Raw genomic sequence first — 49,646 nt, 5'->3', positions numbered from 1 at the left:
GACTCGCCTAGCGGCTCGTTGCCGGCTCAACCAGCGGGGGTGGGCGACTCGCCTAGCGGCTCGTTGCCGGCTCAACCGGCGGAGGTGTGCCAGCTCAACCAGCGCGGGGAGGGGCGCCTCGCTCCGCTCGGGGCCGGCTCGACCAGCGACGGATTTCGCGGCTGCGCGCCGAGCGCTCCGCAGGTCAGCGACGACGACTAGGCCGAACGCGCCGATCCGGAACCGCTCCGCCGGCGCTCACACCGACGCCGCGCGGGCCCGTCCGAGCATGGCGCGCGCGACGGTGTCGACGTGCACGCCCTCGTCCTGGAACAACAACTGGTCGGTCTTGGCCCGCCGGAAGTGGTGATGCAGCGGGTGCTCCCACGTGAACCCGATCCCGCCGTGGATCTGGATGGCCTCCTCCGCGGCGTACATGGCGGCCCGCGAGGCCAGCACGCGAGCCGACGCGGCCCGCTCGGCCAGATCCGCGTCGTCGAAGCGGTCGACATCCGCGGCGTCGAGGACCGTCGCCTCGGCGAGCTCGGTGGCCACGAGCATGTCGACGAGGCGGTGTTTGAGCGCCTGGAAGGATCCGATCGTGCGACCGAACTGCTGCCGCGTCTTCGCGTACCCCACCGTCATCTCGAGGCACCGGCGGGCGATACCCACCTGCTCGGCAGCCAGGGCGATCATCAGCAGCGACCGCACCCGGCGCAGCCGCGCCTCGAGTTCCGGCCCCGACACCCGGGTCGCCTCGACACCGGTGAACTCGACAGTCGCGAACTCTCGTGTGAGATCCAGGCTTTCACGCTGGTGGCGGCCGATGCCGGCAGCGCCACCGTCGACGACGGCGAGTTCCACACCGGACGCGGTGTGCGCGACGACCACGAGCACGTCGGCCGACGCCGCGTCGAGGACGACGTCCTGCCGTCCGTTCAGGACAAGCGTTCCCTCATCGGTGACCTCCGCACCGATCGACGAGGAGACCACGGCGGGGCCGCAGACGAGCGCGGCGCGCCGCTCCCCGGACGCGATGGCCGGCAGGTGTGCCCGTCGCCCCTCGTCGTCGGCGGCATGGAGCAGGGTGAGGCCGGCCATGATCACCGACGAGAGGTACGGCGAGGAACCGAGACAGCGACCGTGGGCGGTCATCACGACCGACGCGTCCTTCACCCCGTACCCGGCCCCGCCCAGATCCTCCGGAAACGGGATCTCGGTCAGTCCGAGTTCCCGAATCGACGGCCAGACATCCTGCGCCGGAGCGTGTTCCGACCACGCATCGGTGAGGGCGGCTTGCAGATCGCGCTGCTCCACGGTGAGTTCGATGGGCATGTGTACTCCTAGCGGGGTTCGCGCGGCAGTCCGAGGCCGCGTTCGCCGATGATGTTCCGTTGGATCTCGTCCGAGCCGCCCGCGATGCGGTACCCGGGTGCGCCGAGCAGATGCTCCGACCATGCGAACGTGTCGGGCTCGCCGGTGTCGGCGACGATCCGGTCGCCGAGGAACGACGCCGCGGCGTCGCCGACGCGCTTCAGGTTCTGCGTCCACACGAGTTTGCCGATGGAGCCCTCGACGCCCGGCACGGCACCCGCCCGTTCACGTTCGGCGTAGCGCGCCACCATGAGCGCCGCCGCCCGCTCGTAGATCGCGGCATCGCCGAGACGTTGCCGGGCCAGCGGGTCGTCGGACAGTCCGAGACGGTCGACGAGGCGGGCGAGGTCGACGCTGTTGCCGCCAGCACTGACGATCCCGGCGCTCGAGTTCCGCTCGAAACCGAGTGTGGTGAGCGCGACCTTCCATCCGTCGCCCTCGGCACCGACCCGCAGGGCGTCGGGCAGTTCGACGTCGGAGAGGAAGACCTCGTTGAACGTCGACCCACCGGACATCTGTCGGATCGGCCGCACCTCCACGCCGGGCGTGTCCATCGGGACCATGAATGCGGTCATGCCCTTGTGTTTCGGCGCCGACCGATCGGACCGGGCGATGAGCAGACCCCACTCGGAGAACTGCGCGCCAGAACTCCACACCTTCTGGCCGTTGATCCGCCAGGTGTCCCCACTCCGAACGGCTTTCGTCGACAAGCCGGCCAGGTCCGAACCCGCCCCGGGCTCGGAGAACAGTTGGCAGCACAGCTCGTCCGCGCGCAGGAAGGGGCGGACGAACCGCTCCCGCTGCTCGTCGGTCCCGAGTGCGTGCAGGGTCGGCGCCACCAGTTCGACTGTCACCAGGACGTTCTCGTGCCGGTCGGGGGCCTGGTACCCGCGTTCGAGGTTCACGTAGACGCGTTCGTGGCCCGCGGTGAGACCCGGCCCGCCCCAGTCCGGGCCCCAGGTGATCGCGCCGAAGCCTGCGTCCACGCGTCGGGCCTGCCACGCGCGCGCCGCGTCGATCAGCGCACGTTCCTCATCGTGTGTCCGATTGTGGAAGATGGCGTAGGTCGGGTCGTGCTCCTGTGCAGCCCGGGCCGGGAGTTCGGCGTCGAGCCAGGTCCGCGCCTGTTCTTCGTAGTCATCGAGCGTGATCGCGCCCGGTGCGGTCGTCGTCATTCTCGTCGTTCCTGTCCTGCTCGGTCGTGCTGTCCTGCTGGATTTCTCACCGTTCGTGCGCCGCGGAGATGGTCACGGCCTGCATCTGCGGCGGTGTGGTGTTGCGGTCGCGGGTCCAGTCGCGGAGGGCGAACTTCTGGATCTTCCCGCTGGCCGTCTTCGGCAGGGAGTCGACGACGAACACGCTCTCCGGGACCTTCTGCATCGCCATTCCTCTCGCGGACAGGAACTCTCGAACCTCCTCGAGGGTGAGGTCGACGGCGTCCCGGGTGACCACGAAGGCGCACCCCCGCTCCCCGGTTCGGGCGTCCGGCCCGGCGACGACCGCGATCTCGGCGACCGCGGGATGCTCACTCAGTTCGTTCTCCACGTCGTGGGTGCTGATCTTCTCGCCGGACCGATTGATGATGTCCTTGATCCGGCCGACGATGTGGATTCCACCGTCGGCATCGAAGTAGGCGAGATCACCGCTGCGGAAGAATCCGTCGGCGGTGAAGGCCTCGTCGTTGAGCGATGCGTCGAGGTATCCGAGGAAGGTGTCGGGCCCGCGCCACAGCACCTCACCGACGACGCCGGTCGCAGCGATACCCCCGGCGCCGTCGGACACGATGACCTCGGTCGGGGCGAGCACGCGGCCATCGGTCCCGGTACGCAGGCGGGGTTCGTCGGAGCGATTGGCGGACGTCACCGACGGCCCCTCGGTGGCGCCGTACATCCGCGTCACGGTGCCCAGCACCTCGGTGGATCTGGTCACCAGCGAGTCCGGGATGTCGGCACCCCCGCAGATGATGTAGCGCACCGACGGTGTGCGTACGCCACGCGCGACGGCCGCGTCCAAAAGGCCACGTAGGAACGGGGTCGCGAAGATCATGAAGCTGGCGCGCTCCTCGAGCACCCTCGTCAGTGCGACCTCCGGGTCCCACGCGTCCTGGAGCACCACCGGCGCACCGAGGAGGAAGGGCAGGGTGAGGGCGCAGTTCACGCCCGTCACATGCGTCACCGGCGACGGGTTGAACACGACGTCGCGCTCGTTGAGTCCGAACGTGTCGATCATCGACATGTTCTCGAACACGAGGGTGTTGTGACTGTGCAACGCGCCCTTCGGATCGGCGGTGGTCCCCGATGTGTACAGCAGCAGGCATACGTCGTCGGGATCGGCGGGCGGCAGTGCGCGCACCGCCTCGATCATCTCCGGCGTCGCGGACGCGATCAGATCGGCGAGTCCGACGGTCTGGTCGTCGGTTGCCCGGCCATCGGTCGTGACGACCAGGTCCAGTTCCGGAAGTCGTTGTCGGAGACTCGCATACATCGCGACGTGATCGAATCCTCGGTGTGTTCCGGGAACGAAGGCGACCTTGGTGCCCGCCTGGCCGAGGATGAACCCGACCTCGCGTTCCCGGTAGATCGGCACGATCGGGTTGGCGACACCTCGGACCCGATGGATCGCGTGGAAGACGACCACCGCGTCGGCCGAGTTGGGGAGCTGGAACGACACCACGTCGCCCGGCTGCACACCGCGGTCGTGGAGCGCCGCGGCCAGGCGCAGGGATTGCTGTTCCACATCGGCGAAGGTCAGCCGCCGGTCGCCGTCGATGACCGCAACCGTGTCGGGATACCGCGCGGCGGCCCGCTCGAGGAAGTGATCGACCGTCTGGTCGCGCCAATGCCCCGCCGCCCGGTAGCGCACGGCGAGATCGGGACGTGGAGAGTGCGTGGGACGCATGGTGATTCCTCCGGATGCTCTTGCCGATTGCTCGTGACGCGTTCTACAGTAACCCACGTCTCACTAAATATGTACATATTAGTGCCCCCAGAGTCCACTCCCAGAAAGAGACCTCATGGCATCCCAGGATCGACGGAGCCGGCGAGCGGTCGTCGCGGCCGGCATCGGAACGGTGGTCGAGTACTACGACCTGACGGTGTACGCGTACCTCGCGGTCGTGGTCAGCCCGCTGTTCTTCCCCAGCGATGACCCGACCGCCTCGCTGTTGTCCAGCCTCGCCGTCTTCGCGTCGGCATATCTGATGCGGCCGATCGGCGGCATCTTCTTCGGACGTCTCGGCGACCGCTTCGGCCGCAAGCGTGCGCTCCTGGTGTCGGTGATCCTGATGGGTGTGGGCACCACGCTCATGGCCCTGCTGCCCACTTACGCCGCGGTCGGGGTCCTCGCGCCGATCCTGCTGGTCATCGCCCGGTTGCTCCAGGGCTTCTCGGCGGGCGGTGAGCTCGGCGGCGCGCTGACCTACGTCTACGAGATCGTCGGACCGAAGCGTCGCGGTCTGGGCGGATCGATCGTCGCACTGGGCTCGAACAGTGGCTTCGCCCTGGCTGCGATCGTCGTCGCGACCACCTCGGCACTGACCTCCGAGGCCCAGATGGACAGTTGGGGCTGGCGCATCCCGTTCGTCGCCGGCCTACCGCTGCTGGTCCTCTGCCTGTGGCTGCGAACCCGCATCGAGGACTCGCCCGAGTTCACCAAGACCGCCGAACGGCGCGAACTGCCGAAGGCGCCGCTCCGAGAGCTGTTGCGCAGCCAACCCGCCCAGGTCCTGCAGGTCCTCGGGTTGGGTATCGCCCAGAACGCGACCGGGTACATGGTGCTCACCTACATCGGCATCCACCTCGTCCGCGAGGGTGGATACAGTCAGACCGCGGTCACCTGGACCGCCGCCGGCGTGATCGTCTTCATCGCATCGTGTATGCCTTTGGCGGGAATCCTGGTGGACCGCTTCGGAAGTCGGCCCGTCCTCATCGCCGGACTGCTCACCGCCGCCACCCTCGCCTACCCCGCGATGGCTCTGATGACCGGTCACGGTCTGGCGGTGGCCGCCATCGCCTTCGCGGTGTTCGCACTGTGCACCCCGCTGATCCAGGTCGCCACCGCGCCGCTGTTCCCGTCGCTGTTCGACACGAAGGTTCGTCTGACCGGTGTGGCCCTCGGCTTCAACCTGTCGACGGTCCTGGCCGGCGGGACCGCCGCCTACATCGCCACGTGGCTCATCGACCGCACGGGCAACTCGCTCTCCCCCGCCTACTTCCTCATCGGTTCGAGCGCGATCGGTCTGCTGACGCTGTTGACGATCCGACGGAAGCACCGCGGACTCGGCGAGGCCGGTGACGCTGCCGACGACACCCCGGCCGTTCCCGCGCGTACCTGACCCGACCCGGCGTCATCCGGCGCCCGACAACCGAATCCGACGAAACGGACGCGGACCGCCTCTGCACGGTGTGGTCCGCGTCCGTTTCGGCATACTGTTCGAGAACTCAGTTCCTCGAACCCCGGAGGTTCACGTGGCCAGTGGTCTCGTCGCCCTGCTCGATGACATCGTGACCCTCACCCGGGCGGCCGCCGCATCTCTCGACGACATCGGCGCGGCGGCCGGCAAGGCCAGCGTCAAGGCGGCGGGAGTCGTGGTCGACGACACCGCGGTCACACCTCGCTATGTCCACGGTTTCACGCCCGACCGCGAGTTGCCGATCGTGCGCAAGATCGCCCGGGGCTCGATCCGCAACAAGTTGCTGATCATCCTGCCGGTGGCGATGATCCTCAGCCAGTTCCTTCCGCAGGCGCTTCCCTACCTGCTGATCGCCGGCGGCCTGTTCCTCTGCTTCGAGGGCGCCGAGAAGGTCTGGGAGGCGGTCGGCGGCGGCCACCACGCCGAGGAGCAGACCGCCGGTCAAGCCGGTCCGGAGTTCGAGAAGACGATGGTCAGCGGCGCGATCCGCACCGACCTGATCCTGTCCGCCGAGATCATGGTCATCTCGTTGTCCTCCGTCGAGTCCGAACCGTTCTGGACCCGTCTCGCGGTCCTCGTGGTCGTCGCCTTCCTGATCACCGCGCTCGTCTACGGCGTCGTCGCCGTCATCGTGAAGATGGACGACGTCGGGCTGGCACTGGCGCAGCGCGAGTCGCCGACGGTGCAGAAGAGCGGCCGCGGTCTGGTCCGCGCCATGCCCAAGATCATGTCGACGCTGACGGTCGTCGGTATCGCGGCCATGCTCTGGGTGGGCGGCCACATCCTGATCGTCAACGTCGGCGAGGCCGGCTTCCATTGGCCCGCCGATCGGCTCCACGACGTCGAGCACTGGTTCGAAGAGCTGGTCCACGGCGGCTTCGGCGCCGTGCTGTCCTGGACGGCCGGCACCGTGCTCTCCGCCGTCGTCGGCCTCGCGGTCGGTGCCATCATCGTGGCGATCCTGCACGTCATCCCGCGGCGCAAGAAGGACACCGCCGCCGCGCACTGACCCGAGGTCCGTCGACTGGGCGTCGATTCACGTCGACCGTGCACCCCGGGATCACGCGAGCAGTCGCGATAGGCCGATGAGCCCGACGACGACGATCACCCCGCGAAGCGCGCGAGGGGAGAGGCGCCGCCCGTACCTGGCGCCGAGGAAACCGCCGATGAGCGAGCCGACGGCGATGGCCGCCGCGGCCCACCAATCGATCCGGTCGAACGCGACCAGCGTGTACGTGACGGCGGCGACGACGTTGACCACCAGGGACAGCAGGTTCTTGGCCGCGTTCAGCCGTTGCAGGTGGTCCGGTACGACCACCCCCAGGATGCCCATCAAGAGGATGCCCTGCGCGGCGGTGAAGTAGCCGCCGTAGACACCAACGGCGAATGTCCCGAGGGTCATCGCCGCGATCCGCAGGGGACCGAGGTGCGATGGCGTGAGGTCTCCGCCGAGGGACGTGCGAGTGCCCACCCATCTCTGGATGTAGGGCTGCGCGACGACGAGGATCAGCGCGGCGACGAGCAGAATCGGGACCACGGTCTCGAACACCGTCTCCGGCAGATGGAGCAGAAGCCAGCAGCCGGCGATCGCGCCGGTGAACGACGCCGGAATCTGCCACCGGAGGCGCGGCCACTGGCCCTCGAGTTCACGCCGGTATCCCCACGTTCCGGACACCCCGCCGGCGACGAGGCCGATCGCGTTGGACATCGTCGCGGTGACCGGCGGGACGCCGAACGCGACCAGCGTCGGGAACGTGATGAGGGTTCCGCTGCCCACGAGGGCGTTGATCGCGCCCGCCCCGACGCCGGCGACGAGTACGACGACTAGTTCCCAGATGGTCACAGTCTCCGAGGGTGCCTTCCGAGCTATTCGGCGGGTGCACCGGGGTGGTTTCGACGCGCGCTCGAGCACGCAGGCCGGGACCTACTTGTCAGTTGATGCGGTCTCCGGTGGACGGGTCGAAGAGGTGCACCGCACTGTCGGACTGGCGCAGGCGGATACCCTCACCGCGCTTGGCCGGGGCCCGGTCGGCAGACCGCGCGACCATCACCATCGGATCGCCGTCGAGGTTGCGGACCGAGTCGTCGGCCAGGTTGGCGTAGATGTAGGTTTCGCTGCCGAGTTCCTCGAGGAGGGCGACGTCGGCGTTGAGTCCGGTGCCACCGTCGGACAACGCGAGGTGTTCCGGACGGATGCCCACGACCACGGACTCCAGACCGGAACGACGCAGCGCGGCCTGCGCTTCGGCGTCGATGTCCACGGCGGCGCCCGACACGGTGATCACACCGTCGACGACCGGCGCCACGAAGAGGTTCATCCCCGGCGAGCCGATGAACCCGGCGACGAATGCGTTGACCGGGCGGTCGTACAGTTCCGTCGGCGTGGAGAACTGCTGCAGCACACCGTTCTTGAGGACAGCGACACGATCCCCCATCGTCATCGCCTCGACCTGGTCGTGGGTGACGTAGACGGTCGTGGTGCCCAGACGCCGCTGCAGGGCCGCGATCTGGGTACGGGTCTGGACGCGGAGTTTGGCGTCGAGGTTCGACAGCGGTTCGTCCATGCAGAAGACCTGCGGTTCGCGAACGATGGCTCGCCCCATGGCGACACGCTGCCGCTGGCCACCCGACAGCTTCGCCGGCTTGCGGTCGAGGAAGTCGGTCAGGTCGAGCAACCGCGCGGCCTCGGCGACCTTGCGCTTGCGCTCGTCGGCGGGCACGCCCCGCATCTTCAACGCGAAACCCATGTTCTCCCCGACGGTCTTGTTGGGGTACAGCGCGTAGTTCTGGAAGACCATCGCGATGTCGCGGTCCTTGGGCGCGACGCCGACCATGTTGTCGCCACCGATCCGGATCTGACCCGAGTCGATCTCTTCGAGCCCGGCGAGCATGCGCAGGGCGGTGGACTTGCCCGAGCCCGACGGTCCGACGAGGACCACGAACTCACCGTCGTCGATGTCCAGGTTCAGTGAGTCGACGGCGAGTTTGTCCGCGCCGGGGTAGACGCAGCAGGCCTTGTCGTAGGTGATGGAAGCCATGATGTTCTCCGGTTTCTACAAAGGTGTTGTGCGAGTGCGTGTCAGAGGGAATGGATCACTTGATTGCGCCGCGCTGGGACCGGTGGCGCGGCACCGAACTGTGCTGTCACTTGATCGCGCCGAACGACAGTCCACGGACGAGCTTGTTCTGGGCGATCCAGCCGCAGATGACGACCGGCAGCGCGGCGAGCACGGATGCGGCGGACAGCTGCGCCCAATACAGGCCCTGGCCGGACATGAAACCGGTCAGAAACACCGGCATCGTCTGCGCGTTGACCGCGGTCATGTTGACGGCGAAGAAGAACTCGTTCCACGAGAAGATCACGCAGATCAGTGCTGTCGCTGCGATTCCCGGCGAGATGAGCGGGAGGATGACTTCACGCACAGAGGTCCACAGACTGGCGCCGTCGATGCTGGCGGCCTCGAGGAGTTCGCCGGGGACCTCGAGGAAGAACGACCGCATCATCCACACCGCGATCGGTAGGTTCATCGCGGTGTAGAGGATGACCAGCGTCCAGATGTTGTCGAGCATCCCGATCTCGCCGACGATCACATAGAGCGGGATGATTGCGGCGACGATCGGCAGCATCTTGGTGCTGATGAAGAAGAACAGCGCATCCTTGGTCTTGCGTACCGGGCGCAGCGACAGCGCGAACGCAGCCGGCACGCCGAGCAACAGCACCAGGATCGTCGACACGATCGTCGCGAACAAGGAATTCAACAGGGGTGTGGCGATTCCCGCGTCGAAGACGTCGCGGAACTGCTGCAGCGTGGGCTCGAAGAAGAAGGTCGGCGGGTTCGTCGCGGCGTCGCTCTCCTGCTTGAACGCCGTCAGCACCATCCAGAGCACCGGGAAGAAGAACCCGATCGCGAGGATCCAGGTGACGGCGGTGAGGGCTGCCTGGCGCGGTTGTCGACGACGGCGGATCTCGGTGCCGGACTGCGCGTCTGCCTCCCCGGCCGGCGTGCGGTCGGAGCGAATGTCGGTGGTCATCAGGCCGGCTCCTCTGTTCCGGAGAATGATTTGAAGATCAGTCGCAGGGCGAGCGTGGCGACGACGATCGTGCCGATCACCGTCACGACACCCATCGCCGCGGCCTGGCCGATGTCGAAGCCGAGGAACGCGCGCTGGTAGATGTAGTACGACAGATTCGAACTGGAGACACCCGGACCACCGGAGGTCATCATGTACACCGCGTCGAAGGTGTTCACCAGGTAGATGGCCCCGAGCACCGCACCCAGTTCGATGAACCGGCGCAGATGCGGGAGGGTGAGTTCCCGGAAGAGCCGGAAGCTCGTGGCGCCGTCGACGCGTGCCGCTTCCTGGATGTCACGGGGCATCGATTGCAGGCCCGCGAGGATCAGCAGCATCATGAACGGCGTCCACTGCCAGACCAATTCGGCCATCACGCTCATCAGCGGGAACTCCGACAGCCAGTCGGTCTCGATACCGAACGGACTCAGCGCCCAGTTGACGAGTCCGTTGGTCGGCGAGAGCAAGCTCGTCTTCCACAGCAGCGCAGCCGCCACCGGGGTCACCAGGAACGGCGTGATGAGCAGTGTCCGAACCACGCCCCGGCCCAAAAACTTCCGGTCGAGCAGAAGGGCGAACATCAGACCGAGGAGCACCGAGATGAGCACCGTGCCGACGATCAGCAGGATCGTGTTGACCGTCACCCGCCAGAACTGACTGTCGCCGAAGACCGCGACATAGTTGTCGAGACCGACGAACGCACGCGAATCCGGACGTACCAGGTTCCATGACTGGGTGGAGTAGTACAGCGTGAACACGAACGGGATCTGCGTGACCACGATCAAGAAGATCAGGGCCGGCAGGAGCGGGCCGCGACGCCGCCAGCCCTCGGCGCGCGTGACGTGATCACGCGAGGACGTCAGCGGTGCCTTCGGGGTCGTGTCGGGTGGTGGAGTGGAGACTGCGGTGGCCATGATCACTGCTCCCTTTGGTAGGACTTGCCGACGACCTGGGCGTACTCCTGTGCCTGGGCGAGCGCGTCGTCGACACTGATCTGACCGGCGATGGCTGCCGAGATCTGTTGACTCACCCGGGTTCCGAGGTCTTGGAACTCCGGGATCGCGAGGAACTGGACGCCGGTATAGGGCACCGGCTCGAGGGTCGGCTTCAACTGGTTCGCTGCGCGCATCGCGCTCAGTGTCTGCTCGGCGAACGGCGCGGCGAGTTCCTTGTAGGCCGGCAGTTCATACGTGGACAGGCGGCTGCCGGGTGGAACGTGACTGGGCCCCAGGGACTCCGAGACGTACTCGATGTAGCTCTTGCTGGTCATCCACCGGATGAACTTCCACGCCTCGTCCTGGTGCTCGCTGCTGGTGGGGATGCCGAGCGACCAGGTGTAGAGCCAGCCGTTGTCTCCCTTGGCCATACTGGGCGCCGGCAGGTAGCCGACGTCCCCGGCGATCGACGAGGTGTCCGGGCTCTCGAGCACCGACACCGCCGAGGTCGCGTCGTACCACATCGCGACCTGGCCCTGCGACAACAGGTTTCCGCACTCCTGGAAGCCCGACGACGCGGCACCGGCCTCGCCGTGGTTCCGGACGGTGTCGACGTAGAACTTCACCGCCGCGGCGACCTCCGGACTGTCGAGCTGCGCGTTCCAGTCCTCGTCGTACCAGCGGCCGCCGAAGGCGTTGATCACCGTGTTGAGTGGGGCGAGCACCTCACCCCAGCCGGGCTTGCCGCGCAAGCAGATGCCCGCGGTGCGCTCGTTGTCGAGCTTGGCCGCCGCCTCCGCGACCTGTGGCCACGTCGGTTGGGCCGGCAACGACACCCCCGCCTCGGCGAAGAGCTTCTTGTTGTACATCAGGAACGACGACTCGCCGTAGAAGGGCGCCGAGTACATCGAACCATCGTGAGACAGAGCCGTTTTCAGCGTCGGGATGAAGTCGTCGGCGTCGTACTCGGGATCCGCATCCATGTACGGGCTCAGATTCACGAGCCAGCCGTACTCGCCCCACATCGGGGTCTCGTAGTTGCTGATCATCACGACGTCGAACTCACCGCCGCCGGTGGCCACCGATGCGGTGATCTTGGCCCGCGCCTCGTTCTCGGAGAGGGTCACGAATCGCACCGTGACGCCGGGATTCTGCTCCTCGAACTGCGTGGACAGCTTGACCGCGTCCTGCATCTGCGAGTTGGAGACCATCGCGACGGTGATCTCGCGACCACCGCCGCCGGTGAGTGAACCGGCGCCGGAGCAGCCGGTCAGCACCAGCGTCACGGTCGCGATGATCGCACCCAGCGCCCATCGCACTCGGTGTCGGGAGAACATCATTGTTCGCCTTTCTCTTGCACCACAAGCCATTCGGCGGTGGCGAGGTCGGTGACGAGAATGGTGGCGTAGCCACCGCGCAGTGCACCGAGGATGGATTCGCGACGGTGTGTGCCACCGGACACGAGGATCGATGTCGGGCAGGCCCGGACCGCGTCGAGCGACACCGAGACGGTCCGATCGACGAGACTGGAGGGCACCGCGACGCCGTGCGCGTCGTAGAAGCGTCCGCCGATCTCTCCGACCGCGCCGAGTTCCAGGAGTTCGTCGAGGACGACGGCATCGATGAACGAGCCCTCGAACAATGTGGTCGACGTCGACACCGACCCGACGCCGAAGAGCATCACCTGTGCACCGCGTGCCGCCGAGAGCGCCTGCGACAGAATCGAATCACGGTTCACGGCGGTGACCGTCTCCGGGTCGACATAGAGCGGTGCGACCAGCCGCAGCGGACGGGCATGAAGACGTTCGGAGAACCGGGACAGTGCATGGTCGACGCCGGTGTGGTACTCCACCGAGGTCATCGAGCCGTCCATCTGCACGACCCGCTGACACGACGCCGATGCGGCCATGGCGTCGGCGACAGCCACCTGCTCCGGCCCCCAGGTGAATCCGAAGGTGTCGGTCGCCTGGATGCGGCGGGTGAGCACCGAGGCCCCGGCGCGGCCGAGCGCGGCGTTGCCGGTGGTGGTGCCGTCGGCCACCTCGTCGATGATGAGCACCTCGTCGAGACCCAGGGTCTCTTCCACCGCGCGTTCGAGATCGGTGTGGATCGAGGCCGAGAGGTGCGCCGGCGCAGCCACGGACACGCGGACGAGGCCTTGCGCCCGGGCTCGCGCCACCAGCCGACCGGCGGTCGGCCGCGAGACGCCCAGGCGTGATGCGATCTCGGCCTGGGTGAGCCCCTCGAGGTGGTACATCGTCGCGGCGCGGACGAGAAGACGCAGGTCTTGGCCGGAGTCGGGAGTTCCGCGCGAGGCCGCGCGGACTGTCGAGACGGACGGCTCGCCGTCGTCGCTCGTCGACTTCCGAGGTGCCATGGTCGCGTGCCCCGTCCCTGTCGTCGCCGTCGCCCGTTGAGCCAACGACGGTGAGCATCTGCTCACTGGCGGTCAATGTGCTCAATAAGCTAGCATCCGGGTGTGACCCACGCAACAACCGATCGCCCCATAGCGGACGTTCCTGACGCCATGCGCGCCGCCGTCCTGCATCCCGATCTCTCGGTGACCACCGAAAGTCGCAGGTCGCCGCACCCGGAGCCCGGTGACGTCACGGTGGCCGTACGCGCGGTGGGGGTCTGCGGGTCCGACACCCACTACTTCCGGCACGGACGGATCGGCGAGTACGTGGTCCGCGAACCGCTCGTCCTCGGTCACGAGGCGGCCGGGGTCGTCGTCGCCGTCGGGGAAGGGGTGGACCCGGGCCGGGTCGGCGAGCGGGTGTCCATCGAACCGCAGCGTCCCGACCCGACCACAGCGGAGAGCAGACGCGGTGACTACCACCTGTGCCCACACATGCGGTTCTACGCGACGCCTCCGGTGGACGGCGCCTTCGCCGAATTCGTGACCATCGGAGCCGATTTCGCGCATCCCGTGCCACCCGAGGTCTCCGACGAGGCCGCCGCCTTGTTCGAGCCGCTCTCCGTGGGCATCGCCGCGATGCGCAAAGCCGAGGTGTCGGTGGGCGGCTCGGTCCTGATCGCCGGCGCGGGTCCGATCGGCCTGATGGTGGCGCAGGTCGCCCGGGCGTCCGGTCTCGCGCGCATCGTCGTCAGTGAGCCCGATGAGCAGCGACGTTCTCGCGCAATCGAATTCGGTGCCACCACGGTGATCGAGCCCGGAACCGGGAGCGAACCCGTCGATGCCTTCGTCGATGCCAGCGGTGTCGCGGGTGCGGTCCGGGATGGACTGGCCCGGGTGCGTCCTGGCGGGCGCGTCGTCCTCGTCGGGATGGGCGCCGACTCGATGGAACTGCCGGTGTCGCTCATCCAGAACCGCGAACTGGTGCTGACCGGGGTGTTCCGCTATGCCAACACCTGGCCGACGGCTCTCGCGCTGGTCCGGAGCGGCGCCGTCGACCTCGATGCTATGGTCACCGCCCGGTTCGGACTCGACCAACTCGCCGACGCGCTCGACTCCGATCGCACACCCGGCACCATCAAAGCTGTGGTCTACCCGTCTCTTTCGAGATACCTGCCCGGGCCCGCCGATACCGCCCTGAACGAGACGGAAGGAACTCGTCGATGAGCACACCCCTGAACAACGAGACGATGTCGGGCCTCGCCGGCGTGGACGTCCCGACCTACGACCGTTCGGGCGTCACCCCCGGGATCGTGCACTTCGGTGTGGGCGCGTTCCACCGTGCACACCAGGCGATGTACCTCGACCATCTCCTCGCCACCGACGCGTCGGCGAGCGGGTGGGGCATCTGCGGGGTCGGCGTCCGTACGGCCGACGCCGCGATGCGCGACGCCCTGGGGCCGCAGGACGGACTGTTCACACTCACCCTCAAACACCCCGACGGCGCCGTCGAGACCTCGGTGATCGGATCGATCGTCGAATACCTCTACGCTCCAGACGATCCTGAGAAAGTCATCGAGCGGCTCAGCGACCCGGCGACACGCATCGTCTCGCTGACGGTGACCGAGGGCGGCTACAACTTCTCACCGTCGACCGGCGAGTTCGACGCCACGAACCCGGACATCGTCGCCGACCTCGAGGCCAGTGCGCGGCCGCGCACCGTCTTCGGACTGGTGACCGAGGCACTCGCGCGGCGCCGGGACCGCGGTGTCCCGTCGTTCACGGTCATGTCGTGCGACAACATCCAGGGCAACGGACACATGGCACGATCGACCTTTCTTGCCTATGCGCAGCTACGCGATCCGGAACTGGCCGCGTGGATCGAGACCAACACCCGGTTCCCGAACTCGATGGTGGACCGCATCACCCCCGCGACCCCGCCCGGACTGGCCGCCGAGGTCGCTGATCGCACCGGTGTCGACGACAACTGGCCGGTGGTCGCCGAGCCCTTCACGCAGTGGGTGCTCGAGGACGACTTCTCGATGGGACGCCCCGCACTGGAGCAGGTGGGAGTCCAGGTCGTCGAGGACGTCACCCCGTACGAGCTGATGAAATTGCGACTGCTCAACGCCGGTCACCAGGCGCTGTGCTACTTCGGATATCTGCTCGGGTACCGCTACGTCCACGACGCGGCGTCCGACCCGGACATCGAGAACCTGTTGCGCCGGTACATGACCGAAGAAGGAGCCACCACCCTCCGTCCACTTCCCGGCGTCGACGTCGAGGAGTACATCGACACCCTCCTCGAACGTTTCGCCAACCCGGCGATCGGTGACACCATCGCGCGCCTCTGCCAGGACTCCTCCGACCGCATCCCGAAGTGGCTGGTCCCGGTGATCCGCGAGCGCCTCGAACGGGACCAGCGAAGCGACCTCGCCGCTGCGGTCGTGGCGAGCTGGACCCGCTACGCCGAGGGTACCGACGAGGCGGGGAAACCGATCGACGTCGTCGACCCGCTTGCGGCCGAACTCGTTCCGCGAGCGCAGCGGTCCCGCACCGACCCGCTGGCCTTCGTCGCCGACCCCGAGCTGTTTGGGACCCTCGCGCAGGATCCGCTGTTCACCACTCCGTATCTGTCGACGCTGGAGTCGTTGCGCAGCAAGGGAGCCCGCGCGACGCTGATCGACCTGCTCGCATGACGACGCTGGTCGCCGGGATCGATTCGTCGACCCAGTCATGCAAGGTGGTCGTCTGTGACGCCGACACCGGGCAGGTGGTGCGCACCGGACACGCTCCGCACCCCGCCGGTACCGAGGTGCACCCGGATCACTGGTGGGACGCACTGTGCGCTGCGGTCGCCGCCGCGGACGGCTTCGACAACGTCTCCGCGGTGTCCGTGGCGGGCCAGCAGCACGGCATGGTCTGTCTGGACGGGAACGGCCGGGTGGTCCGGGAAGCGTTGCTGTGGAACGACACCCGTTCCGCACCGAGCGCTGCTGCTCTCGTCGACGAGTTCGGCGGGTCCGAGCAGTGGGCGCGCTCGGTCGGGGTGGTGCCGGTGGCTTCCATCACCGCGACCAAACTCCGCTGGCTGGCCGACCACGAAGCGGCGCACGCCGACGCCACGGCTGCGATCTGTCTTCCGCACGATTGGCTGACCTGGCGACTGCGCGACAGTCGCGACCTCGCCGAGTTGACGACCGACCGCAGCGACGCCTCCGGCACCGGCTATTTCAGCGCGGCGACCGGCGAGTACCGAACCGATCTGCTCGACGCCGCGTTCCGCGGCCGTCGACCGCTTCTGCCCCGGGTCCTCGGCCCCGCGGAACGGGCCGGCGTCACGCCGTCCGGCGTCGTCGTGGGCGCCGGCGCGGGCGACAACGCCGCAGCCGCACTGGGACTGCACGCCGGCCCCGGGGATGCCGTTGTCTCCCTGGGCACGTCGGGCGTGGTCAGCGCCGTCGGCGACGTGGCGCCGAATGATCCGTCGGGTCTGGTGGCCGGGTTCGCGGACGCGACCGGGCGTCACCTGCCTCTGGTCTGCACCCTGAACGGCGCCCCGGTGCTGGCGTCGACCGCGTCGATGCTCGGCGTGGACCTGGCCGAGTTCGCCCGGTTGGCCATGTCGGCTGAGCCCGGCGCGGGTGGCGTCACGATGGTGCCCTACTTCGCCGGCGAGCGCTCGCCGAACCTCCCCGACGCGACCGGCACGCTGACGGGGCTGACCGCGGCCAACTTCACCCCGGCCGCGATCGCCCGCGCGGCCGTCGAGGGCCTGGTCTCGTCGCTGGTGTTCTGCCGCGAACGGATCGAGCAGCAGGGCATCGACGTCGAGCGTGTGCTGCTCACCGGCGGTGGCGCGAAGTCGGCTGCGGTGCGCCACATCGCACCGGGTCTGTTCGGCGGCGAGGTCGTCGTCCCCGCCGACGGCGAACACGTGGCGCTCGGTGCGGCGCGACAGGCCGCGTGGGCCCTGACCGGTGAACTGCCCGCGTGGGAGACATCGACCCAGACGCTCACCGGGACGCCCACGCCCGAGGTGTACGCGCACTACCGGGAGGCCTCGCTCATGGTGGAACGCGAGGCGGGGCGGTAGGACTGCGGCGGCCCGGATACGCCGAACGTCCGGCGGCCGTGCGCACTTGCCGGGACAATGGCCCGGGGTCGGTACACAACCGAGGAGTGAGCGATGGTCGATTGGGACGGTGACCGGTACGCGGACGTGAGCGCCTTGCAGCGCATGGTCGCCGAGGAGTCGATCGGCGACCTCGAACTCGCCGGGACCGAACGCCTGCTGGACATCGGGTGCGGCGACGGCTTCATCACGATGCTGCTCGCCGACCGGCTGCCGTCGGGCTCGGTCGTCGGCGTCGACGCCTCGCGCCGGATGATCGAACGCGCGCTCGTGCGGGTCCCGGCGGACCTGCTGCGCGTCCAGTTCCACGTCGACGACGTGCTTGCCCTGCCCTTCGACGACGACTTCGACATCGCGGTGTCGTTCAACGCGCTGCACTGGGTGCACGACCAGGTGGCGGCGCTGCAAGGAATCGCGCGCAGTCTCGTCGACGGCGGTCGGGCGGTGCTGCAGATGGTGTGCGCCACCGAGAGACCGAGTATCGAAGACGTGGGGATGGAGGTCGCGGCGCAACCGGAGCGGAAGCGCTACTTCGACGGCTTCGACGCGCCCTACGTCCACGTGGAACCATCGCGGTTCGGGGAACTCGCCACCGACGCCGGGTTCATCGTGGACGACCTGACGGTGAAGGATCTGAACTGGCAGTTCGAATCGGTCGACGACTTCCGAGCCTGGTTCGCGGTCGGGGCGTCGGATTGGACGAGCCGCCTACCGGACAGTGCAGTCGACGACTTCGTCGACACGGTCATCGACCGCTACACCGACGTCGTCGGCGAACCCGCACTGTTCCGGTTCAGTCAGTTGCGCGCCTCGTTGTCGAAACCTGCTCGCCTCGAGAACCTTTCCTGACCTCCGGTCACCCCGGCCCCTGATCCGAAAGAACCTCAGCCACACCGGCCCGTCCCGCTCCCTGAGGAGCGCCCGGAGCCTGCGGAGGGCGCGTCACGAAGGGTCTGCCGCGCATCTCACCAGGACCCTTCGTGACGCTCGCAAGCTCGCTCCTCAGGGAGCAAGAGGGGTCGCAAGCTCGCTCCTCAGGGAGCAAGAGGGGTCGCAAGCTCGCTCCTCAGGGAGCAAGAGGGGTCGCAAGCTCGCTCCTCAGGGAGCAAGAGGGGTCGCAAGCTCGCTCCTCAGGGAGCAAGAGGGGTCGCAAGCTCGCTCCTCAGGGAGCAAGAGGGGTCGCAAGCTCGCTCCTCAGGGAGCAAGAGGGGTCGCTGCCTGCACCCTCACGCACAGTCAACGGGGCGGGGGTCAGTCCGGCACGTAGTTGAAGGTGTCCGGATCGGGACCGATGCGCTCGTCGTTGTTGAGGCGGTCGATCTGGGCGACCTCGTCGTCGGACAGTTCGAAGTCGAACAGTGCGAAGTTCTCCTCGACGCGCGAGCGGGTCACCGACTTCGGGAAGACGATGTCGCCGCGCTGGATGTGCCACCGCAGGGTGACCTGCGCGGGCGAGCGGTCCTTGGACTTGGCGATCTCGGTGATGACCGGGTCGTCGGCCACCTTGCCCTGGGCGATCGGGGACCATGCCTCGGTGGCGATGCCGTGCTCGGAGTTGAACGCCCGCAACGGGTTCTGCGACAGATACGGGTGCACCTCGATCTGGTTCACCGCGGGTACGACGTCGGTCTCGTCGAAGAGACGCTGTAGATGCGCCTGCTGGAAGTTCGACACGCCGATTGCTCGCGCCTTGCCGTCGACGTAGGCCTTCTCGAGCGCCTTCCAGGTCTGGACGTAATCGCCCACCTCCGGCAGTGGCCAGTGGATCAGGAAGAGGTCGAGCTGCTCGACGCCGAGGTCGGCAAGGGTTCCGTCGAGCGCCTTCAGGGCGTCGTCGTAGTCGTGGAAGCCGTTGTTCAGCTTGCTGGTGATGAAGATGTCATCGCGCGGAATGCCCGAATCGCGGACCGCTTCGCCGACGCCCTTCTCGTTGCCGTACATCTCCGCGGTGTCGATGTGGCGGTATCCGACCTCGAATGCGGTCAGAGTTGCTTCACGCGTGTCCTCCGGCGGAACCTGGAAGACTCCGAAACCCAACTGCGGGATAGTGATTCCGTTGTTCAGTGTGATGTTCGGGACTGCCATGAGCACTTGTCCTCTCTCTAGGGGTCGTCTACACCTGCCCCGCACCCGCGCGGCGGGCGGTGTGGGGCCACGCTGTGGTTCAAGGCCGCCGGCCCGCCCTGGTATTCCCGGCCTGGTCACGAACGGGTGCCACCGTCGCCGAGCACCCGGCCGAGGAAATCCGGCGACAACGCTGCCGGAGCGGGACGGTCACCGGCACGAACACTGCGGGCGACGTCGTCGACGAGCCGGGTGAACTCGTCGCCGCCATCCAGCGGAAACCGAACCATGCCCGACGCTGCGCACTGCGCCAGGACAGCCAGGGTGTGTGCGCGTGCCTCCTGCGTCCGACCGGCCGCAGCGAGACACACCGCCAGTAGTCGTCGCGCCCGCAGAAACGCCCGGTGGCGGCCACTGCCGGCCAACCGGTCCACCCACTCCTGCGCCCACCGACAGGCGACGTCAGGGGCTTCGGCGGACTCGCCGGCGTCAAGCATCAACCGGATCGCGGTCTCCGCATGGAGCTGCGCGACGATCGCCGCGATGCCGCGTGTCGGCACCTCGGCGCCGGCATCGACGCGCGCAGACACCCTACGACGAGCCGGCAGGTGCCTCATCACCTGCTCGTTCTCGGCGACGGCACGCAGCCGTGGGGTGTCGAGCCGCTCGGCGATGTCCACGGCTTCGTCCAGGTAGGACGCCGCGACCGCCCGGTCACCGTGGCACAACGCCACGCGCGCCCCGACGAGGTGGCGAGCCTCGATCATGTCGACGACGCCTTCGGCGGCCCCGATGAAGAAGCTCTCGTCGAGCAGTCGTTCGGCCTCGGACACATCACCGCGCTCGTACCGGACCGCCGCGAGAAGAGCGCTGGCGAGCTGCGCACCCTGCGACTGGGTCGACGAACCCTGTTCGCGCGACAACCGGAGTCCCGTACGGAAACATGCTTCGGCACGGTCGAGGTCGAGCTGCTCGACGTAGGCGAGCCCGTCGAGGCCGTAACCGTACATGACCGCGTACGGACCGGTGTTACGTCGGTGTGCCGGGATCGCGCGTTGTTGCCAGCGGTGAGCCTCGTCGAAGTCGAATCGCAAGGTGGCGCTGAGGGTCCCGACATTGTGGATGGCCGACACGAGGAACGGCGACAACCCGTCGAGGTCGTCGGCCAGGCGCGCCACCAGTTCGTCGAGCCCGTCGAGCCGGTCGGAGATGGCGCGCACGCACGCCTCGGCGATGTCGGCCTCACGCCGAATCCCCAGGGCAGCATCGGACCTCGCCCGTCGCTCGAGTGCGACCCGCGCCCGTTCGAGGGAGGCTTCGGCGAGCGCGGCGCGGTGCAGGAGAAGGTTCGCCCACGCGAGCTGCATCTGCAAGATCGGGTTGGCCGCCACCGCCACGGGCGGCAACTTCTCCATCAATGTGATCAGGGTGGTCATTCGCGAGTGTTCGATGAGTGACCGGCCGTCGGTTTCGACGAGTTCGATGGCGCGGTCCGCGTCACCGGCGGCGAGCGCATGGTCGACCGCCTCGGTCAGCATCCCGTGCCCCGCGAACCACTCCGACGCCCTGCGGTGCAGTTGCGGAATGAGTTGCGGCTCATCCCGTTCCAGCCTGCGTCGCAGGAACTCGGCGAACAGGGAGTGGAACCGGAACCATTCGCCGGCCTGGTCGACCCGGGTGAGGAACAGGTCACGGAGCTCGACCTCCTCGAGCATGGCCTGTCCGCGCGCCTCGCCGCTCAGCGTGGTCGCGAGATCGGCGCAGATCCGTTCCGGCAGCGAGACGGTGAGCAGGAAATGCAGGACCTCCGGTTCCAGCACGCCCAGGACGTTCTCGGCGAGGAAGTCACCGATGGCATGGTGGCGACCGGAGATGTCGCCGATCAGCTCGCCGGGATGCCCGGATCGGCGCAGCGACACGCATGCCAGTTGCAGCGCCGCGACCCAACCGTCGGTCGATGACCACAGTTCGGCGACCTCGTCGCCCCGCAGGTCCAGACCGGCGACATCAAGGAGGAACCGCCCGGCTTCCGCCTCGTCGAAACACAGTGCTTCCATGTCGATCTCGATGATCTCGTCGTGGACGTGCAAACGACTGACCGGGAGGCCTCGCCGGGTTCGGCTGGTCACGATCACCTGCAGGTGATGGCAACCGTGTTCGAGCAGATAGTCCATCACCCCGATGACCGTCGGGTCCGTCACCCGGTGCCAGTCGTCGACGATGAGCGCGATGCGCCGGCCGTGCGCGTGGACCTCGTTGATCAACGATGTCAGCACGTACTCCTCGGCGCGATCGCCGTGCTCCTCGACCGCCGCGGCGCAGTCGCCGACGGCGTCCGGGGCCGCCCGGCGCAGTGCCTCGACGAGGTCGGCGAGAAACCGTGCGACGTCGTTGTCGGTGTCGTCGACCGTCAGCCACGCCACCGGTACGCCGTCGACGGCGAGCTCCTCGGCCCACTGGGCCGCGACCGTGGTCTTCCCGTAGCCGGTGGGTGCGTGGATGAGCGTGAGACGGCGCAGCTTCCCGTCGCGCAGTGTCTTCAGGAGTCGGGTCCTGGTGACCTGCGCCCGAGGCCGGATGGGTGGGCGGAACTTCGTCGACGGCATGGGCAGCGTCATCGTCGTCCGCCGCCGCCGCGGCGTCGTCGAGGTGGCAGGCTCCGAGGACCCGTCCGGCAGTGCCATCCCGTCGAGTGGCACCCCGAGCCGCCGCTGCGCGTTCCGCAGTTCCTCGCCCAGCCCTGCCGCCGACCCGGAGCGGTCCGCGGGTTCGCGCGCCATCGCATGTTCGATGCAGCCGGACACCTCCGCGGGGAATCCGGCCGACGTGAGATCGGGAACTCCTTCGCTCGCGACGCGGAGGAAGTGCGCGACCACTTGCTCCCCGCTGCGCCTCTCGAACGCCGCGTGGCCGGTCAGCGCACAGAACAGGGTCGCGCCCAGCCCATAGACGTCGGAGGTCACCGATGGCGTCGCACCGGCGAGGAGCTCGGGCGCGGTGAAGGCGGGCGAACCGGTGACCAGATCGGCGTCGGTCTCGAAGCCGCCGGAGATCCGGGCGATGCCGAAGTCGGTCAACTGGGGTTCGCCGTATTCGGTGAGCAGGATGTTCCCCGGCTTGATGTCGCGGTGCAGGGTGCCCGCCCGGTGGGCCGTCTCGAGCGCACCGGCCACCTTGATGCCGAGCCGGAGCACATCGCGCCAGTCGAGCGGACCGTCCCTGCGGATGCGCAGGTCCAACGACGCGTGGGGGTGGTATTGCATCACGATGAACGGAAAGCCCTCGGGCGTGGACCCGACCTCGAGGATGTTGACGATGTTCGGGTGCCCGGAGAGTCGCCCCATCGCACGCTGCTCACGCACGAACCGCTCGAGGTTCTGGGCGTCGAGGTGGTCGGTCAGCACCTTGACCGCGACATCGCGGTCCAATGCGGGTTGGCGACAGCGATATACGGCACCGTAGCCACCACGACCGATCTCGACCGGATCGGCGAAACCTGCTTCCACCAGTTCACCGGCGACGTCGCGGACGGCATCGCGTTGTGTGGTCAGCGGATCGTTCTCGGCCATGACGTGCCTCGATCGCAGGTCGATCGCGTGGTGCCCTGTCCAGCCTACTCACGCAGACCCCGAACACCCGGGTTTCGTTCTCGAACGGGGTACCCGCGCAGCGGACCGCCCACACCGATTGCGCCCTGCGTTTCCCAACGGTCCTCATCTGTGACAGAGTTGACGGGCGGCCATCGGTCTTGGTGGTTGCGCACACTGAAGAAAGAAGTACAGCAGTATGGCACAGGGAACCGTCAAGTGGTTCAACGGCGAAAAGGGCTTCGGCTTCATCGCTCCCGACGACCAGGGCGCAGATGTCTTCGTCCACTACTCCTCGATTCAAGGTAGCGGCTTCCGCAACCTCGAAGAGAACCAGCGCGTCGAATTCGACGTCGAGCAGGGTGCCAAGGGCCCCCAGGCTACCAACGTCAGCGCGCTCTGAGCTCCTGACTTTCGCGAAACGCCCCGGACGGCCAGTCGGTCGGATGGGGCGTTTCGTCGTCTCCGGACCGAACATCATCTGGCCGGACCGGTTACACACGAAAGTCTTCGCGGCGCGTCGGTCGTCCTGACGAAAACCACCCCCCTCGGTGTAGTCCACGTCACAATGAGGCGGGGCAGGACCCCAGAGACGTGAGGGTGATGCAGGTGACCGATCCGGTGGTGGTGCTGACCAAAGCCCGTACGTCGTGCGAGATGCGGGCGGTACGCGAGTGGACGGCGGCGAACTATCCGGACGCGACGATCTCCCGATCGGCGGAGATCGACTTCGACGGCATGGCGCCGGAGACGTTGCTCGTGCCTGTCCGGGCGGTCTGGCTCCCGGCGGTCCGGCAAGGTGAGCGGCGGGTCACGCTGGGCGACGTCCTGGTGCTGTCCAATCCCCGGCGGCCGCTCGGAGCGGTCCAGCCGCTGATCCGGAAGAGACGTCCAGACAGTCTCCGCGTCGTTGCCGGTGCACCCGCCACGATCGAGGAACTACGCACCCGGTATGCCCATCACCAGGCGCAGGGTGAGCCGTTCGCCCAGTTCGTCCTGTTCCAGGCGTCGGTGTCGGCCGAGCGAGCCGAACGCCAGATCGTCGGTGATCGCTACAAGGTCCCCCGTCTGGTCGCCGAGCAGATCAGCAGTTCGTCGCGATTCCAGACGTCCGCGGCCAAACTCGCAGCCGAACTGGGTCGGCCCACCGATGCGGTGGTCGCCGAGGCCACCGACAAACTCTCGACCTTCGTCGCCACCCAGAGCCGGCTCATGGACGACGTGTTCTCGGCGACCTTCAACCGACTGCACGAGCGGGCCTGGAACGTCACCGTCGACGTCGAGAACCTCAACACCCTGCGCACCCTCAACAAGTCCACCGGCCTGATCTTCCTGCCCTCCCACCGGTCCTATGTCGATCCGCTGGTCCTGGCGAAAGTGCTGCGCAACAACGACTTCCCACCCAACCTCGTGCTCGGCGGGAACAATCTCTCGTTCTGGCCGGTGGGCCCGGTGGCCCGCCGCGCCGGCATGATCTTCATCCGACGCAAGTTCGGCGCGGACCCGGTCTACAAGTTCGCGATGCGCTCCTACCTCGCCTACATCGTCGAGAAGCGCTTCAACCTGGAGTGGTACATCGAGGGCGGTCGCAGCCGGACCGGCAAGCTCCGGAAGCCCAAACTGGGACTGCTCACCTACGTCGTCGACGCGGTGGGGCAGCTCGACGAGGCCGACGTGACGATCGTGCCGACCTCGATCGTGTACGACCAGCTCCAGGAGATCGGCGCGATGGCGGCCGAGGACGCCGGTGGCACGAAGAAGCCCGAGGGCGTCGGGTGGTTGTTGCGCTACGCGAAGGCGCAGCGCGCCTACCTGGGCGAGGCCCGGGTGCGATTCGGGACCCCCATCTCGCTGCGGACCGCTCTCGCCGACGCCGGCGAGGGCCGCGCGCGGCTGGAGAAGGTCGCGTTCCGGGTGATGGACGAGATCAATTCCGCCACCCCGATCTCGGCGACCTCGCTGGCCGGTTTCGCCCTCCTCGGCGCGCACGACAGGGCGTACACGCTCGCGGAGATCGAGGCCATCCTGGCTCCCCTGCTCGACTACATCCGCCGGCGCGAGCTACCCGGCCCGGACCCAGCCCTGTGCCGCGGGGTCGGGCTGACCCAGACTCTCCGGGTCCTCGCCGGCAACGGCGTGGTGAGCTGCTTCGACGGCGGTTCCGAACCGGTGTGGTCCATCGTGCCGGACAATCACGCGGTCGCGGCCTACTACCGCAACGGGGCGCTCCATCACTTCGTCGACCGCGCGATCGTCGAGGTCGCCATGCTCGCCGTGGCCGACGGTGACGTCCGGGCCGACGACATCCCGCCGGACGAACACCCCGTCGGATACGACGAGACGGCCGACGGTCCGCTCGCCGACGAGGGGCTGCTCGCGGCGTCGCAACGGGAGGCCCTGCGAATCCGCGATCTGCTCAAGTTCGAGTTCTTCTTCCCGGCCAAGACCGAGTTCCTGCACCGACTCGGTCTCGAACTCGATCTGCTGGCCCCGGGCTGGCGTGCCGTGACGCCGACGCAGGAGTGGACCTACGAGGTACTGCACGGCCACACCGGCGGACTCCTCGCCCGACGCACCCTGCAGCCGTTCTTCGACGCCCAACTGGTCTTCGCGACCAAACTCGTGGAACTCGGCACCGCATCGCGCGACAAGGAGGACCTGATCGTCGAATGCCTCGGTCTGGGACGCCAGCTGTCCCTGCAAGGTGTTGTGCGCAGCAAGGATTCGGTTTCCAAGGACCTCTACGACGGCTGTTATCAGCTCGCCGACAACCGCCACCTGATCCACGGCGAGGAGGTCGCGGACCTCGCGACCGCCCGCCGGGACTGGCTCGACGAGGTCGAATCGATGCGCGAGCGGCTGGCCCGGATCGCGTCGATCGAGGATCTCCAGCGTGCCGTGGGCGGAGCCGACACCATGGACACGGTCTGGTCGGAGGGGACACGATGAGTGCCTTCACCGACCGGATGCGGGCCATCCGGTCGGCACCCACCGGTAAGAAGGTCGCCGCGCTGTTCGACTACGACGGCACCCTGATCGAGGGCTTCTCCGCCGCCGCCATCATGCGAGCACGCTTGCGCAGCATGGAATTCGGTTTCGGCGAACTCGCCGACTTCCTGCTCATCGGATTGCGCGGCGTCGTGTCCGAACAGGACTACGCGGAAGTGCTCGACGCCACGCGTCCCACGTTCGCCGGCAAGACCTACGCCGAGCTGATCGAGTTCGGCGAACACCTCTTCAAATACGAGACGGCGGCCAAGCTGCGGCCGCAGATGTGGCAGATCCTGCGCGCGCATCGGGAGATGGGACACACCATCGTCATCGCGTCGTCGGCGACCCGATTCCAGATCGAACCCATCGCGCGGGAGATCGAGGCCGACTTCGCACTCGCCACCGATGTCGAGGTCGTCGACGGGGTGGTCACCGGCAACATCCGGGGACGCCCGCTTTGGGGTCCGGGGAAAGCCGCTGCGGTACGCACCCTCGCCCGTGAGCACGGCATCGACCTCGACGCCTCCTTCGCCTACAGCGACGGCAACGAGGACATCCCGTACCTGGAGTCGGTGGGCAACCCGGCGGCTGTCTCCCCGCGCCGAATACTGCGGGCGGAGGCCGAATCCCGCGGCTGGCCGATCATCGACCTGAAGAACCCCACGTACAACCGGCTCGGGATGCTGGCCCGAACCGGCGCCTTCTACGGTTCGTTTCTCGCCTCCGCCGCGGTGGGCGTCACCACCGGGCTCGTTCGACGCGATCCCGCCGCACTCGTCGAGGCCCTGCCGACCGGTACCGACGTCGGGCTGTCACTCGCCGGGATCCACGTGCAGGTCCTCGACGGAGGCGAGTACCTCACGTCGGCGCGGCCGTGCGTGTTCCTGTTCAACCACCAGTCGAAACTCGACCTGCCGGTGATGATCAACCTCGTGCGGTCCGAGGCCACGGGGGTGGCCAAGAAGGAGGTGCAACGGGTTCCGGTGGTCGGGCCGATCCTTCAGCAGGCCGGGTTGGTGTTCATCGATCGCGCCGACCCGGGCCGCGCGATCGAACAGCTGGCGCCGGCCGTCACAGCTCTGCGGGACGAGGGAATGTCGCTCGTGGTCGCGCCCGAGGGCACCCGGTCGCCCACACCACGTGTCGGCAGGTTCAAGAAGGGTCCGTTCCACATCGCGATGCAGGCGGGTGTCCCCGTCGTACCGGTGGTCCTGCGTAACACCGGCGAGTTGATGTGGCGCGGTGCGCAACTCATCCGACCGGGGACCGTCGAGGTGATGGTGCTGCCGCCGGTGGACACCAGCGACTGGTCGCCCGACGAGATCGGCGACCGCGCCGAGGAGGTCCGGCAGATGTACATCAGCGCCCTGGCCGACTGGCCGCTGGACTTCTTCGCCGACGACGACGCCCGGCCACCCGTCGAGGTACCGGAAGAGAGGCAAGTGTGAGCGAGGAACCGGACCTGACCGACGGGGTGGACCGACCGCTCGACTGGGCCAACGAGCCCCACATGAGCTCGGTGGACACCATCATGTGGCGAGGCGACACCGATCGCCGGATGCGCGGGACCATCTGCATGCTCGAGGTGTACGACTGCGCCCCGGACTGGGACCGGCTCGTGGCTGCCCACGAATGGGGAAGCCGAATGGCCCCGCGATTCCGGCAGCGCGTCGTCGACTCCCCGTTCGGCATGGGAACGCCCAGCTGGGCAGTCGACCCGGACTTCGACCTGCACTACCATCTGCGCCGAATCCGTCTGGGCGGCAACGGCAGCATGCGTGAGCTGCTCATCACGTGCGAGCAGCTCGCGATGACCGCGCTCGATGCCGCACGGCCGCCGTGGGAGGGCACGCTGATCGAAGGGCTGCCGGACGGCAGGGCAGCATATTTCCTGAAAGCCCACCATGCGCTCACCGACGGCCTGGGCGCGATCATCGGACTGGCCCAGCTGCATTCGCCCACACGCGAACACAATCCGGGCAAACCCCAGCCGCCGAGCCCCGATCCGGTGAACATCACGCCCGTCGACCTGCTCCGCCGGCAGGTGGGCGAGGAGATCCGGCGGATCCCGCATCGTGTCGACACGACATTCCGCGGCGTCCGCGCGCTGGCGCATCCCCGCCAGGCATTGAGTTCCGTTCTCCGATATGGTCGCTCGGTTCCACGCGTGGCGGGCCTGGTCAGCCCCCCTGGTTCCCCGCTGCTCGCGCATCGGAGCCTGTCGTGGCGTTTCAGCGCGTTCGAGGTCCCGTTCACCGACCTCAAAGCGACCGCGACGGCGACGCGGGCGTCGATCAACGACGTCTACCTCGCCGGGCTCATCGGCGGCTTCCGCCTCTATCACGAGAAGATGGGCACCCCGATCGAGACGATGCCGGTCGCGATCCCGATCTCGGTGCGGCGTCCGGAGGATCCGGCGGGTGGCAACCGGATCGCGGTGGGACGGCTCGCCGGACCGGTCGGGATCGCCGACCCCTTCGAGCGGGTCCTCACCATCCGCGAACAGGTCCGCGTCGCCCGGCACGAACCGGCCGTCGACATCTTCAACACGCTGGGCTCGGTGATGGCCTGGTTACCCGGATCGGTGCTCATGCAGTTCAGCGGCACGACCAGCCAGAACGATCTGCAGGCCAGCAACGTGCCGGGCATCCCGTGGGACACCTACGTGGCCGGCGCCAAGGTCGAGCGGATGTTCCCGTTCGGCCCGCTGCCCGGTTGCGCGATGATGGCGACGATGATCACCCACAACGGAACGGCCTGTCTCGGAATCAATTCCGACGGCGCCGCGGTCACCGACCTCGAGTTGTTCGCCGACTGCCTCGTCGCCGGTTTCGGTGAGGTGCTGGCTCTCGCCGCCGACGACGACGTCGTGCCGGGGGTGCTACGACGGGTGGTCTAGTCGACGCTCAGATCTGCCAGCGCACGGGTCGCGAGATGATGTCGCGGAGCCGGCGGCGGTAGTACCGGGCGGACTCCTGGTTGAAGACGTCCATCGCGGCCGCGGTCGCCTCGACATCGCGAGCGCGCATGGCGTCGAGGATGTCCTGCTGGAGTTCGAAGGCCGCGAGCCGCGTCGCGATGGGATGCTCGACGGGTTCGGCGTCGCGAACGAGCAGCCACAGCGTCTCCATGACCACCCGCAGTGCGGGATTGCCCGCCGCCTCGTACACCCCGCGCTGGAACGCGGCGTTGTTCTCCTGGAAGTTGGCGTGGTCCTCGGGATGGTCGCGCATCCGGTCCAGTGCCCGCTGCATCGACTCGATCTGCTCGTCGGTGACGTTCTGCGCCGCGGCCCGCGCGACCATCGGTTCGAGCATCAACCGGACGTCGATGACATCACTGATGTTCGCGCCGTTGATCTGGAGGAACAGCTTCATGATGTTGCCGAGCGAATCGAGTTCGGGCCGTTTGGCTATGGGCCCGCCGCCGATTCCCGCCTTGATCGTCACGAGGTCTCGGCTCTCGAGGAGCCGCAGTGCCTCACGCACCGTCGTGCGTGCCACGCCGAACTCGCTGACCATCTCCTTCTCGGTCGGCAGGCGCTGACCCTCGACGATGCCACCGCTGAGGATCTGATCGGCCACCATGTTGGCCACCCGCGCGGACATCTTCTGCCCGCGCGGCTGCCGGGTGGCGGGCTCGTCGGCGACGGTCATGCGGCTCCCGTGTCTCGGCTGATCGGTCGGTGCCGACACCTTACCCGCCCGCACCTGCTCTCTAGTTCGGATCGGGGCGGCAACGGTCGCCCTCGAACGATCGGTGCGGTGGCGAGACGACCCGTCGTCGTAACTGTGTACATATTTTGCTCGCTCGATTACCGTGAGTCCCGTTCCGTTCGTTCGCGCCGGGGCCCCGACCGCCCGTCGGCGCAGTCCACGACAGATAGGCACCCATGCAGACCACCTCCCCGGCCTCCGGGAACCTCTCCGTCACCGTGCACCAGCCCGGTATCGCACTCGTCGAGCTCTCGCGGGGCAAGGTCAACGCCATCGACGGGCAGATGTACGAGGACATCGCGGCGACGTTCGACGCGCTGTCCGACGACCAGGACGTGCGCGTGATCGTGCTGACCGGTCAGGGCCGCATCTTCAGCGCGGGCAACGACATCAACGAGTTCCGGACGATGTCCACTGTCAGCGGCGACATCGCGATGCGGCGGGCCCGGCGGGCGCTGTTCAGCGTGCGCGAGTGTCACCTCCCCGTGGTGTCCGCGGTGAACGGCCCGGCCCTGGGAAGCGGGTTCGGACTCGTCGCGCTCTCCGACCTCGTGGTCGCGTCCGAACGCGCCACCTTCGGACTGCCCGAGATGAACGTCGGGGTCCTCGGCGGTGGTCGCTTCACCGCCCGCATGTTGCCCCAGCAGGCGATGCGCCGCATGTTCCTCACCGCCGAACCGGTCGACGCGTCGACCCTGGAGCGGTGGGGAGCACCGCTCGAGGTCGTCGCCCACGACGATCTCCTGGAGATCGCGACCGCCCGCGCGCGCTCCATCGCGGAGAAGAGCAGGCACGCCATCGTGCTCGCCAAACAATCCCTGAACGGCTGCGAAGATCTCGACATCCGTCGCGGTTACGAGCTCGAGCAGTCCTTCACCGTGCGACTGTCCGAACACCCCGACTCCAAGACCGCGGTGGAGGCCCAGGTCGCCGACCTCGCACGCAAGTGACGACGTCGGGTCCGCGCCATCGGGACGCGGACCCGACGCACCGCGTCAGTCCGTCGCGATGGTCAGCAGGAGATCCCCGCCGTCGACCTCGGTCGATCCCGACACCGCGACACGCTGCACGATCCCGGTGACCGGCGCGGAGATCGAGGCCTCCATCTTCATCGCCTCGATCGTGCCGATCGGTTCACCCCGGCGGAGTTCGTCGCCCTCCTTCACCGACAGCGTCACCACACCGGCGAAGGGTGCGGCGAGTTGCCCCGGGAGGGCGGGGTCGGCCTTCTCCGCGGTGCGTGTCGTCGACTCGACCGAGCGGTCGCGCACCCGAACCGGCCGCAGTTGCCCGTTGAGGATGCAGAGCACGTTGCGCATCCCGGACTCGTCCGGGTCGGAGATCGCCTCGAGCCCGATGAGCAGTTCGACGCCCTTCTCCAGCTCCACGCGATGTTCCTCGTCCTGGCGCAGGCCGTAGAAGAACTGGTTGGTGGACAGCCGAGACGTGTCGCCATAGGTCTCGCGGTGCTCGCGGAACTCACGATTCGGTCCGGGGAACAGCAACCGGTTGAGCGCATCACGACGCTCCGCCGACGTACCGGCGAGCGCCGCGAGGTCGCTCTCGGTCAGGGCGGTCACCGGGCGAGGGTCGGTGCGGCCCTCGAGGGCGCGCGTGCGGAGCGGCTCCGGCCACCCGCCCGCGGGCTCGCCCAGATCGCCCCGCAGGAAATCCACCACCGAGTCCGGGATGTCGTAGGCCGTCGGATCGTCCGCGAACTCGGCGGCGCTCGCGCCGGCGCCGACGAGTGCCAGCGCGAGATCGCCGACGACCTTCGACGACGGTGTCACCTTGATCAGTCGCCCGAGCACGGTGTCGGCGCCCGCGTAGGCCGCCTCGATGTCCTCGAACCGGTCCGCCAGCCCCAATGCCAGGGCCTGCTGCCGCAGGTTGGACAGCTGGCCGCCGGGGATCTCGTGGGCATAGACCCGGCCGGTGGGTGCCGGCAAGCCCGTGTCGAACGGCGAGTACGCCGCCCGGACCGCCTCCCAATATGGCTCGAGAGCGCAGCAGGTCGCGAGGTCGATCCCGGTGTCGCGGTCGGTGTTCGCCGTCGCGGCGACGATCGCCGACAACGGTGGCTGACTCGTCGTGCCGGCCAGCGGTGCGCTCGCCCCATCCACCGCGTCCACCCCGGCCTCCCAGGCGGCGAGGTAGGTCGCCAGCTGCCCGCCGGCGGTGTCGTGGCTGTGCAGATGGACGGGCAGGTCGAACCGCGACCGCAAGGCGCGCACCAGGGTCGACGCCGCGGCCGGGCGCAACAGGCCCGCCATGTCCTTGATCGCCAGGACGTGTGCGCCCGCGTCGACGATCCGTTCGGCCAGCTTCAGGTAGTAGTCCAGGGTGTACAGGGTCTCGCCGGGATCACAGAGGTCGCCGGTGTAGGACATGGCCACCTCCGCCACCGCGGTCCCCGTCTCCCGCACCGCGTCGATGGCCGGCCGCATCGCGTCGATGTTGTTCAACGCGTCGAAGATCCGGAACACGTCGACGCCCGTGGCCGCCGCCTCGCGGACGAATGCGTCGTTCACCTCCACCGGGTACGGCGTGTACCCGACGGTGTTCTTGCCGCGCAACAGCATCTGCAGGCAGACGTTGGGCATCGCCGTGCGCAGGGCCGCCAGGCGTTCCCAGGGATCCTCCTTGAGGAATCGCAGTGCGACGTCGTAGGTCGCCCCACCCCACGCCTCGACCGACCACAGCTGTGGGGTCATCCGCGCGACGTGCGGTGCGACGGTCACCAGGTCGCGGCTGCGCACGCGGGTGGCGAGCAGCGACTGATGCGCGTCGCGGAAGGTGGTGTCGGTCAGCGCGAGTGCCGTCGACGCACGGAGCTCGGCGGCGAAACCGTCCGGCCCCAGCTCCCGGAGTCGATCGCGCGACCCCGGCGGCGGTGGGGACGTGAGGTCGATCGCCGGCAGTTTGTCGACCGGGTACACCGCGGACGGCCGCTCGCCGTGCGGTCGGTTCACGGTGACGTCGGCGAGATACCGCAGAATCCGGGTACCGCGGTCGGCGGAGGCGTGCTGCTCGAGCAGGTCCGGTCGGGATTCGATGAACGAGGTGGTGACCCGCCACGCGCCGAAGTCGTCGTCGGCCAGAACCGCTTGCAGGAACGGGATGTTGGTGGCGACGCCCCGGACCCGGAACTCGGCGATCGCACGACGTGCGCGCGCCCGCGCGGTCTCCAGGTCCCGGCCGCGACAGGTCAGCTTCACGAGCATCGAGTCGAAGTGGGAGCCGATCTCGGACCCCAGTCCGACGCTCCCGTCCAGACGGACACCCGAGCCACCGGGCGTGCGGTAGGCGGTGATCCGCCCGGTGTCGGGCCGGAAGCCGTCGGTCACGTCCTCGGTCGTGATGCGGCATTGCACTGCCGCGCCGCGGATCTCGATCGAATCCTGGGTCAGTCCCAGCTCCCGCAGCGTCGCACCGGATGCGATCTGCATCTGGGTGGCGACGAGATCGACGTCGGTGATCTCCTCGGTGATCGTGTGTTCCACCTGGATGCGCGGGTTCATCTCGATGAACACGTGCCGACCGTCGGAACCGAGCAGGAACTCGACGGTCCCGGCGCAGGTGTACCCGATGTGCCTGGCGAAAGCCACTGCATCCGAACAGATCCGATCACGGACAGCCGGGTCGAGCGCGGGTGCGGGGGCCACCTCGACGACCTTCTGGTGGCGGCGCTGGAGCGAACAGTCGCGTTCGTAGAGATGGATGACCTCGCCGGTGGCGTCCCCGAGGATCTGCACCTCGATGTGCCGGGCGTCGACCACCGCCCGCTCCAGGAAGACCGTGCCGTCGCCGAAGGCCGTCGTGGCCTCGCGCGAGGCCGCCTCGATCGCCCCGCGAAGCCGCGACGGCTCATCGACGCGACGCATGCCGCGCCCGCCACCACCGGCGACCGCCTTGACGAACAAGGGGAAACCGACCGCATCAGCCGCGGCCACGAGCTCGTCGACATCACTCGACGGGGTCGACGAGGTCAGCACCGGGAGACCGGCCTCGGCGGCGGCCGCCACGGCCCGGGACTTGTCGCCGGCGAGTTCGAGCACCTCGGCGGACGGGCCGATCAAGGTGATCTGCCGGGTCGCACACGCCCGGGCCAGCTCAGCGTTCTCGGAGAGGAAGCCGTACCCGGGGTACACCGCATCGGCTCCGGACGTCGCCGCGACGCGGACCATCTCGTCGACCGAGAGGTACGCGCGGACCGGATGCCCGCGTTCGCCGATCTCGTAGGCTTCGAACGCCTTGGCCCGATGAACGGAGTTGCGGTCCTCGTGGGGGTAGACGGCCACCGTGCTCGCGCCGAGCTCGACCGCGGCACGAAAAGCCCGTACCGCGATCTCGCCTCTGTTCGCGACCAGCACCTTCTCGAACATGGGTTTCCTTTCGTCACCGGATGCGCCGGAAGTAGCCACGCGAGAAGCGGGCGGCGCGGGAAGGATGTGACCCACATCCCTGGGCCTGACGTCAGGTTACTCTATTCGCAGTAAAGTTACTTAGCGCCGCAACTGGCGGAGTCTTTACCCTCAAACTGCTGAGAAATATCTCTGTACATGTTTCCATCTGTCGCAGGTTTCTATAGTGTGACTTGACATACAGCCTGTCACCTCGATGAGGAGGAACACATGAGTGACGAGCAGTCCGCGGGGGCGGTCGACATCGATCGCTGGATCACCGACTGGGAGTTCAGCAGCCGATACCCGGTGTACACACGCGCCAACGCCGGCGAAGTGCTGCCCGACCCGTCGAGTCCGCTGAACGTCACGATGGTCTGGAACAAGGGCCTCAACATCGGCTGGCGCCAGGGCTACGTCGACAACCTCGGCACTCACCTCGCCGAGGAGATCGACGAGGTGATGCCCGAGATCATCGGCAACTTCGGCGGCTACCACTACACGAACTTCTCGATGACCGAGCTCAACGGCGCCCGGCTCCCGGGGCTGACCGTGCCGGTGTGGAACAGCCTGTGGGTGGGCGACCATCCCGACATCCCCGAGTACGTACCCAAGCCGGGCGACGAGAACGCCGAACTGACGGCCGGTCTCGCCGAGAAGACCGCCTGGGCTCTCACGACCGATGAGTTCCCCGAAGCCGAGGAGGCCAAGCGCCGCGCCGACCGGGCACGCGACCAGCGTCCCGATCTCGCCGCGATGAGCGATGCCGAACTCGTCGAGCACGCTCGCTCGCTGCTCCCCGACCTCATCTACTGCTACGCCTATCACCCGGTCACCACGACGCTGTCGACGATGGGTCCGGCCGTGGCCGGTCAACTCCTCGAAACCATCGGCGAGGCAGACAAACTCGGCGATCTGCTCAGCGGACTGGGCGGCGTGGACTCGGCCGCCCCGTCGTATGCGATGTGGAAGCTCGGGCGCCTCGTCGCCGGTTCGTCCGAACTGACCGGGATCTTCGACGACGGACTCGCCTCCGCCCTCGACGCGATCACCGCGAGTGACTCCGCCGACGCCGCGAGGTTCCGAGAGGAGTTCGACGACTTCCTCTACCGCTACGGCTCGCGCGCACCGAACGAATGGGACATCCGATCGGACAGCTGGGAGACCAAACCCGTGCTGGCACTGATGGCCATCAACGGGATGCGCAACAGCCCGCCGGAGGCCGATCCCGAAGCGATCCTGCGCCGCAATCAGGACAAGCGTCTCGCCCTCACCGAGGACCTCGCCGCGAAGATGCCCGACGTGGAGTCGGCCACCGCGTTCCGCAACGCGGCGAAGTCGATCACCAAGTTCATGCCGTGGCGGGAGCGCACGAAGACCGCGTGCGTGAAGATCATGGGCGAGATGCGGGCCGCCCTCTACGAACTCGGACACCGGATGGTCGGACGCGGGATCATGGACGACCATCACGACATCACGATGCTCGTCGACGACGAGCTCGATCGCTTTGTCGCCGAACCCGAGTCGTTCGCGGACACCATCAAGGAGCGACGCGAGCAGTATCTCGCCCTGTTCGATCTGCAACCGCCGTTCTTCCTGTTCGAACCGCTCCCCCTCTCGCAGTGGCCCCGGCGCACCGGGCAGCGGGTGGACCCCGCGGTGCCCGGTGACGTCCTCTCCGGAGTCGGCGGCGCCCCGGGCGTCGCCCGGGGACGTGCGCGAATCCTGCACGACCCGTACGAGGCCGAGCAGCTGGAGGAAGGCGACATCCTCGTCGCACCGCAGACCGATCCCGCCTGGACGCCGTTGTTCGTCTTCGCGGGCGGTGTCGTCGTGAATGTCGGCGCGACGATCACCCACTCGTCCATCGTGTGTCGTGAGCTCGGAATCCCATGCGCCGTATCGGTTCAGGACGCGACGGCCCGCATCCCGGACGGCGCGATGATCGAGGTCGACGGCAACACCGGGTCGGTGACGATCCTCTGATGGCGATGACTGACGGCGCCCGCGGCACGACGATCGGGCTCGCCCTCCCCCAGCTCGGCGAGCACGTCGATGCCGCGGCCGTCCGCGACTTCGCGGTGGCCGCCGAGGAACTCGGATTCACCGGACTGTGGGCGCAGGAACACCTCTTCTACTCCGAGCAGAACGCGTCGGTCTACGGTGGCCGGCACACCACGGCGGTGCACCCCGCCTACCGTTCGGTGCTCGGGGCCACCGAGCTCATGGCATTCGTCGCGTCGTGCACCCGGCGGGCGCTGATCGGGAGCAGCATCCTGGTCGCCGGGTACCACCGTCCGGTCGAGCTCGCACAGCGTCTGGCCACTCTCGACGTGCTCTCCGGCGGACGTCTCGTCGCCGGGCTGGGCGTCGGCTGGTCCGACGAAGAACATCGACTCATGGACGTCGACCCCCGGACGCGCGGGCGCCGGATGGACGAACTCGTCCGCGCCGTCCAGGCGTGCTGGGGACCGGATCCCGTCGAGTTCGACGGGGAGTTCTTCACCATTCCGACCTCCACCGTGCGGCCGAAACCGGTCCAGACACCGCATCCGCCGCTGCTGTCCGGGCTGCGGTCGGAACGCGGTCTCGCCCGCACCGCCGCACTGTTCGACATCTGGAATCCCAGCAGCGGCACAGCCGGGGCCCTGCAAGCCCAGCTCGACGGGATGGCCGCGCAGCGTCCCGCCGGACGGGCCCCGGTCCGGCTGTTCCTGCGGTCCTACCTCCAGCGCCCCACCGACCCGGTGGGATCCGGCGGACAGGGCATCGACGGTGTGGCCGCCGATATCGCCACCGCGAAGGCGGTCGGTGCGGAACACTTCATCATCGAATGCAATTTCTCCGACGACGTCCGGTCGCCGGAGGACTGGGCCACCATGCCCGAGCGGCTGGCGCCGCTGATCCAACTCGTGCGCGACGACAGCTCCGCGGTGCCCGACTCGTCGGGCGCCGCCCGGCCCCAGAAGGAGAACGCATCATGAAAGCTGCTGTCTGGGAGGGCAGTACACCGACACTCACCGTCGAGGAGATCCCGCGCCCGACGCCCCGTCGTGGCGAGATCCTGCTCAAGGTCACCGCGTGCGGGGTCTGTCACACCGACCTGCACGTACTGAAGTCCGAGGTGAACTTCCCCGCTCCCGCGGTCCTCGGCCACGAGGTCTCCGGCGTGGTCGAGGAACTCGGCGACGGCGTCGACACCCTCGCGGTGGGCGATCGGGTCGTGTGCAGCTTCATCATGCCGTGCGGCGAGTGTCGCCACTGCGCGCGCGGACTGGACGACCTGTGCGAGAAGTTCTTCGCCCACAACCGGCTCAAGGGCACGCTCTACGACGGCGAGACCCGGTTGGCCCGCGCCGACGGCACCCCGCTGGCGATGTACTCGATGGGCGGACTCGCCGAGTACTGCGTCGTCCCCGCGTCGGACGCCTTCGTCGTCCCCGACGGGGTCGGACTGGGTGAGGTCTCCATCCTCGGCTGCAGTTCGTTCACCGCGCTCGGTGCCGTGACCAACGCCGAGCTGCGGCTGGCCGACCGCATCGCCGTCGTGGCGGCCGGCGGCGTGGGATCGTCGATCGTCCAGTTCGCGGCGGCGGCCGGAGTCGCCCAGATCATCGCGATCGACGTCAACGACGACAAGCTCAAGGCGGTGGCCGAGCTCGGTGCGACCCACACCGTGAACTCGCGCGACACCGACGTCGTCGCCGAGGTACGGGCACTGACCGACGGCCACGGCGTCGACGTCGCCTTCGAGGCCCTCGGGCACCCGAGCACCTTCGCGACCGCGCTGGACATCCTCGACGACGGGGGCCGCGCCGTGGTCGTCGGGATCGCGCCGGCCGGCACGCCCGGTGAGCTCGATCTGGCTCGTCTCGTGCGCCGCAGCCTGCAGATCCGCGGTTCCTATGGCGCGAAGGCACGCCGTGACATGCCGGCGCTGCTGCGCATGGTCGCCGGCGGGATCGTGGAGCCGGAACGTGTGATCACCCGCCGCTACCGCCTCGACGAGGTCGACGAGGCCTACCAGGCCCTCGCCCGCGGCGAGATCGTCGGCCGGGCGATCATCGAGATGGACTCCGAATGACCGAGACCGCGTCCGGCACCGTCGCCATCGTGACCGGTGCCGGCTCGGGCATCGGCCGGGCGGTGACCGAGCTCATGGTCGGTCGCGGGAGTTCGGTTGTCGCGGTCGACAACTCGCCTGCGGTTCTCGACGAGCTCGCGGACCGGCCGCGGGTCGTCCCGCTCGTGGGGGATGTGACGTCGACCGACGACAACCGGCACGCGGTCGAGACGGCGGAACAGCGCTTCGGCCGGCTCGACGCGTTGATCCTCAATGCCGGGGTCCCCGCCTCCGGGTCCATCGAAACCCTGGACCTCGACGTCTTCGACCGATCCCTCGACGTCAACCTCCGGTCGGTGGTTCTCGGTGTGCGCGAGGCGATCCCCGCCTTCCGGCGATCCGGGGGCGGTGCGGTGGTGGTGACGGCGTCGGCGACGGCCCTGGGCGGCGAACCCAACCGCTGGCCGTACGCCGCGGCGAAGGCCGGCGCGGTCAACCTCGCCCGGTCACTGGCCCTCGACCTCGCCGTCGACGGCATCCGGGTCAACTCAGTCTGCCCCGGCCCCATCGAGACCGGAATGACACGACGCATCGCGGTCAACACCCCCGAACGCTACGAGTCCCTCCGTCGGATGGTTCCCCTGCAACGCTGGGGCACGGCCGACGAGGTCGCCGAGGTGATCGCGTTCCTCGCCTCGCCGCTGGCCTCGTTCGTCACCGGCGCCACCATCCCGGTCGACGGCGGTGCCACCTGCGGCAGCGGCCAGACCATACCCCCGGCAGCGTTGGCGCACAGCGCTGTTCGGTGAACCACCCGGATTTCAGAGGCACCAACCATCCTGCTCCCTGAGGTGCGAGGAGCGATAGCGACCGACCTCCGCTCCTAATCCGAAAGAACGACATAACCATTGCTCCCTAATCCGAAGGAAGCGACCCCATTGCTCCCTGAGGTGTGAGGAGCGATAGCGACGAGCCACGAAGGGCCTGGTGAGACAGGTTGCGGAGCCCTTCGTGGCTCGCTTCGCTCGCACCTCAGGGAGCAGGGGTGGGCTCGCTTCGCTCGCACCGCAGGGGGCGGGTCGTTCTTTCGGATCAGGGAGCAGGGGTTGGACAGGGATCACCGTCGTGGGTCGACGAGCACCTTGGTGTGTGAGCTACGGCCCGAATCGAGTTCGGCGAACATCGATTCCAGCTCACCGAGGCCGATCGTCCCGGTGTGCAACGACGCGACATCGATACGCCCCTCGGCGACGAGCGTCATCGCACCGAGGAAGTCGGAGTGCGTGTACGCCAGGGACCCGATGACCGTCAGCTCGCGGCTCTGCCAGTCCCCGTAGCTCACCGACGAATCGGTGCCGGGGTATCCGAGCAGCGCCAATGTCCCACCGCGCCGGACGAGTTCGGCGCTGGGCTGGAACAACGAGGCCACTCCTGAGCACTCGAACACGACGTCGGCGCCGAGCCCAGAGCTCACTTCCTCGAGGCGCCGGGGCAGCTCGGACGGGTCGACGACATCGGTGAAGCCGAGCGCTGTCGCAGCGTCGCGACGGGCCTGCGACGGCTCGGACACGAGGATGCGGCCGGCGCCCGCGGCCCGGGCGTGCTGCGCGGCGAGCAGGCCGATCGGACCGGCACCCTGGATCACTGCGTTGGCCCCCAACGAGATTCGTGCTCGACGCACCGCGTGGTAGGTGACGGTGGCGGGCTCCAACAGCGCCGCCTCGATGTCCGACAGGGCGTCGGGGACCGGAATCGCGCGGCGCGCGGAGACACGCAGCCGGTCCGCGAAACCCCCGTGGGCAGCCGCACCGGGAGAGATGCCGTTGGCCTCGGCGAACGCCAGATCACAGTGATCGGCGTGCCCGGCCCGGCACTGGGCGCACACGCCGCACGCCGGTCCGACACCCGCGACGACACGCTGCCCGACCGACACATGCGAGACCCCGTCGCCGATCGCGGAGACGGTGCCCATCCACTCGTGCCCGAACACCGCGGGCGGCAAGCCGGCGGACTGGTAGCCGTGCGTGTCTGTCGCACAGATGCCGCAGTACCCGATGTCGATGATCACCTCGCCGGGCCCGGGCGTCGTGTCGGCATCGTTGTTCGTCTCGATCACTCCCGGCTCGGCCACCCGAACATAGCGGGGCGCAGTCGTCGTGCTCATCGCTTCCTCATTTCCCTGTCATGCGGGCGACGACCGGGGCGAACTGTTCCAGCGCTCGGTCGCCGATGGTGAAGTAGGAGAACCCGAACTCCTCGCGCCGTTGCTCGAGTTGCTCGCAGATGTCGTCGACGGATCCGACGAGTGCGTGCGGGAACGACCGCAGCTCGGCCGGCGTGAAACCGGTTCGTTCGCAGAGCGATTCCTCGGTGACGTCGGTGGCTCCGTCGATCGCGACGAAGTACGCGCCGGTCTCGAGCTCGATGTCGTCCATGCGGTCGCCGGCGCCGGCGCGGACCCAGTCGAGCTTCTTGTGGGTTTCGGCCACCGTGGACGTCGCCACGCTGTCGGAGCCGAGTTTTCCCGACCGGTTGTTGAAGTTGATGCTGACGATGTCGGCGGTGGCACCGGCGAGCGTGAGGACGCGTCGGGCGCCGCCGCCGATCATGATGGGCGGCGCCGTCTCCGGCACGGGGAGCGGCGCGAACCCGGTGGCGCGGACCCCACCGCGATCGACGTCGATCGGTTTCCCGATGAACTGCTGCTGGCAGAGCTCGATCGTCGCGGCCAGCCGGTCGATCCGTTCACCAGCAGGCGGGAACGGTACGCCCATCGCTTCGTATTCGGCGCCGAGCCAACCGGCACCGAGCCCGACCTCGATGCGGCCGGGGGCGAACATCGCCAGTGTCGCAGCCTCTTTCGCGAGAGCGACGGGCTCGTGATAACTGGCGCAGAACATCCGGCACCCGATCACCAGTTCGTCGGTGACCTCGGCGGCGACGGCCATGCTGGCGATCGGCGCGAGGGTGACCGGCCGGTGGGCGGTCGGGTCCAGCGCCGGGCCGGGTCCGATGTAGTGGTCGGACACGTGCAGAGCCGAGTACCCGAGGTCCTCGACCATGCGAGCGGTGTCCCGCCACTGTGCACCGGTCTCGGATCGGTACACCTGAGCGGCGAAGCGGAACGGACGCTTGGGGTGTGAGGTCATGACAGAACTTTCGAATCGTGGTGTCCAGGGGTCGGACACCGGGCGGAATCGGTGGATTCGGAGCCGACGGGCGCGGACGGCACGCGAGCCAGCAGGCGCCGGGTGGCGGTGCCCAGCTCGATCGCCCAGCGGCGCGGGTCCGCGGCGCCGCGGGCCGACGGGACTTCGACGCTGACCGACGCCGACGGCCCCAGGGCCCCCGCCAGTCGACGCAACGGGAGCGCACCGGCACCCGGTGGCAGTCGGTTTCCGCGCGCCTCGGTCATCGCGGTGGTGTCGTCGCGCGCCGGGCCGGTCATGCGGGCGTCGCACAACTGCCAGTACGGGATACCCCCACGTTCGACCTCGGCGCCGAGTCCGTCGACGGTCCCGCCCGCGCGCGACCAGTGCAGCGCGTCCAGCAGCAGCCCGGCTTCGGTGGCCCCCGATTCGTCGAGCAGCGCCCGGCCTGCCCGCAGGTCACGGACAGCGGTGAACACCATGGGTTCGAGGCAGCAGCGCAGGCCGAACTGGGCGGCCGCCTGCGCGAGTGCGGCGAGATTGTCTCCCGCCCGGTCGGCGTCGTCGTCGAGAACGGTGGCGATGAGATAGCGGGCGTCGAGAGCGGCTCCCGCGAACAAGACGGGCTCCCAGTCGGATCGCGACGAACCCGGGTGGATCTTCACGACCTCGACGTCGAGCACGGCCAGTCCGTGATCGTCGAGAGCAAGGAGGGTGTCGGCGAGCAGACGCGATCCCTCGGCCAGGAGATGCCCGCGTTCACCGGGCCGGTCGGACACCCGCACCCCGACCGCGTCGAATCCCCCGGCCGCCGCGTATTCGATGAACCGCGGCGGTGGCACCGCGAGCGCGGACAGCGACGCGAGTGAGACGAGGCGTGTCGACGACATGGTCCCGCCCTCCCCTCTAGTTACTTTAATCTGACTAGTGTTACATGGAGCATAGTAGTCCTCCCGCACCTGCTGTCCAGTTCCGATGAGGAGTCCACATGCGTCCCACCTCGGCACGATCGCCCAACTCGCTTACATCGTCGACGATGTCGCGGTCGCCGCGGAGCGGTTCTCGGAACGGACTGGCGCGGGACCGTTCTTTATGCGCCGCAACGTGATAGACCACGCACACGGAGCCGGTGCGGAAGCCGGCGAGTTCGATCATTCGTCGGCCTACGGCCAGTGGGGCAGCGTGCAGGTCGAACTCGTCGAGGTCCATTCGGCGGCGCCGGCGGCGTTCGCCGTCACCACCACATCCCGCGGCCGGGTCCATCATGTCGCGACGTTCGTGCCCTCGTTCGCCGGCGAACAGGCCCGCCTCGACGCCCTCGGGTATCCGGCGCTGCTGACGGCGACGACCTCGAGCGGAAATGCGTTCGCGTTCCATGACACCCGAGCCGACGACGGCCATCTGGTCGAGATCTACGAACCCGCGCCGTCGATCCTCGCGCTGTATGCGAAGGTCGCCGCGGCCGCCGACGGATGGGACGGGCGCCGGCCCGTCCGCGAGTTCTAAGCCGTCGTTGCGAGGAGTTCGGCGGCTCGTTCGCGCGCGAGCGCGAGTACCTGTGGATTCCCCGAATTCCACAGCACCGTCAGCCGTTTCGCGCTGATCCGCCACTCGCCGTCCACCCGCGCCAGGTCGTCGGTGTAGTAGCCGCCGATCGTGAACATCGCGTCGCCTCCCGCATTCGGCAGCACGTGCTCGGCCCGGACATACGTGACCACGCGTCCGGTGCCGGCCGCCGCGTCGACGGTGATGTCATAGTTCGACAGGAAGTGTTGCGAGGCCGCGAGTCCGGGGAAGAGCATGCGGCCGCGCTGTACCCAGTCGTCGGCGCGGAAGCGGCCGGCATGGCCCGCCCGGTAGCTCGAGTAGTCGATGTCTATCTCGTCGGTGAACACCGAGCGATAGAGCTCCCAGTCACGCAGGTCGATCCCCCGCGCGAAGCGCGCCATCAGCGACACGATCTCCTCGTGGTCGGTGGTCATGAGTCGGTCCTCTCCGTTCGCAGCCCTCACGCGGGCATCTGCAGCGAGATCTTCTCGAAGTACTCCTCGAGACCGTCGGGCCCGAGCTCACGACCGATGCCCGACTTCTTCATGCCCCCGAACGGAGCCATCGGGTTGAAGCGGCCGCCGTTGATCGCGACCTGACCCGTACGCAGCCGTCGCGCGATCGCGACCGCGGCGTCATCGTCGGCGGCGAAGACCGCCCCGGACAGCCCGTAATCGGAGTCGTTCGCGATAGACACCGCCTCGTCGACGTCGGAGTACGTCAGGATCGTCAGGACCGGACCGAACACTTCTTCGCGGGCGATCTCCGCCGAGTTGTCGACCCCGCTCACAACGGTGGGTCGGACGAAGTAGCCCCCGGCGAGCCTCGAGTCGAGATCCGGCACCGGGCCGGCACCGCCGACGAGCACGCGCGCGTCGCCCGGAAGAGATTCCAGGAACCCCAGCACGACACGCCGCTGCCCGGCCGAGGCCATCGGACCGACGTCGACAGCCGGGTCGAGTGGATCGCCGACGGTCATGGCACCCACGAGCTCGGCCACCCGCTGCTCCACCCGGGACAGGTCGTCCCGCGACACCAGCAGTCGGGTCGTCGCCGCGCACGTCTGGCCGTTGTTGACGAAGCAACCGCGGACGGCCGCGGCGACGGCCGCGTCGAGATCGGCACCCGGAGCCAGGATGAACGCCGATTTGCCGCCGAGCTCCAGGGTCACTTTCTTGATTCCTGATGCAGCGAGTTCCGCAACGGTGGCCCCAGCCGAGGTGGAGCCGGTGAGACTCACCAGATCGACCCCCGGATTGGTTGCGAGTCGCTGTCCGACCTCGCGGCCCGGACCCGACACCACATTGAGCACGCCGGCCGGGAGACCGATGAGGTCGGCGATGTCGGCGACGGCGAAGGCCGCCAGCGGTGCGACGCTGCTGGGCTTGACCACCGCGGTACACCCCGCCGCCAGCGCGGGCGCCACCTTGGCCGCCAGTTGATACAGCGGGTAGTTCCACGGCGTGATGGCCCCGACGACACCCGCAGGCACCCGCAGGATGCGCGAGTTCCCGCGACGTTCCTCGAGCGGCAATGCCTCCAGGGCATCGGCCATCGTCCGGAAGACCGCGACCCCGAGGCCGACCTGCACGCCGCGCGAACGGCTGATCGGCGTGCCGACCTCGCGCGTCATGATGGTTGCCAGCTCGTCCTCGCGCGCGGCGAGTTCGTCGGCGAAGCGCCGGAGGACGGCGACCCGGTCCGGCACCGGCACCTGCGACCAGGTCTCGAAGGCGACCGATGCCGCCTCCACCGCGGCGTCGCAGTCGGCGGTGTCCCCGTCCGGCACCCGGGCGAGGATCTCACCGGTCGCGGCCTCCCGGACGTCGATCCGGGCGTCGGACGACGACGCCACCCAGCGCCCACCGATGTAGAGCTCGTCCCGATCCGGGACCCGGCCGGCTCCCGGCCCACCTCCGGGGACGGCCCCCGGGTTGCCTGCGATCGTCGCCTCGCTCATGTCGCGCCTCTCAGCCGTCGGCCGCTCAGTGGCGGCGGTCACAGGTGGACTGTAGCGGCAAAAGCGTATGTGGTGTCAAGTAAGTGCCTCAAGGGCTAACTCTGTTCACAGTTTGGCCAACTTTCTTGACATGAACTACTATTTGGGTAGTTTATGAGCAGCGTCACAGCAATGGAGTACCCGGTTGTCCGGTCACCCACCGGTCAGCACAGACCCGCCCCGACCCGGGGCCCGACCCTCGCCTGCAGGAGCACCATGAACGACCTAGCGATCAACATATCGGCGCCGACCACCGCAGCAGACGCGCTGGTCGGACTCGTGATCAAGGGCATGTACCGCGGACCGGTCAGCGCGGAGCTGCAGGCGGTCGTCGATGCCGGGCAAGCCGTGGCGAAGGGCCCGATGGTCATGCCGACCCCGGCCGGCATCGCCGAGGCGGGCCGCCTCGTGCGCCTCCCGGAGGGCAGCGAGCAGGAGCAGGCGCTGATGGACTTCCTCCGCTCGTTCCTGCCGGTCAACCGCCGACTGCGCGAACTGTGCACCGCATGGCAGTGCCGTCCCGACGGCTCGGCGAACGATCACTCCGACGCCCAGTACGACGCACGGATCCGCGACCAGCTCGAGGACATCCACACCGATGTCTCCAAGCTCCTGCGTCGGGCGGGCAAGGCCACGCCGGAACTCCTCGACCACCGGGACCGGCTTCGCGTCGCCCTGGAGCGTTTCGACGACGGGGACACCGCCTCGCTGACCTCACCGATGACGGACGGGTACCACACCGTGTGGATGTGGCTCCACCAGCACGTTCTGATGCTGCTCGGTCTCACTCGCGCGCAGGACGAGGCCCTCGAAGAGGAGCTCGTCGCGGGCGCCGCGGGATGACCCTCTCCGAAAGTGCGGTCCACACGCTCACCCGGATCGCGGTACCGCACGGCCAGGGTCGCGCGCGAGGTCTCGGCGCGGCCGACCTCGGCGTCCACGGCGTCGAGATGGACAACCTCGTCGGACTCGGCCTGCCCGTCGTACCCGGTCTCACCATCCCCGTCGGCGCCGGTGAAGAGCTCGCCAACCGCGAGACCGCAGGCGTTGCCATCGATCTCCTCGAGAAGCTCGCCGTCCGCGGGATCTGGCCGGCCGTGCGCACCGAGCGTCGGCCCATGCTCATGCATCTGCGGTGCAGCGCACCGGTGCCGGTGTCGGCGCTGCCGCCGGCCATCTCGGTGATCGGCCTGTCCACCCGCAACGTCGATGCCCTCGTCGAGGTCATCGGCCGAGACCGCGACATCTTCGACTCGTGGGCAGAGACGCTGCGCTTCGTCGCCGAACACGCACTCGACGTCGATCCCGACGACCTCGACGACGTCGTCGACGACCACCGCGACAGCCGCGCCCGGGTACCCGCCCTCCTGGAGCTGATCGAGGAGTCGACGGGAGTGGCCTATCCCGCCGATCCGGCCGAACAGCTCGGGCTGGCCGCGCGGGCCATGCTCGCGCGCTGGGCCTCGCCGCGCGGTCAGCGAGCCCGTCGGTCGCTGTCGCTCCCCGAGGATCTCGGCATCGCACTGCACCTCCGTGCCCTCCGCCTGGGGTCGTGGAACGAATCAGGGTACGGGTCGGCGACGAGCCGTGATCTCGAGACCGGCCGGTACGCACCTCATGGCGTCTTCCATCTCGGCGTCCGGCGCACCGACCCCGACCCCGGTCCCGGCGAGCCGCTGGGTTCGATGCCGGGTGGGACCGCCATCCTCGACCAGATCTTCGCGACCCTGGAGCCGCATCTGCGTGGGGTTGCCCAGGTGGAGTTCGAGGTGCGCGACCGCCAGCTGGCCCTGCTCAGCGCCGGAGCCGTCGAGCACCCCGGACCGCGAGCCGTCACCACCTTGGCCGTCGACCTGGTCAACGACCACGCCATCGGCCGCCGCGAGGCCGTCGCGATGCTCGACCCGGATCTGATGCAGGACCTGTTGCATCCGCAGATCAAACTGACCGGCTCGGAACAGCTGGTGGCGCAGGGACTCCCGGCGTCGCCCGGTGCGGCCACCGGTGAGATCGCCCTCAGCGCGGACACCGCCCTGCAGTGGGCGGCCCAGGGCCGCAACGTGATCCTTGTGGCGTCGGAGACCAGTCCCGCAGATGTCCCCGCCTTGCTGGCGGCCACGGCCGTCCTGACCTCCAACGGTGGACTCGCCTCGCACGCCGCCGTAGTCGCGCGCGGCGCCGGGCGACCGGCGGTCTGTGGTGCCACCGCTCTCCGGATCGACCGGGCCGCAGGCACGGTCACCAACGGCGACCTGACGCTGACCGAGGGCGAGATCGTCTCCCTCAACGGCCGCACCGGCCACGTGTACCGCGGCGCCGTGACGATCCGGCCCGCCGAACCGTCGGCCGAACTGGACCGGCTGCTCGGCTGGGCCGACGACATCCGGCGCCTCGGCGTGCGCGCCAACGCCGACAACGCGGAGGACGCGGCGACCGCGTTCCGCCTCGGGGCGGAGGGAATCGGTCTGTGCCGCACCGAACACCAGTTTCTCGGCGACCAACTGCCACTCGTGCAGCGCCTGGTTCTCGCCGACTCCGAGGCCGAGGAGATCGAGGCCATCGCCGCGCTGACCGCGGCGCAGGAAGCGGACTTCACCGAGCTGTTGCGCGTCGTCGGTGACCGGCCGATCACGGTGCGACTGCTCGACGCCCCCCTGCACGAGTTCCTGCCCGCCGACGGGCAGTATCGCACCGAGGAGGAGGCGCGACGCGCCGCCGACACCCACGAGTCGAATCCGATGCTGGGGTTGCGCGGCGTACGTTTCGCGATGGTCCAGAAGCGGCTCTACCCCGCTCAGGCCGAGGCTCTGTTCCGGGCCTGGGTCGCCGTCGCCGCCGAGGGCCTGACTCCGCAACTCGAGGTGATGATCCCGCTCGTCTCGCTGCCCGGAGAGCTGGGCCGAGCCATCGCCCAGGTCCACGAGGCGGCCGCGGCGGTCACCGCCGACACGGGGGTCACGGTGCCCTACAAGGTGGGCAGCATGGTCGAGACACCCCGCGCCGCCCTGCTCGCGGGATCACTCGCCGACGACGCCGACTTCCTCTCCTTCGGCACCAATGACCTGACCCAGCTCACCTATGGCTTCTCGCGCGATGACGTGGAGAAGACGATGCTCACGCATTACCTCGAACACGGGCTGTTGACCGACAGTCCCTTCGCGGTCCTCGATCCCGAGGGTGTCGGTGCCCTGGTCTCGCGGGCCGTACTCCTCGCCCGCAGCACCAAACCGGAGATCAAACTCGGCGTGTGCGGCGAGCACGGTGGCGATCCGTCGTCGATCGAGTTCTTGAACTCGGTCGGGTTGCACTACGTGTCGTGCTCACCGCGCCGCGTGCCGGTCGCCCGCCTGGCGGCCGCGCGGGCGGTGCTCAACGCTGACTGAAAGGTCCTTCATGGCAACGGAACTCGACGACCTGCGATTGGCTGTCCGGGACGCCGTCGATTCGCTGGGCGGGCCGGCGCTGTGCCGCGACCTCGACCCCGACGGGCCGGGTTGGGATGCCCGGGCGTGGTCGGTGCTCGCCGAACAGATCGGCGTCGCCGCGATCGGCATCCCCGAAACCCTCGGCGGGTTGGGCGGACTCGCCGAACTCGTCGTCGTCGCGGAGGAACTGGGCGCCGGACTGCTGCCGGTCCCGTTCCTGTCGACGGCGCTGGCCGCCCAGGTGCTGATCCGGTCGGGCGGCGCCGACGACGCTCTCGAGCAGATCGCCGAAGGCGCCCCCGCCGCGCTTCTCGGTCTCGACCGGCATGGCTGGTACGACCCCGACGCCATCCCGTTCGAGATCGAGTCGGGCACTGCCGGTGCAACGGTGAGCGGGGTGGTCGCCTCGGCTCTCGGCGCCGCCCGCGCGCGCTGGTTCGTCGTACCCGCGCACACCCCGGACGGACCCGCGCTGTTCCTCTGCGACGCAACCCATCCGGGGGTGTCGGCCACCCCGTTGCCCACGCTCGACCTGTCCCGCGCGCACGCCGCGGTCACGCTGTCCGAGGTGCCGGTGCGCCGGCTCGATTCTGTCGGCTCGCCGGAGGACGTCATCCTGCCCGCCCTCGACGCCGCATGCATCGTCCTCGCGGCAGAACAGGTCGGGGGTGCGCAACGGATTCTCGATCGCACCGTTGACTACGTCAAGGAGCGACGGCAGTTCGATCGCGCGATCGGCAGCTTCCAGGCCGTCAAACACACTCTGGCCGACCTCCTCGTCCTCGTCGAGTCGTCACGGTCCGCGGTGACCCGCGCCGTCGATGCCGACGATCTCGCCGAGGCGTCGTCCCTCGCTCGGGCCTGGTGCAGCGATGCCTATCGGACCGTCAGCGCCGAGGCCCTGCAGCTCCACGGCGGCATCGGTTTCACCTGGGAGCACGACTGCCAGCTGTACTTCCGCCGGGCCCGCGCCGACGCACAACTGCTGGGGACCAGCACCTTTCACCGCGAGCGCCTCGCGGTCACCCTGGGTTGGTGAGTCAGCGCTCCGGAGCTTGCGGAGGGCGCGCCCTTTCCGCTCCCTGATCCGAAAGAAGCGGTCTCCATTGCTCCCCAATCGGAAAAAAGCGGTCTCTCATTGCTCCCCAATCCGAAAGACGCGGTCTCCCAATGCTCCCCAATTCGAAAGACGCGGTCTCCCAATGCTCCCCAATCCGAAAGACGCGGTCTCTCATTGCTCCCTGAGGTGTGAGGAGCGATAGCGACGAGCGACGAAGGGTTTGGCGACGCATCTCACCAGGACCCTTCGTGACGGCCTCCGCAAGCTCCGGCCTCCTCAGCCTGAATCTTTCATGGGTGGGTGGGGTTTCGCCGATCGGTTGTCGGTGTCGCCTTTTGATGGTTGGTGCTGGTGTGTGGGCAGGGTGGATCGCCAGCGTT

37 protein-coding genes are annotated in these 49,646 nt (G+C 68.4%); 19 read left to right on the top strand and 18 right to left on the bottom strand.

Features of this window, described 5'->3' with window-relative positions; all coding sequences use genetic code 11:
* Positions 1-237 precede the first annotated feature (237 nt).
* Genes KB201_RS22180 through KB201_RS22170 form a run of 3 tightly spaced genes read right to left on the bottom strand, consistent with a single transcriptional unit; the run spans position 238 to position 4,251 of the window.
* Positions 238-1,314, bottom strand: a complete 1,077-nt coding sequence (locus KB201_RS22180; protein WP_159371662.1) for an acyl-CoA dehydrogenase family protein — start codon at positions 1,312-1,314, stop codon at positions 238-240.
* A gap of 8 nt (positions 1,315-1,322) precedes the next feature.
* Entirely contained in the window at positions 1,323-2,528 is a 1,206-nt protein-coding gene (locus KB201_RS22175; protein WP_159371663.1) for an acyl-CoA dehydrogenase family protein, read from the bottom strand.
* A gap of 46 nt (positions 2,529-2,574) precedes the next feature.
* Positions 2,575-4,251 carry an AMP-binding protein gene (locus tag KB201_RS22170; protein WP_159371664.1) on the bottom strand — a complete coding sequence of 559 codons (1,677 nt, stop codon included), beginning with the start codon at positions 4,249-4,251 and terminating at the stop codon, positions 2,575-2,577.
* A 115-nt stretch (positions 4,252-4,366) separates the two neighbouring features.
* Here KB201_RS22170 and KB201_RS22165 point away from each other — a divergent pair, with 115 nt between their 5' ends.
* Positions 4,367-5,686, top strand: a complete 1,320-nt coding sequence (locus KB201_RS22165; RefSeq protein WP_159371665.1) for an MFS transporter — start codon at positions 4,367-4,369, stop codon at positions 5,684-5,686.
* Positions 5,687-5,819: 133 nt separating this feature from the next.
* Positions 5,820-6,773, top strand: a complete 954-nt coding sequence (locus tag KB201_RS22160) for a DUF808 domain-containing protein (RefSeq protein ID WP_159371666.1) — start codon at positions 5,820-5,822, stop codon at positions 6,771-6,773.
* 51 nt (positions 6,774-6,824) lie between these two features.
* On the opposite strand, the gene KB201_RS22155 is transcribed toward KB201_RS22160, so the two are convergent.
* The 6 genes from KB201_RS22155 to KB201_RS22130 all read right to left on the bottom strand — a co-directional run bounded on the left by KB201_RS22155 (position 6,825) and on the right by KB201_RS22130 (position 13,147).
* Positions 6,825-7,607, bottom strand: a complete 783-nt coding sequence (locus KB201_RS22155) for a sulfite exporter TauE/SafE family protein (RefSeq protein WP_159371667.1) — start codon at positions 7,605-7,607, stop codon at positions 6,825-6,827.
* A gap of 88 nt (positions 7,608-7,695) precedes the next feature.
* Entirely contained in the window at positions 7,696-8,802 is a 1,107-nt protein-coding gene (locus KB201_RS22150) for an ABC transporter ATP-binding protein (RefSeq protein WP_058252812.1), read from the bottom strand.
* Positions 8,803-8,908: 106 nt separating this feature from the next.
* Complete coding sequence (locus tag KB201_RS22145; RefSeq protein WP_078112570.1) at positions 8,909-9,796, bottom strand: carbohydrate ABC transporter permease; 888 nt, start codon at positions 9,794-9,796, stop codon at positions 8,909-8,911.
* On the bottom strand, positions 9,796-10,749 hold the full coding sequence (locus KB201_RS22140) for a carbohydrate ABC transporter permease (protein ID WP_058252870.1): 954 nt from the start codon (positions 10,747-10,749) through the stop codon (positions 9,796-9,798). The genes KB201_RS22145 and KB201_RS22140 overlap by 1 nt, the downstream gene beginning before the upstream one ends.
* Positions 10,750-10,751: 2 nt before the next feature.
* Positions 10,752-12,110 (bottom strand): sugar ABC transporter substrate-binding protein, encoded by a 1,359-nt coding sequence (locus tag KB201_RS22135; RefSeq protein ID WP_159371668.1) that lies wholly within the window; start codon positions 12,108-12,110, stop codon positions 10,752-10,754.
* Positions 12,107-13,147, bottom strand: a complete 1,041-nt coding sequence (locus tag KB201_RS22130) for a sugar-binding transcriptional regulator (protein WP_159371669.1) — start codon at positions 13,145-13,147, stop codon at positions 12,107-12,109. The genes KB201_RS22135 and KB201_RS22130 overlap by 4 nt, the downstream gene beginning before the upstream one ends.
* Before the next feature lie 150 nt (positions 13,148-13,297).
* Here KB201_RS22130 and KB201_RS22125 point away from each other — a divergent pair, with 150 nt between their 5' ends.
* The 4 genes from KB201_RS22125 (at position 13,298) to KB201_RS22110 (ending at position 18,110) form a co-directional block, all read left to right on the top strand.
* Entirely contained in the window at positions 13,298-14,353 is a 1,056-nt protein-coding gene (locus KB201_RS22125; protein ID WP_159371996.1) for an NAD(P)-dependent alcohol dehydrogenase, read from the top strand.
* Entirely contained in the window at positions 14,350-15,825 is a 1,476-nt protein-coding gene (locus tag KB201_RS22120) for a mannitol dehydrogenase family protein (protein WP_159371670.1), read from the top strand. Before KB201_RS22125 ends, KB201_RS22120 begins: the two co-directional genes overlap by 4 nt.
* Complete coding sequence (gene xylB, locus KB201_RS22115; protein WP_159371671.1) at positions 15,822-17,222, top strand: xylulokinase; 1,401 nt, start codon at positions 15,822-15,824, stop codon at positions 17,220-17,222. The genes KB201_RS22120 and xylB overlap by 4 nt, the downstream gene beginning before the upstream one ends.
* Positions 17,223-17,315: 93 nt before the next feature.
* Positions 17,316-18,110, top strand: a complete 795-nt coding sequence (locus KB201_RS22110; protein WP_159371672.1) for a class I SAM-dependent methyltransferase — start codon at positions 17,316-17,318, stop codon at positions 18,108-18,110.
* A gap of 402 nt (positions 18,111-18,512) precedes the next feature.
* On the opposite strand, the gene KB201_RS22105 is transcribed toward KB201_RS22110, so the two are convergent.
* Both KB201_RS22105 and KB201_RS22100 read right to left on the bottom strand, forming a co-directional pair.
* The gene (locus KB201_RS22105; RefSeq protein WP_159371673.1) at positions 18,513-19,346 is read right to left on the bottom strand and encodes an aldo/keto reductase; all 834 of its coding nucleotides are present in this window, start codon (positions 19,344-19,346) and stop codon (positions 18,513-18,515) included.
* A gap of 116 nt (positions 19,347-19,462) precedes the next feature.
* Positions 19,463-22,894: a serine/threonine-protein kinase gene (locus KB201_RS22100; protein WP_159371674.1), complete on the bottom strand. Its 3,432-nt coding sequence runs from the start codon at positions 22,892-22,894 to the stop codon at positions 19,463-19,465.
* A gap of 217 nt (positions 22,895-23,111) precedes the next feature.
* On the opposite strand from KB201_RS22100, the gene KB201_RS22095 reads away from it, so the two are divergent.
* The 4 genes from KB201_RS22095 (at position 23,112) to KB201_RS22080 (ending at position 28,802) form a co-directional block, all read left to right on the top strand.
* The gene (locus tag KB201_RS22095) at positions 23,112-23,315 is read left to right on the top strand and encodes a cold-shock protein (protein WP_058252822.1); all 204 of its coding nucleotides are present in this window, start codon (positions 23,112-23,114) and stop codon (positions 23,313-23,315) included.
* Positions 23,316-23,515: 200 nt separating this feature from the next.
* Complete coding sequence (locus KB201_RS22090) at positions 23,516-25,861, top strand: glycerol-3-phosphate 1-O-acyltransferase (RefSeq protein WP_058252823.1); 2,346 nt, start codon at positions 23,516-23,518, stop codon at positions 25,859-25,861.
* Positions 25,858-27,351 carry an HAD-IB family hydrolase gene (locus KB201_RS22085; protein WP_058252824.1) on the top strand — a complete coding sequence of 498 codons (1,494 nt, stop codon included), beginning with the start codon at positions 25,858-25,860 and terminating at the stop codon, positions 27,349-27,351. Before KB201_RS22090 ends, KB201_RS22085 begins: the two co-directional genes overlap by 4 nt.
* Positions 27,348-28,802, top strand: coding sequence for a wax ester/triacylglycerol synthase domain-containing protein (locus KB201_RS22080; RefSeq protein WP_058252825.1), 1,455 nt, complete (start codon positions 27,348-27,350; stop codon positions 28,800-28,802). Before KB201_RS22085 ends, KB201_RS22080 begins: the two co-directional genes overlap by 4 nt.
* Positions 28,803-28,809: 7 nt before the next feature.
* Here the strand turns inward: KB201_RS22080 and KB201_RS22075 are convergent, their stop codons facing one another.
* On the bottom strand, positions 28,810-29,559 hold the full coding sequence (locus tag KB201_RS22075) for a FadR/GntR family transcriptional regulator (protein WP_068972150.1): 750 nt from the start codon (positions 29,557-29,559) through the stop codon (positions 28,810-28,812).
* Between the two features lie 236 nt (positions 29,560-29,795).
* On the opposite strand from KB201_RS22075, the gene KB201_RS22070 reads away from it, so the two are divergent.
* Positions 29,796-30,569, top strand: coding sequence for an enoyl-CoA hydratase-related protein (locus KB201_RS22070; RefSeq protein WP_154885525.1), 774 nt, complete (start codon positions 29,796-29,798; stop codon positions 30,567-30,569).
* A 45-nt stretch (positions 30,570-30,614) separates the two neighbouring features.
* Here the strand turns inward: KB201_RS22070 and KB201_RS22065 are convergent, their stop codons facing one another.
* Positions 30,615-34,004, bottom strand: coding sequence for a pyruvate carboxylase (locus tag KB201_RS22065; RefSeq protein WP_211540483.1), 3,390 nt, complete (start codon positions 34,002-34,004; stop codon positions 30,615-30,617).
* A 249-nt stretch (positions 34,005-34,253) separates the two neighbouring features.
* On the opposite strand from KB201_RS22065, the gene KB201_RS22060 reads away from it, so the two are divergent.
* Genes KB201_RS22060 through KB201_RS22045 form a run of 4 tightly spaced genes read left to right on the top strand, consistent with a single transcriptional unit; the run spans position 34,254 to position 38,894 of the window.
* On the top strand, positions 34,254-36,008 hold the full coding sequence (locus KB201_RS22060; RefSeq protein WP_211540481.1) for a PEP-utilizing enzyme: 1,755 nt from the start codon (positions 34,254-34,256) through the stop codon (positions 36,006-36,008).
* Positions 36,008-37,006 (top strand): TIGR03619 family F420-dependent LLM class oxidoreductase, encoded by a 999-nt coding sequence (locus KB201_RS22055; protein WP_249146304.1) that lies wholly within the window; start codon positions 36,008-36,010, stop codon positions 37,004-37,006. Before KB201_RS22060 ends, KB201_RS22055 begins: the two co-directional genes overlap by 1 nt.
* Positions 37,003-38,106, top strand: coding sequence for a zinc-binding dehydrogenase (locus tag KB201_RS22050; RefSeq protein WP_068972148.1), 1,104 nt, complete (start codon positions 37,003-37,005; stop codon positions 38,104-38,106). The genes KB201_RS22055 and KB201_RS22050 overlap by 4 nt, the downstream gene beginning before the upstream one ends.
* Positions 38,103-38,894, top strand: coding sequence for an SDR family NAD(P)-dependent oxidoreductase (locus tag KB201_RS22045; protein ID WP_211540478.1), 792 nt, complete (start codon positions 38,103-38,105; stop codon positions 38,892-38,894). The genes KB201_RS22050 and KB201_RS22045 overlap by 4 nt, the downstream gene beginning before the upstream one ends.
* Before the next feature lie 308 nt (positions 38,895-39,202).
* On the opposite strand, the gene KB201_RS22040 is transcribed toward KB201_RS22045, so the two are convergent.
* The 3 genes from KB201_RS22040 to KB201_RS22030 are packed head-to-tail and all read right to left on the bottom strand — an operon-like array spanning position 39,203 to position 42,124.
* Positions 39,203-40,249, bottom strand: coding sequence for a zinc-binding dehydrogenase (locus KB201_RS22040; protein WP_211540475.1), 1,047 nt, complete (start codon positions 40,247-40,249; stop codon positions 39,203-39,205).
* Between the two features lie 7 nt (positions 40,250-40,256).
* Positions 40,257-41,234 carry a TIGR03621 family F420-dependent LLM class oxidoreductase gene (locus tag KB201_RS22035; protein ID WP_211540472.1) on the bottom strand — a complete coding sequence of 326 codons (978 nt, stop codon included), beginning with the start codon at positions 41,232-41,234 and terminating at the stop codon, positions 40,257-40,259.
* Positions 41,231-42,124 carry a sugar phosphate isomerase/epimerase gene (locus KB201_RS22030; protein ID WP_211540469.1) on the bottom strand — a complete coding sequence of 298 codons (894 nt, stop codon included), beginning with the start codon at positions 42,122-42,124 and terminating at the stop codon, positions 41,231-41,233. Before KB201_RS22030 ends, KB201_RS22035 begins: the two co-directional genes overlap by 4 nt.
* Before the next feature lie 85 nt (positions 42,125-42,209).
* Between KB201_RS22030 and KB201_RS22025 the strand changes: the two genes are divergently transcribed.
* On the top strand, positions 42,210-42,740 hold the full coding sequence (locus tag KB201_RS22025) for a VOC family protein (RefSeq protein WP_211540467.1): 531 nt from the start codon (positions 42,210-42,212) through the stop codon (positions 42,738-42,740).
* On the opposite strand, the gene KB201_RS22020 is transcribed toward KB201_RS22025, so the two are convergent.
* Both KB201_RS22020 and KB201_RS22015 read right to left on the bottom strand, forming a co-directional pair.
* Positions 42,737-43,216, bottom strand: coding sequence for a nuclear transport factor 2 family protein (locus KB201_RS22020; protein ID WP_211540465.1), 480 nt, complete (start codon positions 43,214-43,216; stop codon positions 42,737-42,739). The two genes, KB201_RS22025 and KB201_RS22020, sit on opposite strands and share 4 nt — an antisense overlap.
* Positions 43,217-43,242: 26 nt before the next feature.
* Positions 43,243-44,742: an aldehyde dehydrogenase family protein gene (locus KB201_RS22015; RefSeq protein ID WP_211540486.1), complete on the bottom strand. Its 1,500-nt coding sequence runs from the start codon at positions 44,740-44,742 to the stop codon at positions 43,243-43,245.
* Between the two features lie 255 nt (positions 44,743-44,997).
* On the opposite strand from KB201_RS22015, the gene KB201_RS22010 reads away from it, so the two are divergent.
* Genes KB201_RS22010 through KB201_RS22000 form a run of 3 tightly spaced genes read left to right on the top strand, consistent with a single transcriptional unit; the run spans position 44,998 to position 49,245 of the window.
* Positions 44,998-45,624 carry a hypothetical protein gene (locus KB201_RS22010; protein WP_211540464.1) on the top strand — a complete coding sequence of 209 codons (627 nt, stop codon included), beginning with the start codon at positions 44,998-45,000 and terminating at the stop codon, positions 45,622-45,624.
* The gene (locus KB201_RS22005; protein WP_211540463.1) at positions 45,621-48,164 is read left to right on the top strand and encodes a putative PEP-binding protein; all 2,544 of its coding nucleotides are present in this window, start codon (positions 45,621-45,623) and stop codon (positions 48,162-48,164) included. The genes KB201_RS22010 and KB201_RS22005 overlap by 4 nt, the downstream gene beginning before the upstream one ends.
* Positions 48,165-48,174: 10 nt before the next feature.
* Complete coding sequence (locus KB201_RS22000; protein ID WP_211540462.1) at positions 48,175-49,245, top strand: acyl-CoA dehydrogenase family protein; 1,071 nt, start codon at positions 48,175-48,177, stop codon at positions 49,243-49,245.
* The last annotated feature ends 401 nt before the right edge of the window (positions 49,246-49,646 follow it).

It is taken from the genome of Gordonia sp. SCSIO 19800 (genome assembly GCF_018132775.1).
Lineage (GTDB): Bacteria > Actinomycetota > Actinomycetes > Mycobacteriales > Mycobacteriaceae > Gordonia > Gordonia hongkongensis.
This window is presented reverse-complemented; position numbering and strand designations above follow the sequence as displayed.

Coding starts and splice junctions, on each gene's coding strand:
- KB201_RS22175 (WP_159371663.1), bottom strand. CDS start 2,528: ATGACGACGACCGCACCGGGCGCGATCACGCTCGATGACTACGAAGAA.
- KB201_RS22165 (WP_159371665.1), top strand. CDS start 4,367: ATGGCATCCCAGGATCGACGGAGCCGGCGAGCGGTCGTCGCGGCCGGC.
- KB201_RS22010 (WP_211540464.1), top strand. CDS start 44,998: ATGAACGACCTAGCGATCAACATATCGGCGCCGACCACCGCAGCAGAC.
- KB201_RS22050 (WP_068972148.1), top strand. CDS start 37,003: ATGAAAGCTGCTGTCTGGGAGGGCAGTACACCGACACTCACCGTCGAG.
- KB201_RS22005 (WP_211540463.1), top strand. CDS start 45,621: ATGACCCTCTCCGAAAGTGCGGTCCACACGCTCACCCGGATCGCGGTA.
- KB201_RS22085 (WP_058252824.1), top strand. CDS start 25,858: ATGAGTGCCTTCACCGACCGGATGCGGGCCATCCGGTCGGCACCCACC.
- KB201_RS22045 (WP_211540478.1), top strand. CDS start 38,103: ATGACCGAGACCGCGTCCGGCACCGTCGCCATCGTGACCGGTGCCGGC.
- KB201_RS22125 (WP_159371996.1), top strand. CDS start 13,298: ATGCGCGCCGCCGTCCTGCATCCCGATCTCTCGGTGACCACCGAAAGT.
- KB201_RS22170 (WP_159371664.1), bottom strand. CDS start 4,251: ATGCGTCCCACGCACTCTCCACGTCCCGATCTCGCCGTGCGCTACCGG.
- KB201_RS22135 (WP_159371668.1), bottom strand. CDS start 12,110: ATGATGTTCTCCCGACACCGAGTGCGATGGGCGCTGGGTGCGATCATC.
- KB201_RS22040 (WP_211540475.1), bottom strand. CDS start 40,249: ATGAGCACGACGACTGCGCCCCGCTATGTTCGGGTGGCCGAGCCGGGA.
- xylB (WP_159371671.1), top strand. CDS start 15,822: ATGACGACGCTGGTCGCCGGGATCGATTCGTCGACCCAGTCATGCAAG.
- KB201_RS22035 (WP_211540472.1), bottom strand. CDS start 41,234: ATGACCTCACACCCCAAGCGTCCGTTCCGCTTCGCCGCTCAGGTGTAC.
- KB201_RS22000 (WP_211540462.1), top strand. CDS start 48,175: ATGGCAACGGAACTCGACGACCTGCGATTGGCTGTCCGGGACGCCGTC.
- KB201_RS22150 (WP_058252812.1), bottom strand. CDS start 8,802: ATGGCTTCCATCACCTACGACAAGGCCTGCTGCGTCTACCCCGGCGCG.
- KB201_RS22070 (WP_154885525.1), top strand. CDS start 29,796: ATGCAGACCACCTCCCCGGCCTCCGGGAACCTCTCCGTCACCGTGCAC.
- KB201_RS22025 (WP_211540467.1), top strand. CDS start 42,210: ATGAGGAGTCCACATGCGTCCCACCTCGGCACGATCGCCCAACTCGCT.
- KB201_RS22105 (WP_159371673.1), bottom strand. CDS start 19,346: ATGGCAGTCCCGAACATCACACTGAACAACGGAATCACTATCCCGCAG.
- KB201_RS22055 (WP_249146304.1), top strand. CDS start 36,008: ATGGCGATGACTGACGGCGCCCGCGGCACGACGATCGGGCTCGCCCTC.
- KB201_RS22020 (WP_211540465.1), bottom strand. CDS start 43,216: ATGACCACCGACCACGAGGAGATCGTGTCGCTGATGGCGCGCTTCGCG.
- KB201_RS22120 (WP_159371670.1), top strand. CDS start 14,350: ATGAGCACACCCCTGAACAACGAGACGATGTCGGGCCTCGCCGGCGTG.
- KB201_RS22130 (WP_159371669.1), bottom strand. CDS start 13,147: ATGGCACCTCGGAAGTCGACGAGCGACGACGGCGAGCCGTCCGTCTCG.
- KB201_RS22100 (WP_159371674.1), bottom strand. CDS start 22,894: ATGGCCGAGAACGATCCGCTGACCACACAACGCGATGCCGTCCGCGAC.
- KB201_RS22095 (WP_058252822.1), top strand. CDS start 23,112: ATGGCACAGGGAACCGTCAAGTGGTTCAACGGCGAAAAGGGCTTCGGC.
- KB201_RS22180 (WP_159371662.1), bottom strand. CDS start 1,314: ATGCCCATCGAACTCACCGTGGAGCAGCGCGATCTGCAAGCCGCCCTC.
- KB201_RS22140 (WP_058252870.1), bottom strand. CDS start 10,749: ATGGCCACCGCAGTCTCCACTCCACCACCCGACACGACCCCGAAGGCA.
- KB201_RS22075 (WP_068972150.1), bottom strand. CDS start 29,559: ATGACCGTCGCCGACGAGCCCGCCACCCGGCAGCCGCGCGGGCAGAAG.
- KB201_RS22015 (WP_211540486.1), bottom strand. CDS start 44,742: ATGAGCGAGGCGACGATCGCAGGCAACCCGGGGGCCGTCCCCGGAGGT.
- KB201_RS22110 (WP_159371672.1), top strand. CDS start 17,316: ATGGTCGATTGGGACGGTGACCGGTACGCGGACGTGAGCGCCTTGCAG.
- KB201_RS22145 (WP_078112570.1), bottom strand. CDS start 9,796: ATGACCACCGACATTCGCTCCGACCGCACGCCGGCCGGGGAGGCAGAC.
- KB201_RS22030 (WP_211540469.1), bottom strand. CDS start 42,124: ATGTCGTCGACACGCCTCGTCTCACTCGCGTCGCTGTCCGCGCTCGCG.
- KB201_RS22090 (WP_058252823.1), top strand. CDS start 23,516: ATGCAGGTGACCGATCCGGTGGTGGTGCTGACCAAAGCCCGTACGTCG.
- KB201_RS22060 (WP_211540481.1), top strand. CDS start 34,254: ATGAGTGACGAGCAGTCCGCGGGGGCGGTCGACATCGATCGCTGGATC.
- KB201_RS22065 (WP_211540483.1), bottom strand. CDS start 34,004: ATGTTCGAGAAGGTGCTGGTCGCGAACAGAGGCGAGATCGCGGTACGG.